The sequence below is a fragment of the Bacillus pfraonensis genome, from assembly GCF_050768835.1.
In the GTDB taxonomy this organism is placed as follows: domain Bacteria; phylum Bacillota; class Bacilli; order Bacillales; family Bacillaceae_G; genus Bacillus_A; species Bacillus_A pfraonensis.
Map to the genome: position 1 here is coordinate 345,717 of NZ_JAHCDO010000003.1, position 57,671 is coordinate 403,387.

51 protein-coding genes (2 of these 51 cut by a window edge) are annotated in these 57,671 nt (G+C 35.6%); 9 read left to right on the forward strand and 42 right to left on the reverse strand.

Annotated features, from left to right (window positions below; translation table 11 throughout):
* Positions 1-952 carry the 3' portion of a glycosyltransferase family 2 protein gene (locus tag KFD70_RS04310; RefSeq protein WP_336451620.1) on the forward strand. It extends 344 nt beyond the left edge of the window, so 952 of the gene's 1,296 nt are visible here — the last part of the coding sequence; its start codon lies beyond the left edge, outside the window; the stop codon is at positions 950-952.
* A gap of 308 nt (positions 953-1,260) precedes the next feature.
* Here KFD70_RS04310 and KFD70_RS04315 read toward each other — a convergent pair whose 3' ends face one another.
* Together KFD70_RS04315 and opuD are read right to left on the reverse strand one after the other, a co-directional pair.
* Positions 1,261-1,395, reverse strand: coding sequence for a hypothetical protein (locus KFD70_RS04315; RefSeq protein WP_000833063.1), 135 nt, complete (start codon positions 1,393-1,395; stop codon positions 1,261-1,263).
* A 237-nt stretch (positions 1,396-1,632) separates the two neighbouring features.
* On the reverse strand, positions 1,633-3,153 hold the full coding sequence (gene opuD / locus KFD70_RS04320) for a glycine betaine transporter OpuD (RefSeq protein WP_336451619.1): 1,521 nt from the start codon (positions 3,151-3,153) through the stop codon (positions 1,633-1,635).
* Positions 3,154-3,823: 670 nt separating this feature from the next.
* On the opposite strand from opuD, the gene KFD70_RS04325 reads away from it, so the two are divergent.
* Together KFD70_RS04325 and KFD70_RS04330 are read left to right on the forward strand one after the other, a co-directional pair.
* Positions 3,824-4,690, forward strand: a complete 867-nt coding sequence (locus KFD70_RS04325; RefSeq protein WP_336451618.1) for a cell wall-binding protein EntA — start codon at positions 3,824-3,826, stop codon at positions 4,688-4,690.
* A 243-nt stretch (positions 4,691-4,933) separates the two neighbouring features.
* Positions 4,934-5,227, forward strand: coding sequence for a DUF3910 family protein (locus KFD70_RS04330; protein WP_336451617.1), 294 nt, complete (start codon positions 4,934-4,936; stop codon positions 5,225-5,227).
* Between the two features lie 80 nt (positions 5,228-5,307).
* Here the strand turns inward: KFD70_RS04330 and KFD70_RS04335 are convergent, their stop codons facing one another.
* From KFD70_RS04335 to KFD70_RS04345, 3 genes are read right to left on the reverse strand one after another with little or no spacing between them, the layout of a single operon-like run.
* A complete protein-coding gene (locus tag KFD70_RS04335) occupies positions 5,308-6,699 on the reverse strand; it encodes a zinc ribbon domain-containing protein (RefSeq protein ID WP_336451616.1) in 1,392 nt (463 codons plus the stop codon).
* A 12-nt stretch (positions 6,700-6,711) separates the two neighbouring features.
* The gene (locus KFD70_RS04340) at positions 6,712-8,250 is read right to left on the reverse strand and encodes a zinc ribbon domain-containing protein (protein ID WP_336451615.1); all 1,539 of its coding nucleotides are present in this window, start codon (positions 8,248-8,250) and stop codon (positions 6,712-6,714) included.
* A 5-nt stretch (positions 8,251-8,255) separates the two neighbouring features.
* Positions 8,256-8,747, reverse strand: coding sequence for a double zinc ribbon domain-containing protein (locus KFD70_RS04345; RefSeq protein WP_336451614.1), 492 nt, complete (start codon positions 8,745-8,747; stop codon positions 8,256-8,258).
* A gap of 154 nt (positions 8,748-8,901) precedes the next feature.
* Here KFD70_RS04345 and KFD70_RS04350 point away from each other — a divergent pair, with 154 nt between their 5' ends.
* Complete coding sequence (locus KFD70_RS04350) at positions 8,902-10,521, forward strand: SWIM zinc finger family protein (RefSeq protein ID WP_336451613.1); 1,620 nt, start codon at positions 8,902-8,904, stop codon at positions 10,519-10,521.
* Complete coding sequence (locus KFD70_RS04355) at positions 10,505-13,261, forward strand: DEAD/DEAH box helicase (protein WP_431612960.1); 2,757 nt, start codon at positions 10,505-10,507, stop codon at positions 13,259-13,261. Before KFD70_RS04350 ends, KFD70_RS04355 begins: the two co-directional genes overlap by 17 nt.
* Positions 13,262-13,406: 145 nt before the next feature.
* Here the strand turns inward: KFD70_RS04355 and KFD70_RS04360 are convergent, their stop codons facing one another.
* Positions 13,407-13,892 (reverse strand): VanZ family protein, encoded by a 486-nt coding sequence (locus KFD70_RS04360; protein WP_336451611.1) that lies wholly within the window; start codon positions 13,890-13,892, stop codon positions 13,407-13,409.
* A 110-nt stretch (positions 13,893-14,002) separates the two neighbouring features.
* Here KFD70_RS04360 and KFD70_RS04365 point away from each other — a divergent pair, with 110 nt between their 5' ends.
* Complete coding sequence (locus KFD70_RS04365; RefSeq protein ID WP_336451610.1) at positions 14,003-14,227, forward strand: DUF1659 domain-containing protein; 225 nt, start codon at positions 14,003-14,005, stop codon at positions 14,225-14,227.
* Positions 14,228-14,254: 27 nt separating this feature from the next.
* A complete protein-coding gene (locus tag KFD70_RS04370) occupies positions 14,255-14,470 on the forward strand; it encodes a DUF2922 domain-containing protein (RefSeq protein WP_336451609.1) in 216 nt (71 codons plus the stop codon).
* Positions 14,471-14,490: 20 nt separating this feature from the next.
* Here KFD70_RS04370 and KFD70_RS04375 read toward each other — a convergent pair whose 3' ends face one another.
* Positions 14,491-14,889 carry a DUF4359 domain-containing protein gene (locus tag KFD70_RS04375; protein WP_336451608.1) on the reverse strand — a complete coding sequence of 133 codons (399 nt, stop codon included), beginning with the start codon at positions 14,887-14,889 and terminating at the stop codon, positions 14,491-14,493.
* Between the two features lie 192 nt (positions 14,890-15,081).
* Here KFD70_RS04375 and KFD70_RS04380 point away from each other — a divergent pair, with 192 nt between their 5' ends.
* Positions 15,082-15,561: a competence protein ComK gene (locus KFD70_RS04380; RefSeq protein ID WP_336451607.1), complete on the forward strand. Its 480-nt coding sequence runs from the start codon at positions 15,082-15,084 to the stop codon at positions 15,559-15,561.
* Between the two features lie 49 nt (positions 15,562-15,610).
* Here KFD70_RS04380 and KFD70_RS04385 read toward each other — a convergent pair whose 3' ends face one another.
* The 19 genes from KFD70_RS04385 to fabZ form a co-directional block, all read right to left on the reverse strand.
* A complete protein-coding gene (locus KFD70_RS04385; protein WP_336451606.1) occupies positions 15,611-16,078 on the reverse strand; it encodes a sigma-70 family RNA polymerase sigma factor in 468 nt (155 codons plus the stop codon).
* A gap of 215 nt (positions 16,079-16,293) precedes the next feature.
* On the reverse strand, positions 16,294-16,989 hold the full coding sequence (gene yknW / locus KFD70_RS04390; RefSeq protein WP_336451605.1) for a YknW family membrane protein: 696 nt from the start codon (positions 16,987-16,989) through the stop codon (positions 16,294-16,296).
* A gap of 312 nt (positions 16,990-17,301) precedes the next feature.
* Positions 17,302-18,501, reverse strand: a complete 1,200-nt coding sequence (locus KFD70_RS04395; RefSeq protein WP_336451604.1) for an ABC transporter permease — start codon at positions 18,499-18,501, stop codon at positions 17,302-17,304.
* Positions 18,498-19,178, reverse strand: a complete 681-nt coding sequence (locus KFD70_RS04400; RefSeq protein ID WP_174100416.1) for an ABC transporter ATP-binding protein — start codon at positions 19,176-19,178, stop codon at positions 18,498-18,500. The genes KFD70_RS04395 and KFD70_RS04400 overlap by 4 nt, the downstream gene beginning before the upstream one ends.
* A complete protein-coding gene (locus KFD70_RS04405) occupies positions 19,175-20,362 on the reverse strand; it encodes an efflux RND transporter periplasmic adaptor subunit (protein ID WP_336451603.1) in 1,188 nt (395 codons plus the stop codon). The genes KFD70_RS04400 and KFD70_RS04405 overlap by 4 nt, the downstream gene beginning before the upstream one ends.
* A gap of 213 nt (positions 20,363-20,575) precedes the next feature.
* Positions 20,576-21,007, reverse strand: a complete 432-nt coding sequence (locus KFD70_RS04410) for a hypothetical protein (protein WP_336451602.1) — start codon at positions 21,005-21,007, stop codon at positions 20,576-20,578.
* A gap of 481 nt (positions 21,008-21,488) precedes the next feature.
* Entirely contained in the window at positions 21,489-22,988 is a 1,500-nt protein-coding gene (locus KFD70_RS04415; protein ID WP_336451601.1) for a sodium:solute symporter family protein, read from the reverse strand.
* Positions 22,988-23,185, reverse strand: a complete 198-nt coding sequence (locus KFD70_RS04420; protein WP_336451600.1) for a DUF3311 domain-containing protein — start codon at positions 23,183-23,185, stop codon at positions 22,988-22,990. Before KFD70_RS04420 ends, KFD70_RS04415 begins: the two co-directional genes overlap by 1 nt.
* Before the next feature lie 318 nt (positions 23,186-23,503).
* Complete coding sequence (locus KFD70_RS04425; RefSeq protein WP_336451599.1) at positions 23,504-24,844, reverse strand: MFS transporter; 1,341 nt, start codon at positions 24,842-24,844, stop codon at positions 23,504-23,506.
* Positions 24,845-24,863: 19 nt separating this feature from the next.
* On the reverse strand, positions 24,864-25,898 hold the full coding sequence (locus tag KFD70_RS04430) for an ABC transporter substrate-binding protein (RefSeq protein ID WP_336451598.1): 1,035 nt from the start codon (positions 25,896-25,898) through the stop codon (positions 24,864-24,866).
* Complete coding sequence (locus tag KFD70_RS04435) at positions 25,895-26,677, reverse strand: DUF3919 family protein (protein WP_336451597.1); 783 nt, start codon at positions 26,675-26,677, stop codon at positions 25,895-25,897. Before KFD70_RS04435 ends, KFD70_RS04430 begins: the two co-directional genes overlap by 4 nt.
* Positions 26,678-26,743: 66 nt before the next feature.
* Entirely contained in the window at positions 26,744-28,174 is a 1,431-nt protein-coding gene (locus tag KFD70_RS04440) for a HAMP domain-containing sensor histidine kinase (RefSeq protein WP_336451596.1), read from the reverse strand.
* An 11-nt stretch (positions 28,175-28,185) separates the two neighbouring features.
* Positions 28,186-28,854, reverse strand: a complete 669-nt coding sequence (locus KFD70_RS04445; protein ID WP_336451595.1) for a response regulator transcription factor — start codon at positions 28,852-28,854, stop codon at positions 28,186-28,188.
* 113 nt (positions 28,855-28,967) lie between these two features.
* Entirely contained in the window at positions 28,968-29,960 is a 993-nt protein-coding gene (galE, locus tag KFD70_RS04450) for a UDP-glucose 4-epimerase GalE (RefSeq protein WP_336451594.1), read from the reverse strand.
* A gap of 108 nt (positions 29,961-30,068) precedes the next feature.
* Positions 30,069-30,764, reverse strand: coding sequence for a sugar phosphate nucleotidyltransferase (locus KFD70_RS04455; RefSeq protein ID WP_336451593.1), 696 nt, complete (start codon positions 30,762-30,764; stop codon positions 30,069-30,071).
* On the reverse strand, positions 30,761-31,735 hold the full coding sequence (locus KFD70_RS04460; RefSeq protein ID WP_336451592.1) for a DMT family transporter: 975 nt from the start codon (positions 31,733-31,735) through the stop codon (positions 30,761-30,763). The genes KFD70_RS04455 and KFD70_RS04460 overlap by 4 nt, the downstream gene beginning before the upstream one ends.
* Positions 31,732-33,597, reverse strand: coding sequence for an NTP transferase domain-containing protein (locus tag KFD70_RS04465; protein WP_336451591.1), 1,866 nt, complete (start codon positions 33,595-33,597; stop codon positions 31,732-31,734). Before KFD70_RS04465 ends, KFD70_RS04460 begins: the two co-directional genes overlap by 4 nt.
* Positions 33,598-33,816: 219 nt before the next feature.
* A complete protein-coding gene (gene tagU / locus KFD70_RS04470; protein ID WP_479846072.1) occupies positions 33,817-34,725 on the reverse strand; it encodes a polyisoprenyl-teichoic acid--peptidoglycan teichoic acid transferase TagU in 909 nt (302 codons plus the stop codon).
* Between the two features lie 219 nt (positions 34,726-34,944).
* The gene (gene fabZ, locus KFD70_RS04475) at positions 34,945-35,379 is read right to left on the reverse strand and encodes a 3-hydroxyacyl-ACP dehydratase FabZ (protein ID WP_336451590.1); all 435 of its coding nucleotides are present in this window, start codon (positions 35,377-35,379) and stop codon (positions 34,945-34,947) included.
* 608 nt (positions 35,380-35,987) lie between these two features.
* Here fabZ and KFD70_RS04480 point away from each other — a divergent pair.
* Positions 35,988-36,449 carry an SRPBCC family protein gene (locus KFD70_RS04480; protein ID WP_336451589.1) on the forward strand — a complete coding sequence of 154 codons (462 nt, stop codon included), beginning with the start codon at positions 35,988-35,990 and terminating at the stop codon, positions 36,447-36,449.
* Positions 36,450-36,528: 79 nt separating this feature from the next.
* On the opposite strand, the gene tagH is transcribed toward KFD70_RS04480, so the two are convergent.
* The 16 genes from tagH to KFD70_RS04560 form a co-directional block, all read right to left on the reverse strand.
* A complete protein-coding gene (gene tagH / locus KFD70_RS04485; RefSeq protein WP_336451588.1) occupies positions 36,529-38,178 on the reverse strand; it encodes a teichoic acids export ABC transporter ATP-binding subunit TagH in 1,650 nt (549 codons plus the stop codon).
* A 15-nt stretch (positions 38,179-38,193) separates the two neighbouring features.
* On the reverse strand, positions 38,194-39,000 hold the full coding sequence (locus tag KFD70_RS04490) for an ABC transporter permease (protein WP_336451587.1): 807 nt from the start codon (positions 38,998-39,000) through the stop codon (positions 38,194-38,196).
* Positions 38,997-40,280 carry a nucleotide sugar dehydrogenase gene (locus tag KFD70_RS04495; RefSeq protein ID WP_336451586.1) on the reverse strand — a complete coding sequence of 428 codons (1,284 nt, stop codon included), beginning with the start codon at positions 40,278-40,280 and terminating at the stop codon, positions 38,997-38,999. Before KFD70_RS04495 ends, KFD70_RS04490 begins: the two co-directional genes overlap by 4 nt.
* Before the next feature lie 3 nt (positions 40,281-40,283).
* Positions 40,284-43,814: a bifunctional glycosyltransferase/CDP-glycerol:glycerophosphate glycerophosphotransferase gene (locus KFD70_RS04500; protein WP_336451585.1), complete on the reverse strand. Its 3,531-nt coding sequence runs from the start codon at positions 43,812-43,814 to the stop codon at positions 40,284-40,286.
* 23 nt (positions 43,815-43,837) lie between these two features.
* The gene (locus KFD70_RS04505) at positions 43,838-45,310 is read right to left on the reverse strand and encodes a DUF6270 domain-containing protein (RefSeq protein ID WP_336451584.1); all 1,473 of its coding nucleotides are present in this window, start codon (positions 45,308-45,310) and stop codon (positions 43,838-43,840) included.
* The gene (locus tag KFD70_RS04510; RefSeq protein WP_336451711.1) at positions 45,307-48,039 is read right to left on the reverse strand and encodes a glycosyltransferase; all 2,733 of its coding nucleotides are present in this window, start codon (positions 48,037-48,039) and stop codon (positions 45,307-45,309) included. Before KFD70_RS04510 ends, KFD70_RS04505 begins: the two co-directional genes overlap by 4 nt.
* Positions 48,040-48,117: 78 nt before the next feature.
* The gene (locus KFD70_RS04515) at positions 48,118-49,416 is read right to left on the reverse strand and encodes a glycosyltransferase (RefSeq protein WP_336451583.1); all 1,299 of its coding nucleotides are present in this window, start codon (positions 49,414-49,416) and stop codon (positions 48,118-48,120) included.
* On the reverse strand, positions 49,367-50,626 hold the full coding sequence (locus tag KFD70_RS04520; RefSeq protein ID WP_336451582.1) for a glycosyltransferase family 4 protein: 1,260 nt from the start codon (positions 50,624-50,626) through the stop codon (positions 49,367-49,369). The genes KFD70_RS04515 and KFD70_RS04520 overlap by 50 nt, the downstream gene beginning before the upstream one ends.
* A 441-nt stretch (positions 50,627-51,067) precedes the next feature.
* Positions 51,068-52,069: a rod shape-determining protein gene (locus KFD70_RS04525; RefSeq protein ID WP_174100446.1), complete on the reverse strand. Its 1,002-nt coding sequence runs from the start codon at positions 52,067-52,069 to the stop codon at positions 51,068-51,070.
* Between the two features lie 162 nt (positions 52,070-52,231).
* Positions 52,232-52,504 (reverse strand): sporulation transcriptional regulator SpoIIID, encoded by a 273-nt coding sequence (spoIIID, locus tag KFD70_RS04530; protein ID WP_336451581.1) that lies wholly within the window; start codon positions 52,502-52,504, stop codon positions 52,232-52,234.
* Between the two features lie 338 nt (positions 52,505-52,842).
* Positions 52,843-53,685 carry a polysaccharide deacetylase family protein gene (locus KFD70_RS04535; protein WP_336451580.1) on the reverse strand — a complete coding sequence of 281 codons (843 nt, stop codon included), beginning with the start codon at positions 53,683-53,685 and terminating at the stop codon, positions 52,843-52,845.
* A gap of 164 nt (positions 53,686-53,849) precedes the next feature.
* Positions 53,850-53,984, reverse strand: coding sequence for an ABC transporter ATP-binding protein (locus KFD70_RS04540; protein WP_174100448.1), 135 nt, complete (start codon positions 53,982-53,984; stop codon positions 53,850-53,852).
* 141 nt (positions 53,985-54,125) lie between these two features.
* Positions 54,126-55,070, reverse strand: a complete 945-nt coding sequence (spoIIQ, locus tag KFD70_RS04545) for a stage II sporulation protein SpoIIQ (RefSeq protein ID WP_336451579.1) — start codon at positions 55,068-55,070, stop codon at positions 54,126-54,128.
* A gap of 162 nt (positions 55,071-55,232) precedes the next feature.
* Positions 55,233-55,940, reverse strand: coding sequence for an ABC transporter permease (locus KFD70_RS04550; RefSeq protein WP_336451578.1), 708 nt, complete (start codon positions 55,938-55,940; stop codon positions 55,233-55,235).
* Positions 55,940-56,782, reverse strand: coding sequence for an ABC transporter ATP-binding protein (locus tag KFD70_RS04555; RefSeq protein WP_336451577.1), 843 nt, complete (start codon positions 56,780-56,782; stop codon positions 55,940-55,942). The genes KFD70_RS04550 and KFD70_RS04555 overlap by 1 nt, the downstream gene beginning before the upstream one ends.
* A 189-nt stretch (positions 56,783-56,971) precedes the next feature.
* Positions 56,972-57,671: the 3' portion of a LytTR family transcriptional regulator DNA-binding domain-containing protein gene (locus KFD70_RS04560; protein WP_336451576.1), read on the reverse strand. Its footprint extends 308 nt past the window's final position; 700 of the gene's 1,008 nt are visible here — the last part of the coding sequence; its start codon lies off the right edge, out of view; it ends in the stop codon at positions 56,972-56,974.

The following is a 57,671-nucleotide window of genomic DNA, read 5'->3' on the forward strand; positions in this document are numbered from 1 at the left end:
TGGTGATGAATACGATGAGGCCTATGTGCATATAAAACATATCCGCGTACCACCTGGAGAGCCGAAAGGAAAATCACGTGTATTAAACTACGGGCTCAGCATATCAAATGGAGAGTATTTTTGTGTGTATGACGCCGATAACCAACCAGAGCCACATGCGCTGCGCATGCTTGTTGAATACGCAGAAACGACAAAAGATGCGGTCGGTGCTGTCGGCCATGTTCGCACTGTCAATGAAGAACGAAACTGGCTTACTAGGATGATCTCTCTTGAGTTTCAAATTTTCCAGTTACTCATGCAGTCTGGTCGTTGGCTCTTATTCCAAACTGGTTCATTAACAGGAACAAACATGCTCCTTCGTCGCTCCACACTTGAAGAGCTCGGTGGCTACGATCCTTATGCCATTGCTGAAGATGCAGAACTCACATTGCGAATTACACAAAAAGGATATCTATTACCAATCGTACCTGAATCCATTACATGGGAACAAGAACCAGAACATTTAAAAATTCTCATTAAACAACGAACACGCTGGCTTCAGGGCAACTTATATATTTTAGAAAAGATGTTTTCCTCCTTCAGCTTCTTTAAAGGAAAACTACTCGTTCATTCCTTGCAGCAAGTACTAGTATACGTTGTCTTTTGGCTGTTCCTAATCATCTCAAATGTATGGTTCATTATAGGCTTACTCGGTCTCTTTCAAATCAGCTATACTATTCCATTACTATTTATGTGGTACGTCGCTTACATCACATACACATCGCAACTCTTTAGTGCACAAAGCGTCGAAAATACATTCACGCCAACGAACATATTTATCAGCATCATTATGTACTTCACATACGCCCAACTCTTTACGTACCTATTTATCCGGAGTCTCATCCTATACTTACGCGCGAAAAGTAAAAAACAAATCATCGGATGGGACAAAACGGTAAGATTTAAAAAATAAAAGCGGAGGTGGCTCGGTCAGAATCGCAGGGCGTTGGAGCCACCGACAGAGAAGCGTTTTTTGCTTCGTCCGAGGGGGCGAAACGACCGGAGATTCTAGCCACCGCAGCTAGATACTAATAAAAGCGCAAGCGGCTCGGTCAGAATGAAAAAACCTTTGATTAAAAAAATAAGCACAGAGCGCCGTATGCTCTGTGCTTATTCTCACTTTAAATCTATATATCGGACAATACCCCTTAGTCGAAAGCAATTTTCACGTCCATCCCCCAACGAACGATCTACTTTCTTTTATATACGAAAAAGTGACTGCTATTTTTGTAAAACCAATTGCTTCTCTTGTTGCTCTTTAGATACTTCAGTCTTTGGTTCCGTGTTTTCTTGCACATTACGATGTGCCACACGTTTCAAACAAATATGCTTCCACTTTCTTTCGTAACGCTTCATTATTCTAGTTGTCCCCCTTGAATACGCTTAAAAACTATTTGAAATCGCTTACAGGAAATAATATAGCACATATACGAAAAAGTGACAACACATTTCCGACAAATTTTTGACAAAAATTTGGATGACCTTTGACAATATATCGACGGTTCGACGCCTTGCGATAACTGACAACCACTAGAAATTCACACACCTCGCAAAAAAGAGCTGATTCAAAATCAGCTCTTTTCTTCTATATTATTATTTATGCTGATGGTGATGTCGACCTTCCTTTTGCAATTCTTTAAATAAAGCTGCAATCATAAAGAAAATAACAAATACAAACGGGAATGCTGCGATAATCGAAGCAGTTTGTAAAGCCTCTAATCCACCTACATATAGTAAGATTGCTGCTAGTGCTGCCTGTACAAGACCCCAAACTAATTTAATTCGATTTGGCGGGTTTAAGCTACCATGTGTCGTTAACATCCCAAGAACAAATGTCGCAGAATCTGCTGATGTAATAAAGAATGTTGAAATCAATAGAATCGCCAGAACCGATAAAGCTGGCCCCATACTACCCATATGATCTAACACAGCAAATAGGCCTACCTCTGTACCCATTTCCTTAATTTGTTCGTAAATATTTGCTCCATCAAACAACTCCATGTGAATGCCAGTTCCTCCAAATACTGAGAACCAAAGCGCACCAATAATTGTTGGAACGAGTAACACACCAATCACAAACTCACGAATCGTACGTCCACGTGACACACGGGCAATGAATGTACCAACGAATGGTGACCATGCAATCCACCATGCCCAGTAGAAAATCGTCCATGATTGAATCCACTGGTTGCCACCCTCATCTAATGGGCTTAAACGGAAACTCATACTCGGCAACTCTTGAATGTACGAACCGATTGTAGAAGTAAAGTAATTCATAATAAAGTTCGTTGGACCTGCAAATAATAAAATTGCCATAAGTGCAAAGGCTAAAATAATATTTGTATTACTTAAGTATTTAATACCTTTATCTAATCCTGTTTGAGCAGATAACATATACAGAACCGTTACAATCCCAATAATAACTAGCTGCGTTGTTAATGAGTTTGGAATCGATGTTAAATAGCTAACACCACCTGCAATTTGCTTCGCTCCAAGCCCTAATGAAGTTGCAACACCAAATACTGTCGCAAATACAGCTAACACATCAAATATATGCGCAATACGGCCATGCTCACCGCTCTTAAACAAAGGACCAACTGTTGCACTAATTGTACTTGGCTTTCCTTTTCGGAATGTGAAATAAGCGATGCATAATGCTACAAGTGCATATAAGCCCCACGGGTGCAATCCCCAATGGAAGAATGAAAAGCGAAGTGCAAGACGTGCACTCTCTTCTGTGGCACTTTCTCCAAATGGCGGTGCATATAAATGATTTAATGGTTCCGCAACGCCCCAGAAAATCAAACCGATTCCCATACCAGCACTAAAGAGCATAGCGAACCACGTCATATAACTATAATCAGGTTCATCATCGTCTTTACCTAAACGAATGGAACCGTACTTGGAAACAATTAAAAAGATAGCAACTCCTAAAAAGATAGAAACAGAAATAATATAAAACCACCCAAACTTACTAACTAACGCAGTTTGAATTACAGTAGTTACATTTCCTAAGCTACCTTTTCCAATTATAGATTCGGGAATAATCCCCCAAATTGTAAATGCAATACATAATGTTAATGAGACAATAAATGTTTTTGTCAGTTTCCTCATAAAATCCCCCTTTTGTAGGTTTCTTTTCTTCGTAAAATGACCCTAATTCCGATAAATTAAATCGGATAAAGTGAAATGTTTCTTACGGTGATTTTCTTCAATTTCTCTAAAATCAGCCTTCACTAATTAGAATTCTTATGGACAAGTTCATCTTCCATATAACCGCTTGGATTATACAATGAAGATGCTACTGCCAAATCGTGCGAGATAGATGCGGATGGGAATATATTTTCCCAAAAAATGGTGTGTTACATTTTAAAAAAAGGCAAATATATCGATTACCACTCTTTCTTTTTGTAACAATTATGCGGTTGTTTTGTCAGGATATTGTACGTATTTATAAATGCACAAACAAAATGTTTATGTTTATATAACTATTTTAGGCATAATTCGGTAAAATTCTCAAGGAATGTAACACCTTAGTAAACCTTTTGTAACATTTGTGTAATATTATTATCTTCAATGAAAAATACCCTTCGTATTACAAATCATAGGGATATCTACTAAACCTCTTGAAAATATAGATTGAAAAACGTTTTCTATCATTTTTTTCTATATTACAGAGTATTAATGCTTTGTTACGAATGGTTTGTAATTGTGTGTTTTCCCAAATTCCGAAAAAAACAGTTGCTATAATGAGGACACGAAAACAAACGCAATGGAGGCTATCATGAAAAAATTAATTGGTATAGCAACAGCAGCAGTTTTTGGTCTTGGGATTTTCACTACTTCTGCACAAGCAGAAACTGTTGTAACAACAGACGTATTAAATGTACGAGAGAACCCAACTACTGAATCAAAAGTTGTAGGAAAATTATTAAATGGTCATAAATTAGATGTTACAAATACAACAAACGGATGGTCACAAATCAAATTAAATGGTAAAGACGTATTCGTAAGTGCAGAATTCACAAAAAGCATCTATTACGTAACAGCAAACGTATTAAACGTACGTGCTGAAGCGAACACAAACTCAGAAATTCTTGGTACGCTTAAGAAAGACGATATGATTGAAACAACAAGCCAAGTACAAAATGAGTGGTTACAATTCGAATATAACGGAAAAACGGCTTACGTTCATGTTCCTTACTTAACAGGTACAGCACCTGTTATTGAAAAACAAGAAACGCCTGCTCCTGCTAAAGCAGAGGCACAAGCTCCAGCGGCACAAGAAAAACCAGCTGCTAAGCCAGCTGTTAAAGCAGCAACTACAAACGCTCCTGCAGGTGGCCGTGAGCTAACAGTTGTAGCAACAGCATATACAGCTCATCCGAGTGAAAATGGCGGCACATATGGTGGTCGTGTATTAACTGCAATGGGTCATGACCTAACAGCGAACCCAAACATGAAGATGATTGCTGTTGATCCGAAAGTGATTCCATTAGGATCAAAAGTATGGGTAGAAGGATATGGAGAAGCAATTGCTGGTGACACTGGTGGTGCAATTAAAGGTAACCGTATCGACGTTCTAGTTGGCTCTGACGCAATTGCTAACAAATGGGGACGTAAAACTGTTAAAGTGAAAATTTTAAAATAACCAATGACTGCTAAAAATTCAGCCAGTTCTCATATATTGAGAGCTGGCTTTTATTTATATAAACATAACTGAAAAGATTCTTTTTTATTTGGATGGATGCGGTTAGGGCTTTTTTAGCCCCATGCCATGTTTCAAACTAAGGGAGAAAATGAGTGCAGGTCTCTTTTGATTCTTCATAGCGGTGATTTATATATTGGTAAATCGAAATCGGTATATATATAATGACGATAAGGAGGCTACAATATGAATCTGAATGCAAAAGTAGATTGGATCGGCACACCAAAGCCATACATATACAAAGATGATGTAACATATGATGCGACCGCAATTGATTTTTCACTTAAAAAGGATGACAATCGCTATAAGTTGATTGTGCTCAAGCACGATCAATCCCTTCAATATAAGTTTGTGCAATACGGCATAAAACCGGGATCACACAAACCATTTCCAATTGATATACCCTTTCAAGAAGAAATGCTCCCATTAGTAGAAAGAATTCTACAAGATCCATACGTACGAGCTTTTCGCACTTTGTAGAAGCGTCGATATTTCCAGGCAAACGATCGATACACACAAAAAAAGACTACCTCTTTCTAAAGAGATAGTCTTTTCGCATGTTAACGTGTTGGACCAGATATTTCTTCTGATTTCAACGTGTTATTCGCACCAAGTGAGTGATACAATATTTTCCCATCAGCATTCACTGTAACAATATGTTCATTGCTAAAGCTTTTGAATTTCACAGATCCATCACCATAACGAATATTATATTCTTCATATGTCGTTACTTTATATTTCGTAGAACTTTGACGTTCAATGTTACGAACTTCAAATTTTAATAAATCCTCAGTAATTCCTTTTTTCTTTAAATATTGCAGATAATCGCGGTCTTCTTTATATGATTTTCCGCTCTTATCATAGTTATTTTCAATTAAACTAAAGTCATTTAAAGCGATCGCACGTACGTTGTCATAAATATGATTTCGAATGAAGTCACCGATCGCAGTATCAGATGTTTCTTTTGGGAATTTTAAATAATAAGAGCTTTCATCACCAATTTTTACACTTTCAGATTTCACAGTTCCAAACTCTGTTTGTTTTTCTAAATGCACCTCAACCGTTTCATCTGTTGGTACAGGGCCTAGTTTATAACTGCCGTAATTTAATTTCCCACGCTTTTTGCCATTTACAATGACACTCGCACTATTTTCATCCGAAGAGATTGTTACGTAGTTGCCTTCAAGTGGTAATTTCACATCCACTTTCCCTTCTTTTTCTCCAGCTAATTCAACTTCTTTTTCCGTTTCCAGTTCAGTAAGATCGGCTTTCGCTTTTGCTTTTACTACATACGTCCCAGGGAAATAAGGCCCGATTTCTTTAGAAGATTTCTCACTAGAAATGTCAGTCACTTTTTTATCATTTACATATACTTCTGCAGTTTTTGCAGTTGTGCTGACCGTCATGAAATACGACTTAATGCTGAACTTATATTTCGGATATAAGAACCATTCTTTCCCATCTTCTACAATTTGCCCATCCACAAAGCTTTCTTTATCAACAAGCTTTGCATCTACCGTTTGCTTTTGTAAGTAAGATAACAATTCTTTATTGTACGAAGGGTTATCCTTTAAATAACGTAAATAAGATTTAATATCTTCTGTTTTAATTTTCAAACCTGGGTCATCCGATTTTATAAGAGAATCAATTGTATTTATATCTTTTTTATTGAAGCCATCAATTAATACATTGATTTGCTTTTCTTTCGAAAATTTATATGCTCCAAATTTATACGCACCAAACAATGCAGCCGCAAACAATGCAAGTATAATGAAAAGCACGATATTCTTCTTACTTTTCTTCGGCTGTACTTCCTGACGATATGTCCCTCTTTGCACATCCACTTTCGAAGCAGCCACATTTTCTTCAATTACTTCTACTTTACTTCCGCATTCCGAACAAAAATTCAAGTGATCTGCAACTGTTTTTTTACATGTTCCACAAAACTTCAATATACTTTCCTCCTACTTCCTTCCCAATTTCATTCCAGCGAAAGCGGCCACATATGTCAGAATAAAGCTACCGAGTGCTAAATACATCCAGCTCCCTTGCATAGATAGCATCGTTCCACTCACTCCAAACATACTTGTCAAATTCCCTGAAATATCAATTTGAAACTTGGAAAGAATATTTACTAAGAGCATCATAACTGTGTAAGCACCACTACATACAGCGAGTGTTACATATATATTAGCCTCCCGTATTCTCGCTAATTTTTGTCCCACTCTAAACATAAAGAAAAACGGAATAATAAGCAGTAACAATCCATAATGGAATGTATTATTTACATCTTCTATTCCAGCAAGTTCTTCTGGCCTTGCCCCTTCAGCAATCGCAAGATCCTTTAATCCTGTTCCATTAAAGGACATGCCCGATACAAATGAGAACTGCATTTCATTGTCTTTTCCTTTTGCATTCTTACGTGAAATGCCTTTATCAAAAGCAGGACTTTTCACTTCTACTGGTGCAAGATGAGCCATATTCCATACTTGCGGTGTTACTTGTAGTGATAACATCACGCGTTGCGATGTTGTAGATGTTAATTCTTTCAATGGTTTCACACTATCTTCTTTCATAAAGAGAGCAATTACACATAAAATAACAGCTGTTAGCAAAAAGCCTTTTATCATTGCTGCTACTCCGTAATAAAGTGATGTTCCGTATGGAAGTAGCTCACGGAATGCTTCGGCCATATTGTTTTGGCTTGTATGAGCAATCATCCCTAATAAACTAAACATCGTTCCACATATAAACCCACTCACTAAACTTTTAAAGGAAGAATATCCAACTGATACTGTTACAGCATCCATCCCCGGAATAGAGATTGATTTAGATGCAATGAAACTAATAATAAATAAAAATAGACCATAAACAAGACCAACTGTAGCTGCCATTGTCACCTGTTCACCGATTGTATTCGCAATACGTTGTTTTCCAATCCATATACCTGTTCCGCCTAAAATAATAAATGGAATCAATAATAATAGTAAAAATGGAGTATGCCAATATAAAGAAAGAATCATTCCATCTGCATCTTCGGCTGAAAATCCAAGTAAATGGTAGTTTAATAGTGTAGCTGTTGCTCCATTATAAAAACCTGATAGCATATCTAATTCACGCGCAAACTTCTGAAGAAACTCTTGCGTCATTGCTGCAAATATAAAACTTCCAATCCATCCCGCAAGTAACATAAGAACACTCGCAATCACTCCGCCAATTACACCGGTTCTTAAGCCGTTCTTATGTAATCCTAATTCTACTTTAGGGCCTTTTTCCATACTCGGTAACTTTACGATTTGATCTTTCTTCTTCACGGTAAATAAAGAATACCCACAATTTTGACAGTACAGATTTTGCTGAGCATTTTCATTCCCACAACCACGGCAATATTTAGAGTTGTCTTGTTCAAGAACAACACTGTCCTCGGGCAACATTGCCATACTTCCTTCGTTAGGACAGTAGTTCACTTCTTCATGTTGATTTCCACACATGCGACAGTACATTTTATTCACTCCCCACCCTGCTTCATTCCACAAACAGGGCAATAGATGGCGTTTTTTGCAATGTGTTCATTACATGCGACACACGCAACCTTTTCCTCACTACTCTCTACCGCTAGCATTGGATTTGGTTTTCCGCATGACCCGCAAAACTTATCATTGATTGATAGAGAACCACCACATTCACATGTCGCTTTCTCTCCTTGCTGCTTTTGCAATTCAACAATTCGCTTTCGCGCTTGATAAATCGCAACATCGAATACTTGGATTGGAGTAACCAATTGCTTTAATTCTGCTTCATTCACTCCAGAGTCTCGAAGCTGAACATACACCTTTTGACCAAGATCCAACAAAACTTCTGTCTTCTTTTGGAGCTGCACTTGTATTTCCTTTTTCAACTGTGCAATTTCTTGTGCAACCTGCAGTTTCATCTTTCCCTGTTCAATTCCCTCTTGCAGTTTATTCATACCGCTACCTAGTTTCGTCTGTAAATCTGACAAACGCAATCTCCCCCTAGATAAAAAATGATATATTTTACCAAGTCAATATTACCATGTTTTTCTATTTTTTGTGCAGGCAAATTCATTTTTTCTGTTTTCCCATCTTTTTGTTTATAATGGTAGAGGAAAGAAATCTTTGTACGGAGGAAAACTTATGCTGCAACATTCAATTACGAAAGATGAAATTATGATGATCGCCAGTGAGTTTGTTCAAGGGCTCGATCCGCAGCAAGCAGCCGATCAAGAGCATGTTGCCACTGCTCGCCATTTATATCGTAGCGGCTTTGTTTACAACGTTGATTTTGACGGTTATACGTTATCAGGTACAGTAGATGCTGAAGGAAATGTGTATAGCGTTCATATTCCGATTCGTAATATCGCCGAAAGTTATTGTGATTGCTTTGCACCGACGCAGTGTGAGCACATGCTCGCTGTTCTGCTATCAGCTGCTTCTAGCTTTGGACAAGTGGGAGAAGTATTAACATTATTTAAAAATAAAACGAAACCATCACTCCCCCCGATTCGAACAGCACGACAAGTATTACAATCTTCAGCATTTGAAGAAACAGATTTTAAAAGTTGGCACGCATATTTTGAATCTGAATATAGCACGTTTAAAAAAGAACAAGCACGGCTCACATATAAACAAATGTATTTTCTTATGAGTATCTTTACGGACTTTTACATGAAATTAGAACGAAAAGCACCACGCGTCATTGCCATACATGAATTGTTCAAATTGCACGGCGCACTGTTTAGCTTTCAAAAGTTATTAGAAGAAATCACGGAATTTGAGACAAACAAAACGTATTCCTATCACCAACCAATTCATGTTGTTCGTCTATTTGTTGATAAAGTGGAATCCATTGTACGTGACTTAAAATCAGAATCGGTTCCGGCTGAATGTGAACCAATTTTACAAGAAACAGCTCGCCAAGTGCATAGCATTTTCTTCTCTACCGACTCCTATACACAGGAGAGATTCTTTATTTACCGGCATATATGGGGAGAGTTGCTAGCAGAAGCAGATTGGATCCAAGAAGAAGAAACACGAATTGATGCGAAGATGAATCCAATTTCGAAGGCACTCGCCTCTTCTCACCTATTCTTTTTAAAGCAAGAAGATGACGTTGCTATGGAATTGCTCGAAACACAACCATCGCAAGTGGTCGGCCTTTATTTCGACTGGCTCGAAGAATTGCTAAGTACCATGCAGTGGGAGCGCGCCAAGAATTGGCTGTCTTTCACATATAAACAATTGAAGAAAACAATAAATGATCCGGCCGATCCTCTTTTTGTAAAAGATATCGTTCGTTTGTTCATCATGATGTACGAAACATATGCGACGCACACAAACGAACAAGCAGGTCTTGAGATGATTTTGCAAGAACTATTGCCATACAGCTTCACAAACTATGAGCAATACGTACTAGCAAAAAAACAATATGATGCATGGACAGAACTTCATCTTTTATACGGATTTGAGGCAATTGAATTGCTAAAAGAACCACTAAAAGAAATCGAAAAAGAAGCACCAGAAGCAGCTCTTCCGCTCTATCATCTGGCAGCAGTGCAAGCAATTGAAGAACGGAATCGTAAGTCATACCGCCGCGCAGTCCGCTACTTAAAGAAATTGCGTATGCTCTATAAACGGCTCAAACGAACAGATGAGTGGCACATTTTCATTGTCCAAATCGCTAACTTACATTCACGCCTAAGAGCACTTCAGGAAGAACTGCGGAAAGGAAAGTTAATCGATGATCATACAAACTGAAGTAACAATTCGGCTCCAGCACGTAAGTCAAGGGTGGTTCCTTTGGGGAGAAGATGAAACCGGCAATCTCTTACCTATAACAGATTGGAAACAAAATGCTTTCACATGGCACACGACGTCCTTCTTTGGTACCTTTTTAAAAGAAGCTTCACATGAAGGACGAAGCGGTTTCATGTTAACAAACGTCCAAGCGCTAGAATACATTGCAAAAAAACCGATGAATTCCTTTGCTGGATTACAAATTAACGGTCCTGTGACTGCGTTTATGCCTAGTGCTAAAGAGCTATGGGATCACTTTACAACCGGAAACTTTGTACCAGATATGAAGCGTTGGGGTAATAATCCATCATGGAAAGCCATCGATGTTTCAATCCAAGATGAAACGCTTGGATCACTTTTCTCACATGCGATTAATGAAACAATTCGGCAAGACGCACGCTCTAGCGAGGGCTGGGAAAATGCAAAACGGTTATATGAACACTATGACTTTACGAAAAGACAATTGGAAACAGCGCTTCATGAAGAAGATTGGTTCCGAAAGATTGGTTACATAGAAGACGATCTTCCATTTACCATCGGTCTTCGCCTCCAAGAACCACAAGATGATTTTGAAATGTGGAAGCTTGAAACAATTATTACGACAAAGCGCGGAACTCACCGAATATATGTATATAATGGCATCGATTCACTACCAAAAAGATGGCATAGCTATGAAGAACGTATTAAAGAAACCCAGGAAGGATTCGGCAAGCTAGTCCCATGGCTTCGTGAAGATGATCACTTTCGAACGGAGCTCTATGAAACAGAAGCATGGAACTTCTTAACGGAAGCGAGCAACGAATTATTAGCAGCCGGCGTTGATATCTTACTACCGTCTTGGTGGCAAAATTTAAAAGCAACGAAACCGAAGTTACGCGTTCAATTGAAGCAAAGTACAAATCAAGCGCAGTCCTTCTTTGGTATGAACACTCTCGTTGATTTTGACTGGCGCGTTTCTACAGATGGGATTGATCTGTCAGAAAGTGAATTTTTTGACCTTGTCGAACAAAATAAACGACTTTTCAATTTAAATGGACAATGGATGAGACTGGATCCTGCCTTTATTGAAGAAATGAAAAAACTCATGAAACGCGCAGATAAATATGGGCTTGAAATGAAAGATGTCTTGCAGCAACATTTATCAAACTCTGCCGAAGTAGAAGTCGTAGAAGAAGACAATCCATTTACGGATATTGAAATCGAGCTAGATGGCTATTACGAGGAACTCATCCAAAAGCTCCTCCATATCGGAGACATTCCAAAAGTTCCAATACCATCCTCCTTAAAGGCCACACTTCGTCCATACCAAAACCATGGTGTAGAGTGGCTCTTATATTTACGAGAACTCGGGTTTGGGGCTTTGCTAGCAGATGATATGGGTCTTGGGAAAAGTATCCAAACCATTACTTACTTATTATATGTAAAAGAAAAGCGTCTCCAAACAGGCCCGGCATTAATCATCGCACCGACGTCTGTTCTTGGAAATTGGCAAAAAGAATTTGAACGCTTTGCCCCGAATTTACAGGTTCAACTGCATTATGGAAGCAACCGTTCAAAAGGCGATTCATTTAAAGACTTCCTTCAAAATGCAGATGTTGTACTAACTTCTTATGCATTAGCACAACTTGATGAAGAAGAGTTAAACGCGCAGTGCTGGGATGTAATCATCTTAGATGAGGCGCAGAATATTAAGAACCCGCAAACGAAACAATCTAGAGCGGTTCGTAATTTACAAGCAAATCACAAAATCGCTTTAACAGGTACACCTGTAGAAAACCGATTAGCAGAGCTATGGTCTATTTTTGACTTCTTGAATCACGGATATCTTGGTAGCCTAGGACAATTTCAGCGCCGTTTCGTAACACCGATTGAAAAAGACCGTGATGAAGCAAAAATCCAGCAAGTACAAAGATTCATCGCACCTTTCTTACTGCGCCGAACAAAGCAAGACCAAACAGTCGCATTAAACTTACCGGACAAACAAGAACAGAAAGTATACTGCCCGCTAACAGGTGAGCAAGCATCACTATATGAACAGCTCGTACAAGATACGCTGCAAAATGTTGAAGGCTTAACAGGTATTGAAAGACGCGGCTTTATTTTAATGATGCTCAGTAAGCTAAAGCAAATTTGTAATCATCCTGCTCTTTATTTAAAAGAGGAAGAACCAAAAGATATTGTGCAGCGTTCCATGAAGACCCAAACATTAATGGATCTCATTGAAAATATAAAAGATCAAAATGAAAGCTGCTTAATTTTTACGCAATATATCGGAATGGGAAATATGCTACAGAAAATATTAGAAGAGAAATTCGGTCAGCGTGTTCTCTTCCTAAATGGTAGTGTACCGAAGGCAGAACGGGATAAGATGATCGAACAATTCCAAAATGGAACATATGACATCTTCATCCTCTCATTAAAAGCTGGTGGCACCGGTCTAAATTTAACTGCCGCAAACCATGTCATTCACTATGATCGTTGGTGGAATCCAGCTGTAGAAAATCAAGCAACAGACCGCGCTTATCGCATCGGTCAAAAGCGATTTGTACATGTCCATAAACTCATTACAACAGGTACACTTGAAGAAAAAATCGATGAAATGCTAGAGCGGAAACAATCGCTAAGTAGCGCCATCATCACAAGTGACAGCTGGATGACTGAGCTATCAACAGACGAATTGAAAGAATTACTTGGTGTATAACAAGAAATGTCGCATATTGCCGAATGGTCGATATCTTATGCCGAATCGCTGATATATTCCGAGTTACAGCTGATATATCTCAAAAATCGCCGATATCCGAAGCAACATACTGAAAATATATAAAAAAAGGAGCTATCCCGAAGGGTTAGCTCCTTTTTCTATGCCAAAACCAATTGCTTATTATAATTCCTGTCAATCCGCCCGACGTATCTAAAACAGAATCTTGCCACATCGGTGTACGGTCACCGGTAAACCATTGGTGAATTTCATCGAATGTTGCATATCCAGCGACAAAAAGAAGTGCAAATAAAAAAGACCTCTTCCTCGAATACCCTGAACGATGCAATGCATAGTATGTCAATGATCCAAGCATAAAGAACACCATAAAGTGAGCTCCCTTTCGAAGGAAAAACTCAATAAAACCGCCAACACCTTTATTTTCAATACTAACTGGTGTTCCTCCGCCATAATCAATGGATACCCATGAAAAATGTTCTTTCACAAATTCCACATTCACGTACTGCTCAATATCTGAACGCATATCCTGCTTCTTGTAAGGCTGTGCTGAAGAATAAAAAATAATCCCCATCCATAGTAAAACGGGAATCCAAACTAACCATTTACGATTCATCTTTAGAAACTCCTCTCTTATTCTTCTAAGAGTACCAAAAAAAAGAAAAAATTTCACGCCAAAATATGACCGTTGCCTCCTATATATAAGACGAAAAGGGGGTGAAAAACATGGCGATCGAAACGATTGTAACTGATTTAAGCTTACGCCTTGTCCTAAACGGTGGCACAGACAACAACGGGAAAGCAATCTTAAAAAACAAACAGTTTAAACGAGTAAAACCGAACGCTGATACAGCAAAAGTCCATGAAGTGGGACTGGCTCTTGCTTCCTTACAAGGATTAAAGCTTCATGCTGTTCAACTTTTAAGCACATCTGATATTTCGAATCCGTAAATTTTAATGAAAAGGAGGTAACTGACAATGACAGCACTCGAGCTGATTTTCTTAAAAGAGGATGGAAAAACTGTCGTCTTTTCTATCGACAATCCAATTACACCTGTGAATGAACAAAACATTAGCCAAGTGATGGACACAATTCTCTCCTCTGAAATTTTCTTATCACTTAGCGGGAACACTCGTAAAAAAGGAGCACGCCTCGTTGAAAAGAAAGTATCAGAAGTAACACTTGCTCCTTAAACCAAAAAGACGAAGCTGCATCACTTTGCAGCTTCGTCTTTTTTCTTCGGCATCTCAATCGGAATAAAAATATGAGAGAACCCAACTGAAACATATTTATAGTTTTCTTTGCCTAGTGTAAATTCTGTCGTATATGTCGAGAAGAAAATATAATCATTTCGCTTTGTATAATGATTAATCAACACGTCAACTTGTGGCTCTACATATTTCTTCGCTAACTTCTTACCAATTGTTGCAAGTTCACCAACAAGTCCATCTGGATCTTCTTTTTCAACCTCTGTTAACTTTTTACTAATATCATTGCGATTCATAAATTGCTTTGCCGCCCATTCGGTATATTCCCCTTTACTCGGGTTACTGTTTGCTAAATATACAAAAAGAAGGACAACAAGTGCCATAATAATATACTTCCGTTTCATACTCTATCACCGCCTAACTGTTTCTATTTTCATATATATGTACAAGCGATGCAAATTAGAAAACTTGCTACTTATAAAAAATGAAAATCCCTCATTAACTTTTACAAATATTTACAATATTTTAAAATTATTTTTATATTCCATCTATATACTAAAATATGTAAACCAATACTTTTAAAGGAGGCTTTTAAGTTGGACGCTCCAGCTAATCTTCATGCTATTTCTAGTACTTTAATGATGCTGTTGCCTTACAAAGATCCTTTTTACCGTACTCAAATTCATACCACCAAGGGAATTCTCTACTCGCCAAAAACACCATTGGAAATAATAAAAGAACTAATTATCTCACACAATTATTCCACATACGAAGGTCGACGAAAAGCCATTATTGAAAAATGGGATTTACGACAAAATACACCTATTCCTATTAATCATCGTTGTTTTATTTGTACCATTCCGACAAAATCACCTGCCGCTTGGGATTGTATCTGGGTCTTCTATAAAAGTATTAAAACCATCACAAAAGGCAAAGATAGTCAAGCTATACTACATTTTTGTAATGGAGACACAATAACTCTCCCCATCTCCTGCTACAAAATGAAGCAGCAATGGAGAAAAGCTGGTAATCTAATCGCTCAGATGATGCTCGATGATTTTCATAATGATTTCTAGTAGAAATGATAGCATGGAGACAAGAGATCTTGTCTCCATTTTATGCTTCCTATATCTCAGCTCGCATCTTTTTTATTGCCTGCCGATATACCCATCTTACCTGATGATACGTCATACCCGTCTCTTCTGCAATTTCGTGTATCTTCTTTCCTGCGTAAAAACGTTCGACAATAATATGTTTCTCTTCTTCATCTAACAAACCCATAAAATCTTGAATTTCTGACGACACTTCTATTCCACATACATTTTGCAAAATTTCCTGTGAGGCGAAAGTATGCCGCTTTTGAAATCTATTTTCTTTCTTTAATTTCTCTAATAAATAGCCGCGCACTGTTACAAATGCATACGCTGAAAAAGTACCTTTCTCCTCCTCATATTTTTCATATGCCTTCCAAAGTCCAATTAGGCCGCATTGATAATACTCTTCATAATCCCGGTACAGACAAAGCTTTTTCATTTGATTTTTAATCATCTTTTCATACAACGTAACTGCCTCTGTAAAAGTAGCCGGTTTCATATCGTACCTTTTTCTAAAAGGTATACCTCTTTGTTATTCCGCGGTACCTTTACAATATAAGAAGATAAGGGCAATTTCATGGGAGGTTATTTGAAATTCGATATAGGGAAATTTGAAATATAGCTAGGAGAAATTTGAAATTCTAAAACTAGTATTTGAAGTACATACAAAAATAAAAAAACGGCCCCTGATCGAGCCGTTTTCTGCACATATCCTTATCCATTGAAACTTTGCATAAGCTGTGCTAATACGATAACAATTAAACTTAAGAACGCTGCTTTAATAATAAAGAGAACGACAATTGGAACCGCAGCTTTTACTTTTCCTAACCCAGCTGTAATTTGTAACCCAATCCAAATTAAAACAATATTCCATAAGTAGAATACTTCCACTACACTACCGATTGCGTATCCTGTCGTACCTTGTTCAAATAATGGTGCCAAACTTGTATACTCAGTTGCCCCACTGCCCAAAATTAAACCTAAGATAGAATTAATAAGTCCACCAATTACAAGTGCAATATTCGCATATACAACAATGGCTAACAATTTTTTGTACGGCGTATCATTTCCAAAAAACATCATAAAGACTTTATAAACAGTTGCCACAGCAAGAGTTCCAATCATGATCCAGATGAAACCTGAACCGATCGCTTTACCAACTAAATATCCGATAGATTGTTCTTGTCCTGTGCCAAATTTCTCCTGAAGTTCAATCACCTCAGGCGATGATTGCGCCACATATGTAGCTAATCCATTTACGAGCGCCTGTAACAATGCAACCAAAAAGAACATACCCCAAACTTTATCAGTCGTTTTCATTCTCTCAAACTGCAAACCTGGAGATGTAATCATTCCTAGCAACGATGGTTTCCCTCTATCAGCCTTTTGCGTATTAACATTCGGTTCCATTCTAACAACCTCCTTGTATTTATATCACCCGTTCTAACGGGCAGTTCACTTCCTCTTTCCTAGAGACCGTGAACCGCCCACTAGAACAATGTACATCCATTTTGATTTGCAGGCATATAAGTCGCTGCTATGAAATATAAAATTGACTTACACTCTTTGTCTCTCTTTATTTTCATTTTGCATGGGCTAAAAGGGGCTCTAACCGCTTCTACCCTCCAGCAGATCCTCTCTCCCATCTAAAAAAAATGGTTTATATCTTTTTTCTATTTGTATGTGTAGTAGAAGGAAATCCCCCTCTACTACACTAGCAACCTATTCATAACGAAGTGCTTCAATCGGATCTAATTTCGCTGCTTTGTTCGCTGGAATTAACCCGAAAATAATACCAAGCGTCATCGAGAATAACACGCCTCCAACGACAACTTCCCATGAAACGAGCGGTGGCCATTTTGCAAATGAAGAAACAATATACGCGCCCCCATAGCCAAGGCCAATTCCGATTAATCCACCAAGAAGCGTTAACATAACCGCTTCAATTAAGAATTGCAGCAAGATTTTACTGCGCGTTGCTCCAAGTGCCTTACGTACACCGATTTCACGCGTACGCTCTGTTACAGATACAAGCATAATGTTCATAACCCCAATACCACCAACGACTAGTGAAATACCTGCGATACCGCCGATAATCATCGTCATAATACCAGTCATTTTTGAAATACCTTCTTGAATTTCTTTTAAATTCATCACTTCGTATTTACCAGATGCATCACTTGGCTTACGACTATTTAATACATCAGCGGCTTTTTTACCCGCTTTTTCTAAATCATCTACATTTTTCGCTTGAACAGAAATACTTTGGATTTCGTCTTTTCCATATAATGTTGGCCATAATGTAATTGGAATTAAAGCTTCCGATGGCCCCATTCCCATGAACTCATTATCTGATTTATAGACACCGATAATTTGCATCGGCTGTCCTTTCATCTCAATAATTTTGCCAACTGGATTTTCCTTTTTGAAGACCTTTTCTTCCATACTCTTACTGATCATCACGACGTTATTACCTTGCGCAATATCTGATTCTTGTAAGGAGCGACCTTTTAATACTTTTACTTTATTTACCGCGAAGTACTCACTATCTAGCCCTGTAATACTCACCATCTCTTTTTTATCCTCAATATCGAGTGGCTCCATGCTTGAATTCGTTGTAAGAACATGCGCAATCTCTGGAAGTTTTTTTATTTCAAAAATATCTTCCTCTGTTAACTTCGGCTGTTCCATCATTTCCATACCAAATGGATCATTTATATCTGCACTATATTGAATTGGAATTACGTTATTACCAGATCCAACGAACTGTGACTTCAGTGCCGCTTCCCCGCCCTGCCCAATCGCAACAACAGTAATAATGGAACCAACGCCGATAATAATCCCAAGCATCGTAAGTGCTGAGCGCAGTTTATGAGCTAGAATAGAAGATAGGGCAATTTTGATACTATCTAGTAAACTCATACCGCACACCTTCTATCTTCTGTAATTTTTCCGTCTCTTAGCACGATTCGGCGCGAAGAATATGCCGCAACTTCCTCTTCATGTGTAACCATAACAATCGTCGTACCTTCTTCATTTAACTTTGTGAAAATGTCCATAACTTGCTGTCCAGACTTCGTATCAAGGGCACCAGTTGGCTCATCGGCCATAATAAACGTCGGATCATTCGCGATAGAACGAGCGATCGCCACACGCTGCTTTTGCCCACCTGAAAGTTCGCTTGGCAAATGATGCACACGATCGGACAATCCGACCTTCCCAAGTGCCTCAAGAGCTCTTTGTCGGCGCTCTGCTTTCTTCACACCGCCATAAATAAGCGGAAGTTCAACGTTTTCCACTGCTGATAGACGCGGCAGTAAATTAAAGTGCTGAAATACAAAGCCGATATATTCATTACGAATAAGAGCTAGTTTTGCCTCGTCTGCTGTTAAGATATTCACATCGTTTAACATATATTCGCCTTCTGTTGGACGATCTAAACAACCGATAATATTCATAAGCGTTGATTTCCCAGAACCAGACGGTCCCATAATAGAAACAAACTCACCGCTTTGAATCGTTAAACTAATACCATGTAAAATCGGTACCGCGAGTTTCCCTTGATAATATGTTTTATGAATATTGTTTAGCGTAATCATTTTTCTTTCACTTCCATTCCGTCATATACATTGTCGGAAGGATTTTTAACCACCTTTTGCCCCACTGTTACGCCTTCAAGAACTTCTGTCCAATCTCCGTCAGTAGAACCTTTTTTCACATTTTGTTTACGAAGTTTTCCTTTTTCTTCTACATAAACAAATGGTTCACCATCTTTTTCTACAATGCTCTTACTAGGAACAGCAATCATCTTCTTATTTTCTAAGCTTACTTGCAGTGATACGTGATAGCCTGGAGATAAACCTTCTTGTCCATCAAGACTTGCTTTATATGTATACTGAGACATGTTTTGTGTTCCCTCAGCACCAGCTGCTTGCGCCATCTCTGCACTTGTTGGGAATTCACTTACTTCTGTAATTTTCCCTGTCCATTTCTTCTTACTATTCGCTTTTGCTGTTGCAGTAAATGTTTGATCCTTTTGAATTTGTGATTTTTGAAGTTCTGTTAATGTCCCTTGAATTTGGAACGGATCTTTAGAGGCGATTTGTAAAAATGATTTTCCTTGTCCACCCACTGCTTGCGCTGAACTTTGTGCTGCATCTTTATCTAGCTTTTGTACAACACCAGCGAAATTGCTATAAATTGTGAGTTCACCTTGTTTTTTCTTTAACTCTTGGGATTGTAATTGTCCTTTTTCTTTCTCAAGATCAATTGTTTTTTGTCCCATTTCTAATTCACTTACTTGCTCTTCCATAGGATCTGTTACTTCTTTGCCAGCACCGCTATCTTTCGCTTTTTTAATCTCTTTCTTTAATGAATCTATTTTCTTTTTCCCTTGATCATAGCGCATATTTGCCATTTTTTGATCAAGCTCAGCTTGCTTCAACTGTAAGTTAATTTCTTCATTATCATAAGAGAATAATTTCGTTCCTTTTTCTACCTCTTGCCCTTCTTTCACTGCAATATCTTTTACTTTTCCTTTGCTCGGATCTGCGTAGAAGCTCTCAATATTTCCAGGTTTTACTTGCCCAGAAATCAATTTCGTATTATTGAGTGTACGTTCTGTTACTTTCTCAAAGCTAACAGCGTCTCCTTTTGCCGCCCCCTTTTTCTTCCCTTGCACCATAAAAATATTGACTGCTACAATGGCAACAATTAATGCAATAACCCCAATGATAATCCATTTCTTCTTTTTGTTTGGAGTACGAACGGTATTTGGTAACATATTCTCGCTCCTTCTATATCGTTATATAGTATTTCTAGGATTATATAAAACTTTCAGAAAACTGCAACTATACTTTTACATTATTACGCTTTCTTTACAAAGTTTTACACCATCACTTATATTGTAACAAAAATACCAATCTTTAGAAATATAACAACTTATCTTTTAAGCAAGTTTTAAGAAACATAAAAAACCGCCCTACATAAGGCGGTTTCAGTGTTTCTTCCAAGTGCTCGATTTCGTTTCGCCCAAATCATACTCTAACGGAAGAGTTGTTACGTCTTTTCTCATCTCACGCGGAATATTCTTTTCTACCATTTGAAACGCCTCATACTCATCAGTTCGCATTGCCCTTTGAACAATGCCTTCTTGGTTATTACCTTGCTTATCTAACATCCAGCCCGTTTCACTATTTAACTGTTTGCAAAATTCCTCTTTTTCCTCTTCATCTGGAAACATGCTTCCATTCACTTTCAAATATGTCTCCACCCTCATCGGAAACCACTCTACTTCATAATCTTCTACTAAACAAATCGAAAGTCCTATCGGCGTACTACGAACGACAAAATCAAATGTACAATCTTGCTGTGTGACCGTTGCAGAACAGAATAAAAACGCCTCTACCTCTGATACAAAAATCCCCAACTTTCAGCATCTCCTTTATACATATTAATTCGCCTTGCTTATTTCCACTAAATTTTAACATTTGTTTTTGAAGATATTGTAAAATGAATGTTAAATTTCTATATAACGGAATTAAAAACAATACAAACTGGAGGAATAAGCGTGAAGAATTATTTCCTAATTATCGAATTCCCTAATACTCTATTGAGCTTTATAGAGAAAATTTCATATAAATATCTCCTTAAAAAATTAGTATGACAAAACACGATTTTTCCTAACTATCTTGTTTTTACACAAATGTTTGATTAAAAAAGAGAACCTATCAATTGATAGATTCTCCTTCCATAAACGATTATGCAATTTTACCTTCAGGACCTTTTCTCCCATGTCCACGTTGAACGATCAACGATAACATCAATCGCTACGTTTGCTACAAGACTCTCTTCACTGATTAAAGTTTCACTTTATTAGATCACTCCAAAATTTTCATAGAAGATGCGCATTATGCTCCTTTTTCTGCATGTAGATGTGCAGTTTCTTTTTCGTCAAATAGATGCTGAATCACTAGGTTTGATTTATTTGTTGTTTTCTTTACGAATAAAGGATTGAGAATAACAAGAGATAGAACGTTTGCAGTTAATCCCCAAAAACCTTCATAGACTCCGAAAGAATACCCCGTTGCATATACGGTAAAAGTAGTAACTAAACCGATGATGAGCCCGATAATAGTTGCTTCTTTTGATTGGTTTCTCCAAAACAAACTAATAACGATGGCCGGAAAGATTTGTACCATACCAGATACGCCTAAAAGCTGCAGTGATACAAGGGCAGTTGGGAACAATAATCCAAATAGCAAAGCAAGTCCGATGACAACAAACACCATCATCCGGTTCACAAGCGTTAAACGACTACCATCTACCTTTGGATTCATGAGATCCCGATAAATGTTATTTGCAAACAAATTGGAAGCACCAATTGCCATGATGGAACAAGGAATTAAAGAAGCTAAAGCAATTGTCGAATATGCCAACCCTTGCGCTACCCCGCCATAAGAAGTTTGAATGAGATGTAATAAAGCAAAGCGTGGGTTTGTCTCTTCTGGCAGTACAAGAAATGCAATAAAACCAAGAAAAATAACGAGTATTAGTACGATATTGTATAAAGGTAGATACATTGAATTTTTTCGAATAGCATCAGCACTTTTAGCGGTAAATACACCTGTTGCTGCATGTGCCCACATAAATAATGCAAGAGCTGATACGAGAGATGCTGTTATAAACCATACAATCCCTTTTGGTCCTGCATCTGGAATCGTTAACAGTTGTGGTGCCTCAGTGGCAAGTGTATGTATCATAGGATTCCAACCGCCAAAATGGATAATAGGAAGTGAAACAACCATAAATAACATAATGGCCCAAACGAGAATATCTTTAATAATTGCAGTATATGCCGGTCCTTTAATGCCGCTAAAGAATGTATAAAGGGCAACAAGAAGAAAAGAAATAATGACGACTACCTTTACATTAATATAACCTGCACCAGCTACTTGAAGCGTATCTTGAATACCGCTTAATTGTAAATCAATATAAGGAATTAGCATACATACACCGACAATGGCAATGAGTGAAGAGAGCAACTTACTATTAAAGCGTTCTCTCGCATAATCTGCAAGAGTCGTTAATTTATGTACACTTGCAACTTTCCAGAGCTTTGGAAGGAAAAAATAAGCGATAAAATAGGCTAAAACAGAATAAGGAATCGCAAAGAAAGCGATACTGCCACCTTTATATGCAGTACTCGTTAATCCTAGAAATGTATAAGCGGTATATAAATCTGCACCAACTAAAAACCAGACAAGCAGTCCGCCAAATCGTCTGCCTCCTACAGACCATTCTTCTACAGAACTTCGTGCGGATTTATTCCGCCCTGCTAGAAATCCAATTAGAACGACAGTTAGTACAATGAAAGCAGTGATACTTAATGCTGTTATGTTTCCTTTCATTACAGAGAACCTCCTTGTGACTTATGTAGAGAATAAATACCAAATGTACATAATGGTGTTAACACAATCCATAAAAATAACCAAAAGTGCAAAAAAGGCAAGCCAATTATAAATGGCTCAATTCGATTAGCGAAAGGTAATAATACCAACTGTAGAAAAGGAATTAAAAAAAGAATGAAAATTGCGAACTTTTTCAATGTAATAAACCTCCTTTCTTAAAATAATGAATCCTAAAAATGAATTTAATGGTCATTATAGCAGTATTAAACTACTAGAACAAGAAAAAATTTAGAATTTACAGAATTATCTTTTATAAAATATTAAAAATGTTATTATATAAAACTGATAGGGACACGTATGAAGTAAAAAATCGCATCAGGATTAGTGCGAATGGAGAGGGAAAACAAATTCGAATTTTATCTTATAGTATGGAGTGATTGACTACTAAAATTTTAAACAAACGTTTGATTAAAAAAGAGAACCTATCAATTGATAGATTCTCCTTCCATAAACGATTATGCAATTTTACCTTCAGGACCTTTTCTCTCATGTCCACGTTGAACAATCAATAAGAATAATGTTGATAAAATACCGCCTGCTAATAGCAAGATGAAGCAACCGTCCCAACCAGAGCTATCAACCATGAATCCAATGACTAAGTTTGCTGTAAGACTTCCTCCTACATAAGCGAATAGACCACACATACCAACCGTTGTACCTACTGCAAATTTCGGAACTAACTCCATTGCACTTAAACCAATTAAGAACTGAGGTACATAAATTAAACAACCAATGATTGAAACCGCAATACTTACAACAAGTACGCTAGATGCTTGCCAATATACAAACGTTCCAATAACAACACCAGCCATACTAATAATACATAACGGCATACGTTTACCTTTAAATAATTTATCACTTAAGAAACCGACGATTAATGAACTTGGAATCGCAGCTGCTTCAAAGATAGAAAATGCTGCATGTGCCTCTGCTTTTGTAAATCCTTTAACAGTTGTTAAATAGATTGGTACCCAGTTAATTACACCGAAACGAATTAAATATACAAATGCATTTGCAATACATAAATACCAAACAAATTTGTTTTTCAATACATATTTCACCAAAATTTCTTTTGGTGACATTTTGTTGACATTTTCTGCCTTCTCAAGATTTTCATAATCATTGCGGTATTCTTCAATTGGTGGAAGACCGACAGATTCTGGTGTGTCCTTCGCATTTATCCACATAAGAACTGAAATTACCATTGCAATTATCGCCGGGAAGATAAACACGCCGGCTTGCCAATGACTTTCACCGAAAATACCAACACCAATTCCAACAAGCGGTGGTACAAGCATCGCACCAACATTATGTGAAATATTCCAAAGTCCTGTTTTTGTACCGCGCTCTTTCTTCGAGAACCACTTTGCCATTACGGTACTACAAGGCGGTGCTCCCATCCCTTGGAAAATATTATTGAAAACTAATAATGTTAAAATCATTCCAAATGAAGATGCAAAACCAAAACAAATATTTATAATTGCCGATAAGAATAAACCAACCGCAATAAAACGCTGAGCATACGCTTTATCTGATAAATTCCCCATAAAGAACTTACTTAGCCCATACACAATCGCCACAACGGAACCTAATAAACCAATTTCCGTTGTACTAAAACCGTATTCTTTCATTAAATACGTACTAGATAACGTAAAGTTACTACGAACTAAATAATACGCTGCATATCCAACTGAAATACCGATTAACATACGAATACGAAGGAGTCTGTATACTTTATCAATCATATTCGCTGGCAATCTTTCTATAGCTGGTGCTGGTTTTAACCACTTAAACATACCATCTCTTCTCCTTTTCTCATTTCTGAGAGAGACGTTGTCTATTCCATATCTCGATGACCCCACTATTTGATATATCCTTATTTGTTCTTCTAACAGGCTGACCTTCTATTTGTTTCTCGTTCTTCGTAAGCATCGTTGGTATGCCAAACGAAACCTTTTCTAAAATATGCCCCGCTTCTTCTGATAAACAATAATCAATAAATAAATCCGCTATAATACCACTCGGTGCATGTTTCAGTTTCGAAATCGCATTGACAGATAATCCTGTCTGCGCTGGAACTTTGCTTACAATCGGAAAGCCTTGTTTTTGAAGCATCCGTTGATCTCCCATAAAATTAATACCGATCATATATTCACCGCTCGCAACATACTCTGCAGGCATATAGCCATTCATCGTCACTTCTGCCACTTGCTCAGCAAGACCCTTTACATAATCGTTCGCCTCTTCTTCGCCGAACATATCAATAAGTGACCCGAAAAATGTATATGCTGTTCCTGATATATTTGGGTCGGGCATGACAATCTTTCCGGCATACGCAGGGTGTAATAAGTCTTTCCACTCTGATGGATAGGAAAGACCAAGCGGCTCTATCTCCTGCTTCCACCGCTCTTTATTTATAGCGATAGCAAGCTGCTCTACTTCATAGCCATACCAAAAACTATCTTTGTCTTTAACCGTTTTTGAAATGCTAGTTGCATGCTTACTTGTAACAGGAATTGATAAGTCCTTTTGCTTCATCATTTGATGTGCGTCTACTGTGCCGCCAATGATGATATCCGCCTTCGGGTTTCTCGCTTCCTCTTCTACCCTTCTAAGAATCTCTTCGGTAGAAAGACGAATAAATTCATACGTGCACCCGCGTGGTTTACAAAATGATGATAGAAGCGCTTCACCGACTTCTTCACGAGCCGCTACATACGCAACAAGATGGCGATCTTTTAAATTTGGAAGACCATTTTTACTATATTTGATAGAGGTAGTATCTCGAGAGCAACTAGACATCGCTCCTCCAATTACTAGCAAAAAGAAGAAAAAGGCTATCTTTCTCATGAAACATTCTCCTTTACAAATAGATTTGCTAGGGAGCCCTTCATATACATCACATTCCCATTATTATCGCCAAGGTATTGCACGACAAAGTAAGAAGGATATACAGAAATCGTTAAAATATCCTCGCGTTCATTCTTCACATACTTACCATTTTGATAAGCGGTAATATAGACGATTGGATCCTTCTGCGATTGCAGTAATTTCTGAATTTCTCCGTAATCTGTAATTTGCTTCGCTTGCCGAATAGAATCAAGTATTGGCGCAAGATTCGTCGTAAGCACTACGTCGCCTCTCCTCACGATAACTTCCTTTGCCTCCGCAAAAAAATTGCTAATAGATTCTGGCGTATAATACAAGCTCAGCAAATATGTTTGAAATGCGGAAATCATTGGATCCATTCCTTGCTTTCCGTATACGTTTGTCCCGTACTGGAACAAGTCACCTACTGCAAAAGTACGCCTATGCCCATTCAAGTACGTTACTTCTCCAGTAAATACTTGTTCGCGTGCCTTCGCTTCTGTTTGCTCCATTCGAATCTTGTCAAAGAATGAAACAATCGCATGTAGACGAACTTCATCTGTTACAACTACTTCTCCCCACTTCTCATGTTTTACTCTCACTTCAGTAGGAAGAGATTCACTTGCTCTTTCTAAAACGACCTGCTTGTCATCCAGAATTGTAACGCGGTTATACAATTGCTTTTCTATTACATAAAACAAAATGAGAGCAGCAATCGTACAAAAGACAAACAAGAGAATTTGAAATGATAGCCTTTTCATTTCTGCCTACCTCCACAATAAAAAAACGTTGTTTCGAAAATACCGCATAATTGTTTCATAAATGTATCATTTAACCGCTTTCAAGTTTTTTATATCTTCCATGCGTCTTGGCAATAAAAATGTGATCGCAATCATCGTTCCCATTTCCTCACTACTTTCAATTCGCATGCTTCCGCCTTGCTTGTTCATAATCTCCTGACAAATGAACAAACCATATCCATTTCCATAACTAGAAGAGAGTACTTTCCCTTTAGAAGAACGATTCCATTCTGCAAGTATCACTTCATCTATACCAATCCCATCATCATGAATGAGAACTGTTGCTTCCTCTTCATTTACAACAACATTCATCCTCATCTGCGTAGCATCACTATATTTAATCGCATTATCAAACACATTTAAGAAAATCTGCTTCGTCTTATCAAAATCTGCAACGACATGTGTCTCTATTAATTCATTCATAACTTCTATCTCATATTGCTCTAGACGAGGCTTCACAATCGAAATAGCTTCTTCCGCAATTTTCTTTATATCGACAATCGTCGGAGAGACTTCAAACGTACTCGTTCCGTACTTCGAAGATTGTAACAATTCCTCAACGAGTGATAATAGACGATGACTTTCAATCGAAACATAATGAAGACTTTCCTCTACATCCCGCGAAGACTCCAGTTTCGGAATTAAATCTACATAGCCAATAATCGCAGTAAGCGGTGTTTTCAGCTCATGTGTAATTCGGTCTAAGAAATCCTTTTGCTTCTCCTTCTCTTCCTTTAGCTGCGTTATATGCAGTTCAATCGCATCAGCCATCGCATTGAAAGACGCTGATAACTGGGCAATTTCTACATACTCATTTAGCTCAATTTTACTTTTATAATCCCCATTTGCGAGCCGCTTTGCCATTTGTCTTAACTGATCAATTGGCTTATGAAGAGATTTCGCTAAACGAATCGCAAAGAAAATCCCGCCAGTTGCTAAACAAATTGATGTAATGAGAAATGTCCAGCTCACATTCGTTAACACTTCTTTCTCATCTTGTAATTCATTGATAAAGCGAATCGCTCCGATGACATCGCTTCCATAATAAACCGGACTCGAGAATAAAAGAAGTGGCGCTGGATCACCATTTTCAAACACATATGCCTTCTTTCCACGTAACGACTGGTCAATATCTACATTCTTATAAAGCAAGGCTCCTTTTTCTGTATCGGCAACAACATCACCATTTTTCCCAATCATCTGCACACGAACATCCATCCGCTTCGCTAAATAAGAAGCAATAAGCAGTGAGTTTGGTCCAAGTGTCTCCATATCTGCTTCCTTCTCTAAATAGTTCATCGTATAAATTTGTGCTTCTACACTTAACTTTTCTAAAGAGCTTGCCGCATTATGATACATATTCTTTTCTAGTGTAATGTAAATTACCGTATAAAGAAGAAACAAAATCGGAATGAATAACCCTACTATACCAAGTACCATATTTCGTTTTAACGACATCTTATCACCTTTTAACACTCTAACTTATATCCAACGCCATAAATCGTCTTAATACTTTCACCGCTTGCCCCAAGCTTCTTCCGAAGGCGCTGCACCATAATATCCACCGCTCTCGTATTTCCTGTGTACTCAAAACCCCACACTTTCTCTAATAGCTCGTCACGCATAAATACGCGCTGCGGATGTGAAGCAAACAACTGGCATAAATTAAACTCACGGTACGTTAAATCAATTTCTTCCCCGTTCACATGCACTTTTCGTTCCTTCGGATAAATGACGATCTCACCAGTGCAAATCACCTCTTGCTGACTTCTCCCTCGCTTCGCCATGCGCCGGGCCATATTCTTCACCCGAAGAATTAACTCTGCATGATTAAACGGCTTCGTTACATAATCATCTGCACCAAGCTGAAGTCCGAGCAACTTATCATTCATCTGACTCTTCGCCGTTAACATAAGTACAGGAATATCTCGGTCCTTCTCCCTAAATACGCGAAGCAATTCATAACCATCCGTATCTGGAAGCATCACATCTAAAATCAATACATCCGGCTCTTCATTCCATCTTTGCAAAGCTTCATTTCCATCAGCTGCGGTAAGTACTTCATATCCTTCCATCTCTAGCTGCATACGAATCAAATTTCGAATGCTCGATTCATCATCAACAACAAGTATCTTCATATATATACCCTCCTTTCGCAGTACATTTTAGTATAGCAAATATCTTATGCAAAAAGAGAGTGCATTGTCGAACATATGTTGAACGACAATACACTCTCTTCTATACATCATTTTTACTTCTCATATCCATGCGGCTTGCTTTGATGCCAATTCCACGCATGTTCAATAATTGTTTTCACATCTGTATATTGCGGATTCCAGCCTAATTTTTCTTTTGCTTTTTGAGAAGATGCAACAAGGCGCGCTGGGTCTCCAGCTCTTCTTGGCGCAACTTCTGCTGGAATTTCATGATTTGTTACTTCACGAACTGCTTCAACAATTTCTTTTACACTAAATCCGTTTCCGTTACCTAAGTTATAAAAGTCACTGTCTCCGCCATTTTGTAAATCTTGAAGTCCAAGGAAGTGAGCTGCTACTAAATCATCAACATGGATATAGTCACGAATACATGTACCATCTGGTGTATTATAATCATCACCAAACATCATGATTTTCTCGCGTTGTCCTAAAGCTACTTGCAGTACAAGCGGAATTAAATGCGTTTCAGGGCGATGGTCTTCACCGATGATACCGCTTGGCGTTGCACCAGCTACGTTAAAGTATCTAAAGATTTTATATTTTAAATTAGAAGCTTGGCTATACCAATGTAACATTTTTTCAATCGCTAATTTTGTTTCACCATATGTGTTCGTAGGATTTGTCGGTGTTTCTTCTGAAATTAACGCAACATCTACATCTCCATATGTTGCGGCAGTTGATGAGAAGATAAATTTATCAATTTTAAACTCATCCATTACCTCTAGTAAGCATAGTGCACCATATACGTTGTTATTATAGTATTGAAGCGGTTTTTCCATGCTCACACCAACTAAAGAGTCCGCTGCAAAATGCATCACTGCGTCAATTGTTTCTTGTTTAAACACGTCTCTTAAGAAACCTTTATCGCGAAGATCGCCTTTATAAAATTTCACGCCTTCTGCAATTGCATCTTCATGACCTGTTTGCAAGTTATCTACTACGATTACAGATTTTCCTTCATCCACTAACTTTTTCACAGCGTGAGAACCAATATAACCAGCTCCGCCACAAACTAAAATAGAACCCATATTTTCCACCCAACTTTTCATTTTTTTAATCTATAGAATATAGCTTATCTACTTTTATTTTATATGGCAAGGAAAATTCCAATTATTTCATAAAACCATCACCAATTGTTAGTTCGCTAAAACAGCTAACTTTTCTTCTACTTTCTTCAAGTCCTCGATAGAATCAATTTCAAAACTATCATTGCTACCGATTTTGTACAAGTGAACATTTAAATCTTGAATGTTGTCTTTTACAATATTATCCCAGTATAGTTCAGTGAAATCTTCTTGATCTACTACTTCTTCTAGTTTTTTCACAATATGGACGCCGTCTTCTTTCGACCAATATGAAATACCACATAAGATGTAGTCATCATCACCGTCACCGATTTCAATATCGTATACTTTACGATTTTCGTCATGCTTAATAATCCATTCATTACGGAAATCTTCTTTCTTCGCACTAAAGTATAAAGATGATTTCGGATTTCGGGTAAAGATATTACGGTGTAAATAAACATCCGCATCCATTACATATGCATCTTGCAGGTATTCACGAACTAAGTACATTGTATAAATGTTGTTATACACATTATATTTGTCATTGTGTACAAGCTTTACATTATATTTATCAATAAGATAATCGAATTTCTCTGCTAAGTAGCCTGTTACGACAATAATTTCTTCCACACCGACTTCTTGTAAATATTCAATTTGGCGCTCTAACATCGGCTTGCCGTTTACCTCTACTAATGATTTTGGAGTCGTTAACGTTAATGGACGTAAACGAGTTCCCATACCTGCTGCTAATAAAATCGCTCTCACGTTACTTCACCTCTATATTTTTTCGCTTTCATAAACTCAGTTAGATCTGCAACTGTTAATACAGCTCCTACAAGAATCGCAATACAACAAATAATTAACTTCCATGAGAAAGGTGCTCCTAATGCTAACATAGAAATGACAACCGCCCATGCCGAATACGTAATGTTAAGCGCCATTGCTTTTGTCGGTCCAATTTCATGAATTGCCTTATAGTAGAACACGTAAGAAGCTGTTCCCACTAACGCAATCACAATAATTAACATAAACTCGCTGCTCATCACAACTTGTTTTGTTAAGAAATGTCCTCCAACTGAAGGTAAAATAACAAGGCCATATGTCACCGCTGAAACAAGCTGACGAATTTGAAGCGCCTCTTCTGGAGATACTTCTTCATCTTTCATACCGTACGCACAGATTACACATTCTAAGCCCCAGCCAACGATACAAATGAGGACGAAAATAAATCCTAACATATAGTTTTCAGTTGCAAAACCATCGCCTGTAAATCCAAGTACAATAATGAATGTAATACTAATGATAAGACCGAGCCAATTCCACGAACGAAGACGATCTTTCAAGAACACAAATGCAAAAAACGCACCAACCGCTGGATAGACAGCTGAAATCGCAGCTGTATAAGAAGCCCCGATATACTTAACAGCTAATACATAAAACGTCATCCCAATCGGTCCACCCATAAGTGCTCCTAACATAACGAACCGCCCGCTTCTTGTCTTCAGCTTAGAAAGGGCTGTTTTTAACTGCCCCTTTATTCCCATATATAACATCATCCATAACGTTGACATAAAGTCGTGTAAGAACGTACTCACTAAAGGAGCAAGGAACACAACTTGTTCTGTTGCTAACATCAGTTGTGAAGATAAGATAATTCCAATCAATACCGTATCTACAGCCCAAGCAAAACCAGAAAAGATCCCATAAAATATGCCTTTACTTTGTACTTTTCTCATTGTAATACCTCACACTCAAGCTCTAAGCAGAGCTGTAAGTTTTCCTTCGCACGATTATAGCGATCCAGTCCATATGTCCCAAAGTCGCTTCCAGTTGCTTCTTTAATCTTTGTCCAAATACTCCATAAGAAATCTTGGAAAATCTTATTCATCAATATTCTTTCTTTACAAGACTCATCTACTTGTCCATGAAAATAGTAATCTAAAAACAACTCATCATCTTCTAAAGAAAATCCACATTCTAAACTATGCGCAGCGATATCCCACATCGGATCGTTCATGCCGCCATATTCCCAATCAATTAAGTACACTTTGTCTTCGCCACTCTTCACAAAGTTTTCAGGAACAGTGTCATTATGACAAGGCGCAAGCACAACATTCATCGCCTCATACATATCTTTTAATCGCATCACTTGACGCTTTACTTCTTCATAATCATCGAAGTTAGAACCATTTACTTTATTTAATAACGCTTCATAATGCTCAATTTTTTCAAATACATTAAACGTATTATCCATCACGATATTTGAACTGTGTAATTTGTTTAAGATCGTTGCTGTTAACTTCATATTGTCATTACGTTTGGCCGTTTTCGGATTTAACGTTTCAGCATTTGGAATTAACTTCGCTAATTTCACACCAGTTTCTGCATTAAAGTATAACAGCTTCGCGTCAATTCCTAGGTCGCTCGCTAAATTCGAATTCATCATTTCATCGCGGCGACTAATCATCTCTTCCGTACCGCTTCCTGGAATACGTAACACATATTCCTCTCCGCCTGCAATGACTTTAAAATTCGTATTCGTCATACCACCGAATGATTGAATATCTGTAATTTCATCTTTTGAAATAGAAAGTGCTTCCGAAACATATCCTTTAATTTGTCTCTCTTTAAACTCTGCCTCTTTTTTCACTAAACGAGGATAGATTTTATTTTTCACCACTTCATATTGCTTCGTTGTATCAATCTCTGCCCATACAACATCCGGCAGTTTTGCATAGCCAACATCATACAATCTTGCCGCATCAAGAAGTAAATATTCATAGTTCACATATGGATTTTGATTATGACGGAATGTCGCTAACATGTTCATGAACACATCATACGAGATTTTAGAAATCCCAACCATCTCACCATCAATGCGGTTTAACTGATGAATATCTTTTGAAATTTTATAAAGATAACCATCTTGAATCTCAACAAACGCTTCATCACCAGATCCGCTCTCATTTGTAATGAGTACACAGTCTGGTTCTGGATGATGTAACACTTGTACAAGTGCCTTCTCTTCTATTAAAATATCATCTTCAATTAATAAGAAATCATCCGTAATATGCTCCCCAGCCGCTGCCAAAGATGCCATTGAGCCTGTCCACTTATATTTCGGATTTTCTACAAAGTGCACATTATGACGGCCTGTCCAACCTTCAAACTGCTCCTTCTTGTAGCCAACAACGACCACGATCTTTTCAATCCCATTATTTTTAAGGATTTCTAAACTACGATCTAACAAAAGCTTTTCCCCAACCGTTAACAAACCAGATGGCTTCCCAAACTCTTGACGTTTCCCAGCCGCAAGAACAACAGCTTGCGTAACTTTCTTGCTCTCTTTGCGATGAATGCGAAGCTTCTTCCCTTGATACGCAGCTAACTCCTGCTGCATATAATCAAAGCCTTTCTTGTACAAATAATAATTCATGTACTTTCCTTTTTTCTCGCTATAAATATATTGATTCTTCGTTAAATCGTTCATAATATAATTCACTTTACCAACAGATATATTGCACTTCTCTGCAATCTTTTTTTGATTCATCTGCGGGTTTTGATTGATAACCTCTAACACATTTAAAACTTGTTGCATAGTGTCCCCCTCCATAACCCAATTCATCCGTTCATTTTTTGAACACGTTATTATCATAGCATTTTTGGGTGGGAACGTAAATATTTTGTAAATTTATTGTGAGTTTTGTAAATTACATGGCAAAAGCGAAATATAAAAAATAATACACTTCCTACATAACATCAAAAAAGCCTAATTCCCCAAAACAAGGTCACTAGGCTTCTTATCTATACACAACTACTATTTTGTTAACTCTAAATGAGCTTTCAGCTTATTAGACAAGTCTTGACGGTCTTTATCTGGAACGAAATAGTACCAAACGCCATCTTGTTTATGGCCGTCTCCTGGAATTTGAATCTCTTCTTTATTTTGCATTGCATCTTTATAATTCTTCTGCATATCAAACATTTGATCTTGTGTTAAGTTTGTTTTTACGTTCTTCTCGACAGCCTTCAATACATCACCGTAATTCGCAAGGGAAGAAACACTTGCTCCTTTAGAAATAACAGCTTGTAATACTTGACGTTGACGCATTTGACGACCAAAATCCCCTCTTGGGTCTTTCTTTCTCATACGAGTATACTTCAGCGCTTCATCACCCGTTAAATGAATATCTCCTTTTGCAAAATGCGTACCGTCTTGCGTGAATTCTAAATCATTTTTCACATCTACTCCGCCAACTGCATCAACAATATCCTTAAAGCCTTCCATATTTACTTCAATGTAATAATCAATTGGCATATCTAAGAAATTCTCTACTGTATTAACAGACATGTTAATACCACCAAATGCATAAGCATGGTTAATTTTATCTTTCTTCCCTTTTCCAACAATCTCTGTATATGTATCACGAGGGATACTTAACAATTTCATTGATTTGTTTTTTGGATTTAAAGTAATAACCATTAGCGAATCTGAACGCCCTTGATCACCAGCACGCTCATCTGCACCCATTAATAAAATAGAAACTGGTTTTGAATCAGCTACTTTAACCTCTTCTGTACGTTTCTTAGAATGATCACGATCTAATGGCTGATGAACCTTATCTAATGTGCTTGAAACAGAAGAATATACACTATATGCATAAATTCCTACACCGACAATACATACGCCCAAAATACCTAAAATCCAAAATATAATCTTCTTCATTACTTCAACCTTCTTTCTATTCCTAACTAGCTATTTTAATATTACAATAATCTACCTATATATTTCTCAAACTTTACTTGGTCCAAAACTATTATACGATATTTTTGATTTTTTTCCAGTTTTCCCTAAATACTATCAATAAGCTACTTAAAATATAAAAAGATGAATGAAATAACTTTTCATTCATCCTTAAAGAAGAATCTTTTCTTTATACTATACTTATTCTTTCTTATCACCAAGTGCAAACGTAATCTCGGCTTCACAAGCAACTTCACCATTCACAGTTGCAACTGCTTTTCCTTTTCCAATCGGTCCACGTACACGTGTCATCTCAACTTCCAAGCGAAGCTGGTCACCTGGGCGCACCTGACGTTTGAAGCGACAATTGTCGATACCTGCGAAGAATGCAAGTCGACCACGGTTTTCTTCTTTCTTCAGTACAGCCACAGCCCCTACTTGTGCCAGTGCTTCGACAATTAAAACGCCTGGCATAACCGGATAATCTGGAAAATGTCCATTAAAGTATTCTTCATTCGCTGTTACATTTTTAATTCCAACCGCACGCTTACCTTCTTCTACTTCTAAAATTTGATCAACAAGTAGAAATGGATAACGATGCGGAATAATTTCTTTAATTTGCTGAATATCTAACATATAACTCTCTCCTTATACACGAAATTGGTCATACCACCAAACACTGTCCTTATTATCCCATTCTCTCCCGTTTTTGTCACGAAAAAACAAAAAAGACGCTCTCCTTTGAAAGCATCTCTTATATGCACATCTTATAAAAAAGATACACCCTTTTTCCTATACTACTTTTGGTATAACAAAATAATAGCAAATGACACGGAGGTTGGAAAAAGAGTGTATATCAAGTTAGGGAAAGGCAGTATGCTTAAAGCACTACTTACCTTAAGTGTCGTATTCACAAATTATTATAAAGGACAGAAATGAGAAAGAAAAACTGAATATTTTATGGTTTTCCCTATAATTCTCAAAGATTTCTTCATATATCTCTTTTTACCTCGCATTTTCTTAAATGTTATATTTAGAAATTGAGATTTCCTTTAAAGCAAACAATACTTCTAACAAAAGATACTTTGAAAACTATAAAATTTTGCTACGTTTTTTAATATTCTTGTGTAAATTTCGCTATTAAGATTATACATTAAATGATAGAATTTGAATAATAAGGAATATCTATTCTTAATACTCCCGAATAACAGAAGAAACCCTGACAAGAAGAAAGGAAATAACTGATGGCAAAGGGATCAAACATAGTAGAATTACACGTACCACTCGAGCATACTTGGAACTTTGTTAGTGATATGAATAACTGGGCTCCACTCGTTAACGGTTACGTCACACACAAGATTATTGATGATCGTCACTCAACTTGGCGTTTACATGGTGATTTAGGTGTAATAAAGCGTTATATTAACTTAAATGTTGAAATTACTGAATGGCAGGCACCCGATAAAATAAGCTTTACCATTGCTTCTCCAACAAAAAAATTAATTGGGAACGGATTTTTTCATGCTGAAGCAATCTCCCCATCAATGACACGAATAACAAGTGAGCTAGAAATGAAAGCAAGTGGGAAAGGAGCTTTCGTTTTTAATGGTGCAATGAAACCATTTGTACCAAGAATGGCCAAGAAGCTTGCAAATACCGTCGCTAACAAGATAGTAGAACAATGTAATGCAAATAGTAATACTTAATCGTGATACGTTTTTCACGCAATCAAAAAAGGAGATTTATCTTTACTCAAAAAGATAAATCTCTAAAAAAGAAACACAATCATTTCTTCACAATTGATATAGATTGAATTTCCTTATGTGTTTGATCTGAACGGGCCGCAATATAATAACTATTCGTTTCATAGAAGTAGTTATTTTCTTCATTATTGCTTATACTTTCTTTTCCTAATAATTCATGAAGCTTTGCAACAGACATCGAGATATCTTGGAACGTAACATCTACTACATTTTCTTGCGAAATACCAAATTGAATATTTCCATCTTTGACAACTTTTTTCCCTGCTACCTTTTGTAATGGATTTAATGCATTCGGATATGTTGTCTGTAATTCATTTTCTGTCTTTCCTAGATAAGAAGGTGCATTCTGAAATTGTGCCCCATACACACGTTTTAGCAACGAAAGTAAATCATCCAATTTTGAATCCTCAATTGTACTATTCTGTTGTATAAATGGTGTAATATATTGTGCACTCATCCATCCCGTGTCACCACTTAGCAATTTAACTTGTACCCATTCATTATTTGCTTCCGCATCCTTTTTACGATCAGATATAGTAAAGAGATCTCCAAAGTTTGCTACAGCCAAGCGTTCACTGCTTTTACTTGCTTCTTTACGAATACTAATTTCATTGCTGGTTACTATATATTTCTCGTCTTTTTTCTGCTCTTTTTCAACTTGCTTCTCTTCAGTCACAGTCTTACTTGAAACAACTTTTTCTACATCTTTATTTCCCTTGTTGAATGGAAGTAAATCCTTATAATAGATTCCTGCTGTAACAATTCCTGCTATCGCAGCGAAACAAATCCCCGCAACTATCGCACTTTTCTTTTTCACTTTACGGCGATGCGATTTAAAGTTACGACGAGGCTTTTGAATTTTCGTAGATTGCTCTTGTAATAAGCCATGCTGAAACTGTGATGTCTGTTCTTCTCTTAGTCTTTTTCTTTCCCCAGCACTCATTTGGTTATACTGCTTTAAGAAATCACTATAATGATTAACTACTTCTTTTATATCTCCATACTCTTTCACTTGACCATAGTGTAACCAAAGGGCCTTTGTACAAAAACTTTGTACTTGAGACAAAGAATGACTAATAAAGAAAATTGTTTTTCCTTTTTCTTTAAATTCATTCATTTTATCTAAACATTTTTTTGTGAAAGTTTGATCTCCAACCGACAGCGCTTCATCAATTACCAAAATATCCGGGTCAATATGAACCGAGATTGCAAATCCAATTCTTGACTTCATCCCACTCGAATATGTTTTAACAGGCTGATACATAAATTTTCCAATATCAGCAAATTCAATAACCTTAGGCGTAATTTCCCGAATCTGTTCTTTCGTAAGCCCCATCATTAAACCTTTTAGCTCGATATTTTCAATTCCTGTTAATTGGTTATTTAGCCCTGAAGAAATCGCAATTAATGCTGCAGAACCTTTAACATTCACTTTCCCTTTATTAGGAATTGTTACACCCGCAATTAAATTGGATAACGTACTCTTTCCCGAACCATTTAAACCTACAATTCCAACAATTTCTCCTTCTGGCACTTCAAATGATATATTATTTAAAGCATAATGGTACTCACCATCTTCACTCTTAAAAAATAAATCCTTTAACTTATCAGAAGGCTTGTTGTACATCTTATATTTTTTTGTAACATGTTCGAACTTCACTTTATAATTCATTGAATCATTCACCTTTTATAAGTAGTCAACAAACTGCTTGCGGAATCTTATATGAAACATTGATCCAACCACAAACAAAACAATAGCGATTCCCCAGAAGTATAATGTATATAGTGACCATATAAAGCTAATATCGCCGTGTAATAACGATAGTCTATATCCTTCCACCACATAGTAAAATGGGTTTACCTTCATTAAGAACGCAAAAATTCCACTCATATGCTCACTTGGTTTCCATAATACTGGTGTTAAATAAAATAACATTCTTGTAATTGATTGAATAAATAAATGTATATCTCTTGAAATAGTAGAAATTGTGGAAGTAATAAAAGCTAATGCAATTAAAAAACAAAAAGTAGAAAATATACAATATATCAATCCAACGATACTAAGAAAACTTAGTCCTTTAATAAATAAGATAATAATTAGCAACACGCCAAGTAAAATCATATGTGTATATAATTGCGACAATATGACATAAGTTGGGATTACACTCAATGGAAAATTCATTTTAGAAACTGTACTCAGTTTGGCATAAATAGAATTTGAACCTTGGATAATTGAACCATTAATGAAAAACCACGGAATAATTCCACATATCATCCAGACAAAGAAAGGAACCCCTTCTACAGGCGCTCCACCTCGAATGCCTAAACCAAATACTAACCAATATACTAAAATTTGCGTTAACGGATTTAAAAATACCCATATAACACCTAACGTACTTGCCGCATATTGTTGCTTGATCTCATACGAAGAAAGCCTTCCCATTAAATATAAATTATCTAATTGTTCACGCAAAACACTCTTTATTGCTTTCATACAGTAACCTCATTTTCCTGCAACACCTTGTATAAATTCCCAAAATGAATAATCTTCATATTACTTTCCAGATTTTCTTTTATACAGTTACGAGTATCAAAAAGAAATGGTTGTCTCATTTTAGAAGCTAATTTGTTATAATCCATACTGCTAAACTCACTATGATCTGCTAATACAAGAAGTAAATCTGCTGCCTCTACCGCATCTTCCGCTGATAATGTTTTAAAGAAACTCGCTTGAATGTATGGATCATGAATTGTAACTGTGTATCCTTCTTCATGCAGTAAATCAAGAATTTCTAGTGCCGGGCTCTCTCTCAGATCATCTGTATTTCCCTTATAAGTCACACCAAACACGGCAACTTTTGGTTTCTCAATCCCCTTAAGTAATTGCCTAACATTCTCTACAACATAGGAAGGCATAGAAATGTTTGTATCTCGGGAAATTTGAATAACATTTGTCAATTCTGGAGCTTTCGCTACAATAAAATATGGATCGACAGCTAAACAATGCCCACCGACCCCAGGGCCTGGTTGATGTAAATTTACACGTGGATGCTTATTTGCCATTTCAATAACATCCAATACATTGATTTCTAATTTATTACACACCTTTGCCAATTCATTTGACAGTGCAATATTCACATCTCTGAACGTATTTTCCATCAACTTAGACATTTCTGCTGTTTTTGCATCCGTTTCAACTATTTCACCTTGTACAAACGTTTCATATACCTTTGCACCCATTCGGGCACAATTGGGCGTTATTCCGCCTACAATTCTATTATTAAAAACAATTTCCTCCATAATTTTCCCTGGGAGTACTCTTTCTGGACAATGCACTAAATATATATCTTTACCAACTATAAAACCAGCCTCTTCAACTAAAGGCCTTACATAATCATCCATACTTCGTGGTGCAATTGTTGATTCTACTATTAATACGTTCCCCGGTTTAACGTGAGAGAGAATTTTCTTTACTGCCATCAATACACCAGTCAAATCACATGACTTATACTGATCTTCGGAATTTGGAGTTGGAACAGAAACAATAAAAACATCTGCCGCTTCCGGTGTAAGCGAGGCACGTAACATCCCTTTATTTACTGCTTCTTTCACAATCTCTCCAAGTCCCGGCTCTTCAATATGAATTTCTCCTCGGTTTAATTTGTCTACAACACCTGGATTAATATCAACCCCCACTACTTCAGCGCCATGTTTTGCAAACATGGCGGAAGTAGGGAGACCGATATAACCTAGGCCTATTACGCAGATTTTCACAAATCATCGACTCCCACTAGCAAATTTCACAAGTCTATCACAGTTACGTCCATCATCATATTTAATATAATGTTTCTTATTAATTTTCTTAAGCTGTCTTTGTTTTACTAAGTATGCTTCTACAGCATGAATTACATCATCTTCTGAATAAGACACATATCCTGGTAATACGTTTTTAATATTTTCTTCAGAAATTGGCGTATTATTTTGGAACAAGTAATTAATAATTGGTTTCTCAAGGTATACAAAATCAAAAGAAATACTTGAATAGTCCGTCAACATTAGAGAACTTCTTTCGATTAATTCCCTTACATTTGCTTTATTAAAATCGTGAATTTCAATATTGGGTGATGTTTTCAAGCTATTTAAGATACCTGAATTATCCTCTTCTAAAAGTTGACACGTCCTCGGATGTAAACATACATCTAATATAATATTATTTTTTTCTAACATTTTTATAAATTTACTATTATGCAATAATGATTGAATTGCTGTAAAATACTTACTTTCCATTAATTGCTCTAGATTTTGTATATTTTTTCGCCAAGTAAATGTCATCATGATACGTTTTTCTTTCTCTTTATTTTGTAACGTATCAAATCGAGGAAGCCCACAATTCCAAATCTCTTCATTATTGTAACCAAAATGATTTTTAATTATTTGTGTTTCTAGATTACTACTTGTCAAAATATAGTCTGCCAAATCTTTATTGGAATGATATACATTCTCTACCCGTCCAGGGAGAATGATACCATGTTGGATAAATACACGTGTAGCTTTTCTTAAATGCTTTATATTAGATGGTAATAGTATATTTACGTTGTCACTACTAAATACATATTTAGCATTCATAGAATAAATAATATGTTTTAAACTATAGAACGGAATAACGCGTCCTAGCTTTTTAACCTTAGCATAATCAGGAGATTTTTTATCGATTAAATAGTATACATTTTTGTTAGGATACTTTTCCCTACAATGCTTGAAGAACCAATATCCGGTATCACTTGCAGAATTCCCTAATTTTTCTCCTACTAACCAAATTTCTTTTTTATGAAGTAATAGGTGTGAAATATCTTCTGTTACTACTCCTAAAAAGAGTTTTAATTTCTTAGATTTACTAATATAATTATTGTTTTTAATTTGCTTCATCGAATACTGCTTTTTTCGTATATTAGAAGCTACTCTTCTTTTTAAATATTCCCACTTGCTATTAAATTTTTTGTAATTCAAAGTCAGCTTACTTCTGGTCTTAACAATAGGAATAATCTCAAATCTTCCCTTGTCACTTTCCATGAAGTAATTATTTGCTTTATAAATGAAATTATTATTCATACCTCCAAGTGCTATACTCTTTTGAACGCCTAAAAAGTCAGTCTCAATAAAAAAGTCATATCCACCAGGTTCAATATTTTTATCAAATTGAATGGTAACCTCATATCCACCATGACCATACTTAAAACGAGAAGAAGAAAATTTATTATTATATGTATAGTCTGATGTAAAACGATATTCTACTTCATTTTTTCGATGTTTCATTATAATAGTATGTTTAATGTCTTTTTTATTCGTTATTGAAATATTGTTAAAATAAGCTAACCCTCTTAAAACCATTTGGTTATCCATAAATTTGATATCAAGTAAACGATTAACTAGTTTAGTAGATTCAAAAACGTGTGTAATATCAATTAAAATTTCTTTCTTCTTATACATGAAAGAAAAATAAAAATTATCGTTACGCTTTAGAGTTTTAAAAGGAAATTGATCTACATAATCATACATCGCAACCTTATTAAGTAATTGAGATAAAGTTATTAGCTCTCCATATTTTTCAGTAATCAGAAGTGATAATTTAGCATAATTCATAATAGAAAAGATTTTTATTTTTTCTTGGTCAAAACCTTTACTAAATAAAGTATCTTTAATTATTTTCAATGCTTGAACTTGCTCATTTTCTGGATAATCGAGAATATTAGCGATATGCTGATTTGCTTCTAACATTCTATAATATTGAATATCATTATGGAACTTCTCTAACCTAGCGATAGAAAAACCATTTTTATTGATAATTTTGTCTACCGCCCTCAATGCTATTTGCAAATCTGATAAATTTTTAAGTGTTTTTTGTTGAGTTGTGGACTCATTATCTGTTTCACGTCTACCACGATAATAGTACACGAAATCCTCAATCAAAATCGTCTTTCTAGAATCAAAAAAGCTTTCAATTGCAAATAAGAAATCTTCTCCATATTTAATATGCTTATTAAAACGAGTTCTTTGAATTAATTCCGATTTATAAAATTTAGCGCACGAACTTGGGAATAAATATAAAATTGGATTATGCTTAATATGAGTCTCCTTATACCCTTCAATGCTACTTTCATACTTATATCTTTCAGCAAATCTTGGGTTTACCTTAGAGGATTCAAAGAACGATTCACCTACAAAAGACATCATTTTTCCTACAACTAAATCTGCCTTTTGTTCCTCTGCATATGAATACATTTTCTCACAAGCATCAAGCCCTAAATAATCATCTCCATCTAAAAATGTAGTGTATTTCGCATCAGCTAGATTTATACCTACATTTCTTGGTTCTGATGGACTTCCTGTATTCTTCAAAAATTTATATATGATATTTGTATGCTTACTCGCCATATCTTTAATAATACTTTGCGTCTTATCCGTGGATCCATCATCTACTACAACAACCTGTACATTTTTAAGTGTTTGATTTAATACAGATTGAATTGCTTCCTCGATATAGTTTTCAACATTATAGCTTGCAATAACAACTGCCGCATTATACTTGTATTCCTTTTCTTGATGTACACTTTGTATTTCTTCTACAAGCTTTTCAATATACTTCTCATTCTTTTTGGCAGGGTTTAAAACTTTAATTAAGGATAAATCAGAATAATTATTTTCTTCAATACTAATTATTCTAGCATTCGGAATATGGTCTTTTAAATATTTATAATACTGCTTAAGTTTTGTATTCCACGCTCTAATTTTATTAATGTTTTTAAATTCCTTGTATTCACCATCTTTTAAATATTGTTCTGATAAGTACATTTCATGAATAATTACCCTATTAGCAAAATGAGTATTTAAAAGTTTTATAAACTCATCACAATATTTTTTCCAAAGAATAAAATCAACATTTGAAATTACATTAGAGTTCTTTTGAATCTCTGAATATAGATTACTATCTTTTAATAACCAACTATCTAAAATCATAGTATTTTTATATTGTAGTAAATTATATCTTTCATCTAATAAATCAATAATAATATAATCTTTTTTTCTTCCTAACTCTTCAATATCTCCTACAATTTTTTTATTTAGTTCGTTTGCTAAAATAATTTGTTTATTATATACCGCCGGTTGTATTGCCTTAGGATCAACATTTAATGGTGTAGACATTACATCTATAATAGATCCCAGTGTATAATCAATGTCAACGTATAATTTTTCACGTGAAATCATGCTTAATATTGTACCTGTCTCATAACCTAAAGAGATAATGTTCATTGAACTCACCTTTCTAACTGTGCCTAGCCTATAATTTCATCAATTTGTTTCTCTAACTCTAAGTAATATCTATCATTAAAATGATATGGGAAGCATCCCCACAAATGTTTTGCATCGCAATAGAAATAGCCCTCATCATTCGGTCTAATTACATTTATCCCTGGAAAATTATCTTTAAAATATTGATGATAATGAGCTAATAGTTCATTGAACTTACGAATATAGTCTTGATTTTCAAATAAATGCATCTGATTTTCTTTTAAATAAGAATTTACCATTTGAACTTCATTTAAAATAATTTGCTTTGGATTCAAATGTTTTTTTAGTTCCTCAATGAACTTAAGACAGTTCTCCTCCCAAATTCTTGTTACATCTGAATCAAATCGATCTAATACAGTAGCATTAAACTCGTTTTGTAAATTTGATTCTCGATACTCCCAACTTCTTGTCAGATATGCATTGCTATACCTTAAAATATCAAAGCGCTCTTCCATAAAGTCTATTACTAAATAATCTACTTTCTTAGCAATATCTTTTAAGTTCTTTACAAAGGTCTTATCTAAGTCTCTATGTAATGATTTTCTTCTAAAATTACTACTCAAAGATATTTGCTCTTCTTCATATGGTATTGGCTTCGATGTTATACTAGCCAAACTGCTCCGAGCATAGTAGTCTATTATTTCATATTTCGGACGTCCATTTTGCTCCTCATATACTCTAAAAATGTCTCTAGAATCACAACTTCCGAATATTAGTATTCTATTCTTTGAATCCTCATGACTGTCTTCCTGCTTCACAGTAAGATTATTACATAAAGCATCATGCAGACATTCATAATAACTAACACTTAGTAAATGTGGCCTTAATAAATACTTATGATTAGCATCTGCATAGTTCTGATTTATATTTATAACATTAATCCCCTCAAAATTTTCTTTAAAGAATTCATATTTCCCCTTTAAAATTTTATTAATTTTTCTAATCTCTTCTACATTAGAAAACTCTAATAATCCCCCGTCTTTTTTGTACTTTTCTGCTAAATACATTTCATGAAGGATGATCTTTTTGTTAGAAATTAACTTTTTTAACTCATCTATTAATAATAAGCATATACTGTACCATTCTTCATTAAGCTCATTTGGATAAATTTCATTCTCTTTTAAAACTTTCATTAATGAACTATTTTGAACATCATAATTTAAAGTAATAAAACTTCCATTTTCCTTTACCGAACTATACATTTCATCCAAAAAATCTATAATGATATAATCACTCTCTTTTACCTTTTGAGATAACCGTTTAAAATATCCTTTTTGCAATTGTTCTAGTGCATAGCGATTTAATTCTACTTTAGTTTGCTGCTGTAATCCTTTGATTGGTTTAGACATTAAACTCATTACATTTGTTTTGCATATGCTATCAATTAAAGATATACCTGGCTTGTTACATAACTCGAATAACAACTGACTTCCTGTTCCAATAGTAATAACTTTCATAATTTGCTTTCCTCTAATCTACATATATTTTTTAATATTTCCTCACAATGTAAACGTGTATCTTGTATTAAGTATTTTTTTCTTTTACTTTGGAAGGTGAAAAACGAATTTTCTTCTATAAAATATTGTAATATACTTTGAAAAACCATATCTAAATCAATCACCACAGGACCAAATAAATCTTGTTTATGATCAATCGGCCCCTCATTATAATGCCTAGAATAAAATTCATCATAATCAAATTGATAGAAAATAACGGGTTTCTTCATATAAGCAAAATCAAATGAAACAGTAGAATAATCTGTAATTAATAATTGATGTCTTTTTAATAGACTTTGTACTGTTTCTTCCCCCTGCTTAACAACTTTAATTCTTTCATGAAATACAGGCATTTCCGCACCAAATTTTTGAGTCTGATAATGTGGGAAGAATGTTAAGGTTAAATCTTTTTCTTCTAATATTCGGTGAAGCTCTTTGCTTTGTAAAAAAGACATATACGTTTGCCAATACTTCGATTCTTCCAATTGCTCTTTTGTTTTAATCCAGCTTCTCCAAGTTGGCATCAGCAAGATTTCATTCCCTTTGCTTTCATCTTGCAATGCATCCCAGCGTGCAAGCCCAGTTACGATGACTTCGTCTTCTGCATAACCAAATTCTTTTACAATATGATCCTTTTCAAATTGAGAAGATACAACAAATAAAGAATATCCCATCCGATTTTTATTTAATACATGATTTACTCGACTTACGCCTATTACTCCATGTTGAATAAAGATTTTCTTATTTTGTTGCCATTCTGGATAGTACTTTAAAATATGTTTATAATCTTCTGTGTACATATTTGCTGTTTCTGAATAACTGTTAATCGTTTTATCACAAATCAACAAATAAAATGTATGCTTAAAACTCCCAAATTGAATAATATTACCTAGATTTTCAATATTCTTATAGTCATTACATTCCTTATCAATAATATAAAAGATTGGAATCTTAGGGTTTTCTTTTCGGATATAGGTAAACAAGTGATAAGAATTATCTTGCGCTGTATCTCGCCTTTCACCAATTAACCATACCTTTTTTCTACGAAAATATGAACCAAATAATTTATAAGCTATGATTGCAAAAAATGCTGCATACTTTTTCCTTTTTAAAAGACCTATATCATAGCGCATTGCACGTTTTATTTCATGATATTTATTCATTATGTGCTGTTTCTGATTACACTTACGAATGTAAATTGTAGCTTCACTATTTGTATATTTCATTCTAATTTCTAATGGATTTATATTTTGATGCTTTGTATTATTGCGTAACTGCGCTAATAGAACCTTCATTGGTTCTTCTACAACAGTATTCCCTATGCTGAGGCGTATAGATATTTTCCATTCTCCCTCTTCTAACAAATCTTTCACATTGACTTCTATTGTTTCAAACCCCGCATCATTATAATCAATGGTATTGTTAGAAAATAGATATGTTATATCGGTACGTAAGGAGCTTTTTAGTTGAATTATTTTAGTAGTTCCTTTTTTACGAAATACCAATTCTTTTTTTATTCTCTTTGTCGACATATTTTCAATAAAGGCATACCCACTAAGTGTTAGAACATCTTGACGAAGTTTTATACCTTCGATTCGATGATTCAATATTAACTTACTGACTCGCAACAAAGCCTTATATCGAGGAAAAAATCGGTAAAGGTAGTAATAATAATTTTCATTTTCATAAACATGTTCTTTCGAAATCGATTCATCTTGAATAATAACTAATAACTTTTCTAATGATACACAGTCATTCTGTTTAATCATTTCTGTTACTAATTGATCACGTATATTTAAATTCTCTGTAATATTTGAAACGCATACGTTTGATAAAAATTCATTTCCCAGTTGAATAACCTGAGAGATCTGTTCTTTTGAAAAACTAGAACCTTTCAAAATAATAGAATCAACAAAAAACTTCCATTGTCTTCCTTCAATAAAATGAATAGATGAGGCTTTTTGAAGATCCATATACAAATCTTTTAACTTCTTTTGTAAGGTGACTAACTGTTCAAAAAATGTAATGTTCGCTTTTTTAGATAAATTCCCCCCATTATCTAACACTCTATAATTCAGAAGTGGAATATCTTGCACCGCAATACGTTCAGAAAGAAGTAAACACCTTTGAGTGAATAATAAATCTTCTCCTACCCATAAGCCTTCATCAAAAATAAGATCATGTTGTCTACACAACTCTCTTTTGAATATTTTGTTACTAGCAGATGGAGTAAAGTGTAATTCTGGATTCGTTGTAATCTGTCTGATAACCGGCAGTTTTTTATCAAATACTTTTTTCATATATGAAAGCGGCCAACGTCTATGCTCATTAAAACAAGTAATATTTGCGATGGCTATATCTGCTTTTTCCTGATTAGCCAGCTCCCATAACTTTTGATACGCTGTTGGATCGACATAATCATCTGCATCTAAAAATGTAACATATTCCCCTTTCGCATGTTGAAGCCCAACATTACGTGCAACACTTACCCCTGCATTCTTCTGCGTATAGACGGTTAAATGCTTATGTTGTTTTTCATAATACTGTAAAGCTTCTATACTATTATCCGTTGATCCATCATCTACAACAATAATCTCAATGTCTTTTAATGTTTGATTTATGACAGACTGAAGGCATTGAACTAAATATTGTTCTTTATTATAGTTTGTAATTACTACACTTAACTTCACTTTTCTCAACAACCATCATTCCCATCTTCTAAACCATACAATAACGTAAAAATAGAAAATAACCTTCTATTCTTTACGTTATTGCAAACCCTTATATATATCTACAAAGACATTTTTTTCATTATCCCAATTATAATTCCCACGTGCAGTAAAACAATTTTGTCTCATTTTTTCACGTTCTTCTGAATGATTAAGTAAATAGTTTACACCTTCAGCAATGGAAGCTGGATCATGTGAATCTACACAAACACCTATGTACTCTTTTTCTACAACACGTTGAATTTCAGGGAAACTACAAGCAATAACAGGTACTCCGCTCATCATGTACTCAAATAATTTATTAGATGAGGCTGAGTAATGATTAAAGCAAACATTATTTAACACCTGAAAACCTAGATAAGCATTTTTAGTATAATGTAGCAATTCATTTACGGGTACCTTTGGAATAAATTTTACCTTGTTTTCTAATCCTAATTCCATGACCATTTTTTGTAAGTCGGGTTTAATACGTCCATCACCAATAAACACAACTGTTCCTCTGTCAAACATTGGAACTGCTTGTATTAATTTATCTAATCCTCTTCCTGTTTGAATACCACCTTGATATAAAAGTATTGGTTCTTCTATTGGAAGATTTAGCATCTTATGTAAATCAACCGAATCACTTTGTTCTGGTTGTGTAACGAAAGGGTAATTATGAATCACTTTTGGATAGAATCCATACAAATCCTCTGCATATTTTGCACGTGTATGATTTTCCATAATCATTACATCAGCATATTTTAAATAGAATTTTTCCATAATCCCATAAATTTTACTGTTATATCCTGTACGACTTGTCTGCACTTCATGTGAATCATAAATTAGTTTTTTCTTTCTAAATACTTTTGCACATAACCATCCTTGTGGCAACGTATTCAGGTCATTAGAATGATATAAATCATATTTCTTTTTTAAACCATTCTTCACCATTTGGCTCAAAATATATGAACGAATAATTAAAGTTCTAATTTTTTTTGTAGAAAATAAAATGGCAAATAACAATAAAACTGCTGTAACAATCGGAAACTTCCATAATGCAAAAGCAGCACCCGCAGCAAATAGTAACTTTGTAATCACATTTTTCATAGCAAATTGCTTCACACGATTTACTGCCCCAAATACTTTCTGTAAAGGCAGCAGGCGATTATTTACACGTGTAACTGTAAATCCTTCTTTTCGCATTTCCCACTTCGGCAGGTCACGTTGTTTCCAATCATGAATACATATTAAATCTACTTCATATCCAGCTTCAGCTAATGCAGTACATTCTCTTAAAACACGTGCATCATTTGTGAAGTGGTTCCATACGAACATACAAACTTTCTGCTGTGACATCCTGTTCCTCCATTAAGTTAGTTAGTACTTTGATGTTGTTTTTCCACCTTAAATGTTGAAAAGCATAACCGTGTCCATTCTTCCCTTTCCTTCTTCTCACCACTTCGTTTTCAGCTAAAGTTAAAATATGCTTTCCTAACTCTTCAACTGTACGATCATGTGAGATAATGCCACACTCTGCTTCTGTAATAACTTTCTTTGCATAGCCAGACACGTCTCCAACAATAGGTTTCTGCATACACATATAGTCAATTATTTTTCCTGGTAATACTGTTTGAAATACTTTTTCATCTACTAAGCTAACATATGCAATATGCGCCTTCGCAACTTCTTTCAAAGTAGCACTACGACTTTTTGCCTTAACAATTTGTATGTTGGAAAGACTTTTTCTCTTAATAACTTCTGCTACTTCATAGCTTTTAAATCCATAACCAATAATTTTGAATTTAATATGCTCGTAATTCTTCAAATGCTCTGCAACGTCAATTAATTTTCTAATATCTTGCGCTAAGCCAATGTTCCCCGTATAAATCACTGTAATATGCTCTTGCTTCTTAGCGTCCATTGCTGGCTGATGTGTTACCATCTTTAATTCTTTCTCTGTTAGTGAATTGGGCATAAAAGATATAATGCCCCTTGGAATTCCTTTCAACTCAATATATGGAATAAATCCTTCACTATTTACAATAATTCGATCCGCTGAACGATATAAAAACTTCTCTAAACCATAAGCAATAGATAATACAAATCGATTTGAGAAAACACCAACCCCCAACAAAGATTCCGGCCATAAATCTCGAACATCTAAAATGAGATTAGCCTTTAACCTTTTTTTCGCAAATATACCTGCTAAGCCTATAAAAATAGGGGGTGTTGAAACAAATACATGATCATATTTTTCTTTCATTCCAAAGATAGCCATAATGAATCGAAAAGTAATCTCTAAATATAAAAACAGTCTTCTAATCATGTTATTCGTATACTTTCTTGTTTTCGGCTTAACACGAATTATTTTCTCGTTGTCTAAGAACTCCTCATCCCAAAATTCCTGATTTTTATATAAATTTTGATTTGGATAACGAGGATCTGTTGTAAGAATTGTGACATCATATCCTTTTTCAGTTAGCTCTGAATAGATATTCTTAATACGATTGGCAGCGCTGCCGATTTCTGGATAAAAATTTTGCGCCACTATCAAAACTTTCTTCATTTTATTGTCCCCCTCTTTTCCCACACACAAACTACGTCCCCATCCTATATTTGTTAATTTTGTTAACTACATACCCAAAATAGATTTTGAATTAATTTCCTATCTTAACTTAAAATTTACAAACTTAATTTCAAATTTACAAATACTAGAATATCATTAAATCTGACAAAATTGAACCTTTATGTTTAATAAATCTACCATTTTTCGACTTAAATACTTACCTGTTTACATTTATATATCCTAAAATAAAAAAGAACGACCAAAAGGTCCATACATATCGACTAATTGAGTTCATCCTTTTCGGATTGATCTAAGTAATTTTCATAAATAGATGTAGGTAAATTCCGGCTCACATGAGGAGTTTTAGAGGGAATAATATCTGAAAAAAATAAAGAGGCCTCCCAAATTTATTGGTAAGCCTCTTCAAAAATTTTTCTATAACTATTTCAATAAACGCTTTGGCAATTTATCAATATTCTCTAACATAATGCCTGTACCAACAGCAACACAGTGCATTGGATTTTCAGCGATTAGTACTGGTACTTTTAATTCTTCTGCTAGAAGCATGTCGATACCGTGTAGTAATGCGCCGCCGCCTGTTAGGATCACGCCGCGGTCAATGATGTCTGCAGATAATTCTGGTGGCGTACGTTCTAGTACACCTTTTGCAGCTTGTACAATGATAGAGGCGTTTTCTTTTAACGCTTCTGTAATTTCTTCTGAACATACTGTGATTGTACGTGGTAAACCTGTTACCATGTCACGTCCACGAATTTCAAGTTCTTCACTACGTGCACCTGGGAATACTGTACCGACTTTAATTTTAATGTCTTCTGATGTACGTTCCCCGATTAATAGCTTGTACTTGCGTTTAATATAGTTTAAGATTTCCATATCAAACTTGTCACCAGCCATTTTGATAGAGGAGGAGGTAACAATATCACCCATTGAAAGTACGGCAATATCTGTTGTACCTCCGCCAATATCAACAACCATATTTCCGCTTGGTTGGAAGATTTCCATACCAGCACCAACAGCAGCTACTTTTGGTTCTTCTTCTAAGAATACTGTTTTACCACCTGAACGTTCAGCGGCTTCACGAATTGCTTTTTGTTCGACAGATGTGATGTTTGTTGGACAACAAATTAAAATGCGAGGTTTTGAAAAGAAGCTCTTCACGTCCAGTTTGTTAATGAAATACTTTAACATTGCTTCTGTAATCTCGAAATCTGCAATTACACCATCTTTAAGCGGACGAATCGCTACAATATTACCAGGTGTACGTCCTACCATACTTCTTGCTTCTTCACCTACCGCTAATACTTTTCCAGTATTGCGATCAATTGCTACAACAGACGGTTCGTTTAAAACGATCCCTTTACCCTTTACATGAATTAATACGTTAGCCGTGCCTAGGTCAATTCCGATATCTCTCGCAAACATTCCTGCTTTTTCCTCCTTGATATTCAAAATCAGGTTGTACCCGAATTCTTTTACACCTAATTCCTGATTTTATCATAATTTTAACGGAAACGTAATATTTGAAAAAATAATTCTTCTGAAAAATGTTCCGTAATGATCAAGGAATGTTTGCCGTATACTGAATTATTGCCGCACGATTTTTTCTGTATCTTCTTTTCGATACTTTTGCTTCGTCGCTTCCCCGCCCCTTAGGTGGCGAATCGACTTATGATAATCAAGAATTTCTTTCACTTCATTTGCGAGCTCTGCATTAATTTCTGGTAAACGTTCTGTCAAATCTTTATGAACTGTACTCTTTGATACCCCAAACTCTTTCGCAATCACACGAACTGTTTTTCTTGTCTCCACGATATACTTGCCAATCTTGATAGTTCTCTCTTTGATGTAATCGTGCACACCACTCGCCTCCCTAAATTGGATGTGAGAAGTGTGAAATGAGACTCGCTGCATATGACTAAGAAGTAAATTCGAGTGCTGTTTGTAAGCGTTAAACATTCTGGAATTTATAATGAAATGATTCACGATTTCTCACCTCAAACACTCTCTTTGCATTGGTTTATACCATTGTATTGCCCACATTACTGATATATGCTACAAGTTCGGTATTTTTGCGGACTAAGTTAAGAAAAATTACAATTTTGTTTGAGAAATTAAAAAAAAGAGTGTATAGGAATGATTTCACAATCATCCCTATACACTCTTTCACTTACACACATTATTTAATTAACGTCATCTTATTTTTTTACTGCCTCATAATTACCTGAAACTATATCAGTAAATATATCCATATTCATTTGCGGCTTCATTACAAAGCTGTTGACTTCCAAGGGCCCATTATCTGGTCTAGCATACCCAGCATTTGTAGTAAATGCTAAATGGAAACCTAATTCTTTTAATAACTTAATTGAATTCTCATCATACGCTCCAAATGGATAGCAAAAATATTTTGTATTTAAAACATTTTTACTTAATTCAATATCTTTTTTTACATCAGCGATTGGTTTAGTTACAAAATCAACCTTTCCCTTACTAAGTTCATTATGAAGATCATGTGAATGACTCCCAAATTCAAAAGTATCCTTCATCTTCTGAATATCCAATTTGCTAAGAAACTGTAATTGTTTCGCATCAAACTTTTCTTCACCATCTTTTAATTTAGATGTAATTGGGAATGACGCTGCATGCATTTTATATTTTTTTAGAATTGGATATGCATACACATAATTTGATTTCCAACCATCGTCAAAAATAATTAAAACACTTTTATCAGGTAATTTTTTCTTATGTTTTACAAATCCCTCGAATTCTTCTAATGTCAACGTTTTATAACCATTATCAGCTAAATACTTCATTTGTTGTTCAAATGTTTCTACCGATAAAATTGAATCCATATTCTTGAATTTCTGATTTTCATTTTTTTCTTTTTCCTTAAGTAAATGATGGTACATCAAAACAGGTACTTTCTCTTCTTTAGTACCTTTACTAAAAACAGCAAATACAATTCCACCAATCAACACAACCGCTGCAGCAATAAAAATTAACAGCTTTTTTGAACTTTTACCCTTTCTAGCTTCCAAGTTAAAACTCCCCCTCAAACACAACAAAAAAACACAGTACTTTTTACAACATACTGCACCTCAATATTGCTTTCTTATGTAAAAATCACAATTAGTATTATACGTGCTAAAACCAGAAATTCCAATAGTTGTATAAAAAGAAAAACACCCCTGCTTTAGGAGCGTCATTCTTCCTGATCACATTCTTCCTCTAATAATTGATGGTGGGGAACTTCTTTCTTACTAGCGATGTAATAATATAAAGTAAATAAGATAAACAACAAAATAAGAGCAATCGACAGAACAAATAAAAACGACATAGAATCCCCTCCTTTTCTTAATATATATTCGAGAATTCTGTCCAATTTCCTTGTTATTGCTATCTTTCTCTCGAAATGAACCATTTTTATATAATAATAAAAAAATCAGTTCCCCTAGTGAGAACTGATTTTTTCGTTTTACTATTCTTGTGTAGAAGAAGAGTCGCTAGATGATTCCGTAGAACCATTTGTTGATTTCTCTTCTTTTTGCTGTTTTTCATCAGCTGAACCATTCGTTGATTTCTCTTCTTTTTGCTGTTTTTCATCAGCTGAACCATTCGTTGACTTCTCTTCTTTTTGCTGCTTTTCATCAGCTGAAGTTGATTTCTCTTCTTTTTGTGATTTTTCATCCGTTTTACCATTTGTTGCTTTTTCATCAGCTGAGCCATTTGTCGCTTTCGCTGCTCCTGCCTCTGCTTTTACGTCTGTCGCAAGTTTGTTAAGGTAACGCTCTGGATTTACAGCTACATTATCTTTACGTACTTCAAAGTGTACATGGGAACCTGCTTCCTTATTCATTGCGCTTAAACCGGATTTTCCTAATACTTCACCTTGTGCAACTTTTGCACCTTTTTCTACTTTTACACTGCCTAAGCTTTGATAAGTTGTTGCAAGACCATTTCCGTTATCCACTGTTACAACATAACCGAGAAGTGAATCTTTTTCCGCTTTTTTTACTGTACCACTTAAAGCAGCTGTAACATCAAATTCCTTCCCGTTTTTCGCAGCAATATCAATTCCTTTGTTAGGAGAATATGTGTTGTTATAAAAGACAAGTGCTTGTTCTTGCTCTTTCTCCGGTGCTCCATCCTCATAGAACTTCTTCTTCACAACAACATCTACATTCGTTGCAGCTGGCATTTTCACCACTTCTGAAGATTTTGTTACTGGCACTGCTGGATTTTCCGTTTGACCGTACGGCGTTGCTTGCTCGTTATTAGGCGCTTTCTTTGGATTCGCTGCCTGGAACCATAGAGCAACTGTTAAGATTATCGCTGCACATGCAATATATAGTGCAGGAAATACCCAACGTTTTTGAAATAAATGAACTACCTTCCGCGACTTTTTATTATTCCTTCCTCGCATTCTATCATCACCTCAGCAATCATTTTGAACAATATTCATTCATCCTATACAACCTATAACTAATTACTTTTCGACAAAATCTGTAAAAATATGTATAGGAATTGCAAAATTTCCGAGGAAATGATAGAAAAAAGAAAAAACTGAGCGCTTTGGCTCAGTTTTTTAGTCTAGTTGTTTCTTTTTGTAGACAATAAGACACAAAATAATTGAGATGATTAACCAAATGGAGATATTTAATAGGTTTGTGTCAATTGCAGAGAAACCTTTATCCTCTACTATACTTACAACCGCATCAAAAATATGGCTTGTCGGTGAATAAGATAACACTTTTTTCAAAACATCATTTTTTATAAAATGACTTAAAAATGGAGCCATGAGTAAGATCATTGCAATCGGTGATGCAATAACAGAAACTTGCACTAAATTTTTAGCTAAAAGAGCAATAATTGTCCCAAATACGATAAATAGCAATGTTCCTAATAAAATCACCATAAACATGAGCAAAATACTTCCCTGTAAAATATCTAATATAAATAAATTAAGAAAACTTATAGCAAACGTTAAAATAATGATTGGTAGTGCTTTTCCAATAATAATTTCAACTGACGATGCAGGAGATAGCATAAGCACACGTAACGTATGTTTCTCCTTCTCTTCTGCAATAAGGGTTGCCTGCGAGATTGTTGTAACCATACATAATACCATGACGATTACAATCCCTCCCATAAACTCCTTACCATCTCCCATTTGCTTATAAAACAACGCCAATCCAAGTGGTAAAATTGCCATCAATAATATTTGTGCGTTATTTTTCAAATCCTGCATCTCTTTACGTAAGATAGCTGATAAACGTCTCATTGAAAATGTCATTATAATCCCCTCCCAGTTACTTCAATAAAGATATCCCCTAGTGTTGGCTCATAAGAATGAATTGATAAAAGCTCTCCTTTTTTCATCCATTCTGAAATACGTTTTGCGCCTAATTCATCTTTTTGCACTGTTTCTTTTTTCTTATCTTTTAAAACAACTTCAATTTTGTCTTTTGCGTATTGTAGACGAAGATTTTCTGGTGTATCAAGTGCTACAATTTCACCACCGCATAAGAAGGCAATACGATTACAAAGTGTTTCTGCTTCATCCATGTTGTGTGTTGTTAAGAAGATCGTTGTTCCTTCTCTATTTAAGTCTTTTAAGATGTTATGAATGTTTTGAACATTGACTGGATCAAGTGCTGATGTCGGTTCATCTAAGAAGAGGATATCTGGTTTGTGCAGGATTGCTCGTGCTAAAGTTACACGCTGTTTCATTCCTTTTGACAATTTCTTTACTGGTGTTTTTTTATCTTCTATTAAGTTCACTTGCGATAGCACTTCATCAATTCGTTCTTTTTTACAATCATATAAGTCGCAAAATAATAGTAAGTTATCATAAATGCTAAGTCTTTCATATAAGCCGCTGTTATCTGTTAAAATGCCAATTCGTTTATAATCGATACTATTTGGCCCTGTAATATCTTTCCCTAGTACTCTCACTTTTCCAACACTGTGAAGCAATTGAGAAGTTAAGATTTTCACTGTTGTTGTTTTTCCTGATCCACTCGGTCCAAGAAATCCGAAGATCTCCCCTTGCTTCACTTCAATATTTACATTTCGAAGTGCTGTTTTTTCATGAAAGGTTTTCATTACATCCTTCATTTCAATTGCCAATGTCATTTCGCCATCCCCTTTGTTTTTCTTTTATAGATCATTTCGCTTCAGCAGCTCATTTGCCGCCTCTGCTTGTTGTGTTCGCTTTTCTTGACCTAATCATATGAAAAACAAAGAAGCTCTGCAGTGAAATGCCAATAAAAGGAGTATTATTACCGGTGAATGAATCTTATTTTCAGCTGGGTGGAGCATCATTTATAGCCCAATCACACCTTTTAATTCATCCATTCGCCCTTTCGAAAGTGGAATGGAACTTTTTCGTTCATCATCCAAAATTAAGCTAAAGCTATTCCTGGTCCAGGTGATTACTTCTCGTACTCGCTGTAAGTTAACAAGGTAAGAACGGTGACATCTGAAGAATCCAAACCCTTTTAACCTTTCTTCTAACTCACTTAATGTTAACGCGCATACAAAGTCTCCCTCGCGAACATGAATATGCGTCGTTCCATTTTGCGTCTCAATAAAATGAATTTCCATTGGATCAAGCAAAATGATTTTATCATTCACTTTCGCAGGGATTCTCTCAAGCTTCATTTGCGGCATCATTTGCACGACGTTTTCTGAGTCTATTTCCTCATCTTCTTCCTGCTCAATTTCTACTTTTTTAACGCCATCTGGATTTAATATATACACATCTTCTGTTAGAGAAAGTGCATCCGATAAAAAGGATGATGTAATAAAGATGGCCTTTCCCTGTTCTTTCATCTTCATAATTGCTTTTCGAATGATAATTGTGCTTTCTATATCTACATTTTGTTCAGGTTCTTCCAAAATAATTAAATCCGGATTATGAATCATGACCCGGCCAATATGAAGACGACGTTTTTCAGAAAATGATAGCTTTTCAATTTTAACGTTCATTTTATCTAGTAAACCAACATACTGGACAACTTCT

Excerpts from the sequence above, each read along its gene's own strand:
- KFD70_RS04315 (WP_000833063.1), bottom strand. The coding sequence starts at position 1,395 with ATGAAGCGTTACGAAAGAAAGTGGAAGCATATTTGTTTGAAACGTGTG.
- opuD (WP_336451619.1), bottom strand. The coding sequence starts at position 3,153 with ATGAGGAAACTGACAAAAACATTTATTGTCTCATTAACATTATGTATT.
- KFD70_RS04325 (WP_336451618.1), top strand. The coding sequence starts at position 3,824 with ATGAAAAAATTAATTGGTATAGCAACAGCAGCAGTTTTTGGTCTTGGG.
- KFD70_RS04330 (WP_336451617.1), top strand. The coding sequence starts at position 4,934 with ATGAATCTGAATGCAAAAGTAGATTGGATCGGCACACCAAAGCCATAC.
- KFD70_RS04340 (WP_336451615.1), bottom strand. The coding sequence starts at position 8,250 with ATGTACTGTCGCATGTGTGGAAATCAACATGAAGAAGTGAACTACTGT.
- KFD70_RS04350 (WP_336451613.1), top strand. The coding sequence starts at position 8,902 with ATGCTGCAACATTCAATTACGAAAGATGAAATTATGATGATCGCCAGT.
- KFD70_RS04355 (WP_431612960.1), top strand. The coding sequence starts at position 10,505 with ATGATCATACAAACTGAAGTAACAATTCGGCTCCAGCACGTAAGTCAA.
- KFD70_RS04360 (WP_336451611.1), bottom strand. The coding sequence starts at position 13,892 with ATGAATCGTAAATGGTTAGTTTGGATTCCCGTTTTACTATGGATGGGG.
- KFD70_RS04365 (WP_336451610.1), top strand. The coding sequence starts at position 14,003 with ATGGCGATCGAAACGATTGTAACTGATTTAAGCTTACGCCTTGTCCTA.
- KFD70_RS04370 (WP_336451609.1), top strand. The coding sequence starts at position 14,255 with ATGACAGCACTCGAGCTGATTTTCTTAAAAGAGGATGGAAAAACTGTC.
- KFD70_RS04375 (WP_336451608.1), bottom strand. The coding sequence starts at position 14,889 with ATGAAACGGAAGTATATTATTATGGCACTTGTTGTCCTTCTTTTTGTA.
- KFD70_RS04385 (WP_336451606.1), bottom strand. The coding sequence starts at position 16,078 with ATGAAACCGGCTACTTTTACAGAGGCAGTTACGTTGTATGAAAAGATG.
- yknW (WP_336451605.1), bottom strand. The coding sequence starts at position 16,989 with ATGGAACCGAATGTTAATACGCAAAAGGCTGATAGAGGGAAACCATCG.
- KFD70_RS04395 (WP_336451604.1), bottom strand. The coding sequence starts at position 18,501 with ATGAGTTTACTAGATAGTATCAAAATTGCCCTATCTTCTATTCTAGCT.
- KFD70_RS04400 (WP_174100416.1), bottom strand. The coding sequence starts at position 19,178 with ATGATTACGCTAAACAATATTCATAAAACATATTATCAAGGGAAACTC.
- KFD70_RS04405 (WP_336451603.1), bottom strand. The coding sequence starts at position 20,362 with ATGTTACCAAATACCGTTCGTACTCCAAACAAAAAGAAGAAATGGATT.
- KFD70_RS04415 (WP_336451601.1), bottom strand. The coding sequence starts at position 22,988 with ATGAAAGGAAACATAACAGCATTAAGTATCACTGCTTTCATTGTACTA.
- KFD70_RS04425 (WP_336451599.1), bottom strand. The coding sequence starts at position 24,844 with ATGTTTAAGTGGTTAAAACCAGCACCAGCTATAGAAAGATTGCCAGCG.
- KFD70_RS04430 (WP_336451598.1), bottom strand. The coding sequence starts at position 25,898 with ATGAGAAAGATAGCCTTTTTCTTCTTTTTGCTAGTAATTGGAGGAGCG.
- KFD70_RS04435 (WP_336451597.1), bottom strand. The coding sequence starts at position 26,677 with ATGAAAAGGCTATCATTTCAAATTCTCTTGTTTGTCTTTTGTACGATT.
- KFD70_RS04440 (WP_336451596.1), bottom strand. The coding sequence starts at position 28,174 with ATGTCGTTAAAACGAAATATGGTACTTGGTATAGTAGGGTTATTCATT.
- KFD70_RS04445 (WP_336451595.1), bottom strand. The coding sequence starts at position 28,854 with ATGAAGATACTTGTTGTTGATGATGAATCGAGCATTCGAAATTTGATT.
- galE (WP_336451594.1), bottom strand. The coding sequence starts at position 29,960 with ATGGGTTCTATTTTAGTTTGTGGCGGAGCTGGTTATATTGGTTCTCAC.
- KFD70_RS04460 (WP_336451592.1), bottom strand. The coding sequence starts at position 31,735 with ATGAGAAAAGTACAAAGTAAAGGCATATTTTATGGGATCTTTTCTGGT.
- KFD70_RS04465 (WP_336451591.1), bottom strand. The coding sequence starts at position 33,597 with ATGCAACAAGTTTTAAATGTGTTAGAGGTTATCAATCAAAACCCGCAG.
- tagU (WP_479846072.1), bottom strand. The coding sequence starts at position 34,725 with ATGAAGAAGATTATATTTTGGATTTTAGGTATTTTGGGCGTATGTATT.
- fabZ (WP_336451590.1), bottom strand. The coding sequence starts at position 35,379 with ATGTTAGATATTCAGCAAATTAAAGAAATTATTCCGCATCGTTATCCA.
- KFD70_RS04480 (WP_336451589.1), top strand. The coding sequence starts at position 35,988 with ATGGCAAAGGGATCAAACATAGTAGAATTACACGTACCACTCGAGCAT.
- tagH (WP_336451588.1), bottom strand. The coding sequence starts at position 38,178 with ATGAATTATAAAGTGAAGTTCGAACATGTTACAAAAAAATATAAGATG.
- KFD70_RS04490 (WP_336451587.1), bottom strand. The coding sequence starts at position 39,000 with ATGAAAGCAATAAAGAGTGTTTTGCGTGAACAATTAGATAATTTATAT.
- KFD70_RS04500 (WP_336451585.1), bottom strand. The coding sequence starts at position 43,814 with ATGAACATTATCTCTTTAGGTTATGAGACAGGTACAATATTAAGCATG.
- KFD70_RS04505 (WP_336451584.1), bottom strand. The coding sequence starts at position 45,310 with ATGAAAGTTATTACTATTGGAACAGGAAGTCAGTTGTTATTCGAGTTA.
- KFD70_RS04515 (WP_336451583.1), bottom strand. The coding sequence starts at position 49,416 with ATGTCACAGCAGAAAGTTTGTATGTTCGTATGGAACCACTTCACAAAT.
- KFD70_RS04520 (WP_336451582.1), bottom strand. The coding sequence starts at position 50,626 with ATGAAGAAAGTTTTGATAGTGGCGCAAAATTTTTATCCAGAAATCGGC.
- KFD70_RS04525 (WP_174100446.1), bottom strand. The coding sequence starts at position 52,069 with ATGTTTGCGAGAGATATCGGAATTGACCTAGGCACGGCTAACGTATTA.
- KFD70_RS04540 (WP_174100448.1), bottom strand. The coding sequence starts at position 53,984 with ATGTCGTTTTTATTTGTTCTGTCGATTGCTCTTATTTTGTTGTTTATC.
- spoIIQ (WP_336451579.1), bottom strand. The coding sequence starts at position 55,070 with ATGCGAGGAAGGAATAATAAAAAGTCGCGGAAGGTAGTTCATTTATTT.
- KFD70_RS04550 (WP_336451578.1), bottom strand. The coding sequence starts at position 55,940 with ATGACATTTTCAATGAGACGTTTATCAGCTATCTTACGTAAAGAGATG.
- KFD70_RS04555 (WP_336451577.1), bottom strand. The coding sequence starts at position 56,782 with ATGACATTGGCAATTGAAATGAAGGATGTAATGAAAACCTTTCATGAA.